Origin of the sequence: Schlegelella aquatica, from assembly GCF_026013905.1 — a bacterium.
In the GTDB taxonomy this organism is placed as follows: Bacteria; Pseudomonadota; Gammaproteobacteria; order Burkholderiales; family Burkholderiaceae_C; genus Caldimonas; species Caldimonas aquatica.
The window spans coordinates 621,307-676,585 of record NZ_CP110257.1 but is presented as its reverse complement, the minus strand read 5'-3'; the positions used below and the strand labels follow the sequence as shown (position 1 = coordinate 676,585).

At 69.8% G+C, this 55,279-nt stretch carries 53 protein-coding genes (2 of these 53 running past the window's edge); 10 read left to right on the top strand and 43 right to left on the bottom strand.

Going from position 1 to position 55,279, the window contains the following annotated elements; translation table 11 throughout:
* The 4 genes from cyoE to OMP39_RS03055 form a co-directional block, all read right to left on the bottom strand.
* A protein-coding gene (gene cyoE, locus OMP39_RS03070; RefSeq protein WP_264893340.1) for a heme o synthase crosses the window boundary here: on the bottom strand, window positions 1-27 show its 5' end (the start). 879 nt of this gene lie to the left of the window's left edge; only the first 27 of its 906 coding nucleotides appear in the window; its start codon is at window positions 25-27; the stop codon falls past the left edge of the window.
* Between the two features lie 21 nt (window positions 28-48).
* Complete coding sequence (locus OMP39_RS03065; RefSeq protein WP_264893339.1) at window positions 49-1,185, bottom strand: COX15/CtaA family protein; 1,137 nt, start codon at window positions 1,183-1,185, stop codon at window positions 49-51.
* A gap of 5 nt (window positions 1,186-1,190) precedes the next feature.
* Window positions 1,191-1,811 (bottom strand): SCO family protein, encoded by a 621-nt coding sequence (locus OMP39_RS03060; protein ID WP_264894635.1) that lies wholly within the window; start codon window positions 1,809-1,811, stop codon window positions 1,191-1,193.
* Window positions 1,812-1,929: 118 nt separating this feature from the next.
* Complete coding sequence (locus OMP39_RS03055; RefSeq protein ID WP_264893338.1) at window positions 1,930-2,670, bottom strand: SURF1 family protein; 741 nt, start codon at window positions 2,668-2,670, stop codon at window positions 1,930-1,932.
* Window positions 2,671-2,757: 87 nt separating this feature from the next.
* On the opposite strand from OMP39_RS03055, the gene OMP39_RS03050 reads away from it, so the two are divergent.
* Complete coding sequence (locus OMP39_RS03050; RefSeq protein WP_264893337.1) at window positions 2,758-2,979, top strand: twin transmembrane helix small protein; 222 nt, start codon at window positions 2,758-2,760, stop codon at window positions 2,977-2,979.
* Between the two features lie 159 nt (window positions 2,980-3,138).
* Here OMP39_RS03050 and OMP39_RS03045 read toward each other — a convergent pair whose 3' ends face one another.
* The 8 genes from OMP39_RS03045 to OMP39_RS03010 form a co-directional block, all read right to left on the bottom strand.
* Entirely contained in the window at window positions 3,139-4,023 is an 885-nt protein-coding gene (locus OMP39_RS03045; RefSeq protein ID WP_264893336.1) for a cytochrome c oxidase subunit 3, read from the bottom strand.
* 76 nt (window positions 4,024-4,099) lie between these two features.
* Window positions 4,100-4,357 carry a DUF2970 domain-containing protein gene (locus OMP39_RS03040; RefSeq protein ID WP_264893335.1) on the bottom strand — a complete coding sequence of 86 codons (258 nt, stop codon included), beginning with the start codon at window positions 4,355-4,357 and terminating at the stop codon, window positions 4,100-4,102.
* Complete coding sequence (locus OMP39_RS03035) at window positions 4,354-4,974, bottom strand: cytochrome c oxidase assembly protein (RefSeq protein WP_264893334.1); 621 nt, start codon at window positions 4,972-4,974, stop codon at window positions 4,354-4,356. The genes OMP39_RS03040 and OMP39_RS03035 overlap by 4 nt, the downstream gene beginning before the upstream one ends.
* Before the next feature lie 16 nt (window positions 4,975-4,990).
* Window positions 4,991-5,104, bottom strand: a complete 114-nt coding sequence (locus OMP39_RS03030; protein ID WP_264893333.1) for a cytochrome oxidase small assembly protein — start codon at window positions 5,102-5,104, stop codon at window positions 4,991-4,993.
* A gap of 26 nt (window positions 5,105-5,130) precedes the next feature.
* Window positions 5,131-6,762 (bottom strand): cytochrome c oxidase subunit I, encoded by a 1,632-nt coding sequence (gene ctaD, locus OMP39_RS03025; protein WP_264893332.1) that lies wholly within the window; start codon window positions 6,760-6,762, stop codon window positions 5,131-5,133.
* A 25-nt stretch (window positions 6,763-6,787) separates the two neighbouring features.
* Complete coding sequence (gene coxB, locus OMP39_RS03020; RefSeq protein ID WP_264893331.1) at window positions 6,788-7,951, bottom strand: cytochrome c oxidase subunit II; 1,164 nt, start codon at window positions 7,949-7,951, stop codon at window positions 6,788-6,790.
* 60 nt (window positions 7,952-8,011) lie between these two features.
* On the bottom strand, window positions 8,012-8,533 hold the full coding sequence (locus OMP39_RS03015; RefSeq protein WP_264893330.1) for a DUF2244 domain-containing protein: 522 nt from the start codon (window positions 8,531-8,533) through the stop codon (window positions 8,012-8,014).
* 301 nt (window positions 8,534-8,834) lie between these two features.
* Complete coding sequence (locus OMP39_RS03010) at window positions 8,835-9,737, bottom strand: methyltransferase domain-containing protein (protein ID WP_264893329.1); 903 nt, start codon at window positions 9,735-9,737, stop codon at window positions 8,835-8,837.
* Window positions 9,738-9,966: 229 nt separating this feature from the next.
* On the opposite strand from OMP39_RS03010, the gene OMP39_RS03005 reads away from it, so the two are divergent.
* Window positions 9,967-10,494, top strand: a complete 528-nt coding sequence (locus OMP39_RS03005; RefSeq protein WP_264893328.1) for a ComF family protein — start codon at window positions 9,967-9,969, stop codon at window positions 10,492-10,494.
* A gap of 25 nt (window positions 10,495-10,519) precedes the next feature.
* The gene (gene trmL / locus OMP39_RS03000) at window positions 10,520-10,990 is read left to right on the top strand and encodes a tRNA (uridine(34)/cytosine(34)/5-carboxymethylaminomethyluridine(34)-2'-O)-methyltransferase TrmL (protein ID WP_264893327.1); all 471 of its coding nucleotides are present in this window, start codon (window positions 10,520-10,522) and stop codon (window positions 10,988-10,990) included.
* Between the two features lie 21 nt (window positions 10,991-11,011).
* Here trmL and OMP39_RS02995 read toward each other — a convergent pair whose 3' ends face one another.
* From OMP39_RS02995 to OMP39_RS02975, 5 genes are all read right to left on the bottom strand, one after another.
* The gene (locus OMP39_RS02995; RefSeq protein WP_264893326.1) at window positions 11,012-11,983 is read right to left on the bottom strand and encodes a Bug family tripartite tricarboxylate transporter substrate binding protein; all 972 of its coding nucleotides are present in this window, start codon (window positions 11,981-11,983) and stop codon (window positions 11,012-11,014) included.
* A 70-nt stretch (window positions 11,984-12,053) separates the two neighbouring features.
* Window positions 12,054-13,034 carry an NAD(P)H-dependent glycerol-3-phosphate dehydrogenase gene (locus OMP39_RS02990; protein ID WP_264893325.1) on the bottom strand — a complete coding sequence of 327 codons (981 nt, stop codon included), beginning with the start codon at window positions 13,032-13,034 and terminating at the stop codon, window positions 12,054-12,056.
* A gap of 22 nt (window positions 13,035-13,056) precedes the next feature.
* A complete protein-coding gene (gene secB, locus OMP39_RS02985) occupies window positions 13,057-13,527 on the bottom strand; it encodes a protein-export chaperone SecB (RefSeq protein ID WP_264893324.1) in 471 nt (156 codons plus the stop codon).
* 153 nt (window positions 13,528-13,680) lie between these two features.
* A complete protein-coding gene (gene grxC / locus OMP39_RS02980; protein ID WP_264893323.1) occupies window positions 13,681-13,941 on the bottom strand; it encodes a glutaredoxin 3 in 261 nt (86 codons plus the stop codon).
* A 36-nt stretch (window positions 13,942-13,977) separates the two neighbouring features.
* On the bottom strand, window positions 13,978-14,391 hold the full coding sequence (locus tag OMP39_RS02975; protein ID WP_264893322.1) for a rhodanese-like domain-containing protein: 414 nt from the start codon (window positions 14,389-14,391) through the stop codon (window positions 13,978-13,980).
* A gap of 97 nt (window positions 14,392-14,488) precedes the next feature.
* Between OMP39_RS02975 and gpmA the strand changes: the two genes are divergently transcribed.
* Entirely contained in the window at window positions 14,489-15,232 is a 744-nt protein-coding gene (gene gpmA / locus OMP39_RS02970; RefSeq protein WP_264893321.1) for a 2,3-diphosphoglycerate-dependent phosphoglycerate mutase, read from the top strand.
* An 18-nt stretch (window positions 15,233-15,250) separates the two neighbouring features.
* Here the strand turns inward: gpmA and OMP39_RS02965 are convergent, their stop codons facing one another.
* The 8 genes from OMP39_RS02965 to pcaH all read right to left on the bottom strand — a co-directional run bounded on the left by OMP39_RS02965 (window position 15,251) and on the right by pcaH (window position 21,277).
* Window positions 15,251-16,030 (bottom strand): lysophospholipid acyltransferase family protein, encoded by a 780-nt coding sequence (locus tag OMP39_RS02965; RefSeq protein WP_264893320.1) that lies wholly within the window; start codon window positions 16,028-16,030, stop codon window positions 15,251-15,253.
* Window positions 16,031-16,040: 10 nt separating this feature from the next.
* Window positions 16,041-17,345, bottom strand: a complete 1,305-nt coding sequence (locus OMP39_RS02960) for a dihydroorotase (protein ID WP_264893319.1) — start codon at window positions 17,343-17,345, stop codon at window positions 16,041-16,043.
* A 25-nt stretch (window positions 17,346-17,370) separates the two neighbouring features.
* Window positions 17,371-18,333 carry an aspartate carbamoyltransferase catalytic subunit gene (locus tag OMP39_RS02955; protein ID WP_264894634.1) on the bottom strand — a complete coding sequence of 321 codons (963 nt, stop codon included), beginning with the start codon at window positions 18,331-18,333 and terminating at the stop codon, window positions 17,371-17,373.
* A 62-nt stretch (window positions 18,334-18,395) separates the two neighbouring features.
* Entirely contained in the window at window positions 18,396-18,902 is a 507-nt protein-coding gene (gene pyrR / locus OMP39_RS02950; protein ID WP_264893318.1) for a bifunctional pyr operon transcriptional regulator/uracil phosphoribosyltransferase PyrR, read from the bottom strand.
* Window positions 18,899-19,288: a Holliday junction resolvase RuvX gene (gene ruvX / locus OMP39_RS02945; RefSeq protein WP_264893317.1), complete on the bottom strand. Its 390-nt coding sequence runs from the start codon at window positions 19,286-19,288 to the stop codon at window positions 18,899-18,901. The genes pyrR and ruvX overlap by 4 nt, the downstream gene beginning before the upstream one ends.
* 52 nt (window positions 19,289-19,340) lie before the next feature.
* Entirely contained in the window at window positions 19,341-19,916 is a 576-nt protein-coding gene (locus tag OMP39_RS02940) for a YqgE/AlgH family protein (protein WP_264893316.1), read from the bottom strand.
* 57 nt (window positions 19,917-19,973) lie between these two features.
* Window positions 19,974-20,567 carry a protocatechuate 3,4-dioxygenase subunit alpha gene (gene pcaG / locus OMP39_RS02935; protein ID WP_264893315.1) on the bottom strand — a complete coding sequence of 198 codons (594 nt, stop codon included), beginning with the start codon at window positions 20,565-20,567 and terminating at the stop codon, window positions 19,974-19,976.
* Entirely contained in the window at window positions 20,564-21,277 is a 714-nt protein-coding gene (gene pcaH / locus OMP39_RS02930) for a protocatechuate 3,4-dioxygenase subunit beta (RefSeq protein WP_264893314.1), read from the bottom strand. Before pcaH ends, pcaG begins: the two co-directional genes overlap by 4 nt.
* Window positions 21,278-21,394: 117 nt before the next feature.
* Here pcaH and OMP39_RS02925 point away from each other — a divergent pair, with 117 nt between their 5' ends.
* Together OMP39_RS02925 and OMP39_RS02920 are read left to right on the top strand one after the other, a co-directional pair.
* Window positions 21,395-22,378 (top strand): LysR substrate-binding domain-containing protein, encoded by a 984-nt coding sequence (locus OMP39_RS02925; protein WP_264893313.1) that lies wholly within the window; start codon window positions 21,395-21,397, stop codon window positions 22,376-22,378.
* Window positions 22,379-22,550: 172 nt separating this feature from the next.
* Window positions 22,551-24,626: an ATP-binding protein gene (locus tag OMP39_RS02920; protein WP_264893312.1), complete on the top strand. Its 2,076-nt coding sequence runs from the start codon at window positions 22,551-22,553 to the stop codon at window positions 24,624-24,626.
* Window positions 24,627-24,803: 177 nt separating this feature from the next.
* On the opposite strand, the gene OMP39_RS02915 is transcribed toward OMP39_RS02920, so the two are convergent.
* Window positions 24,804-30,695 (bottom strand): excinuclease ABC subunit UvrA, encoded by a 5,892-nt coding sequence (locus OMP39_RS02915; RefSeq protein WP_264893311.1) that lies wholly within the window; start codon window positions 30,693-30,695, stop codon window positions 24,804-24,806.
* Between the two features lie 208 nt (window positions 30,696-30,903).
* Between OMP39_RS02915 and OMP39_RS02910 the strand changes: the two genes are divergently transcribed.
* Window positions 30,904-32,040: an ABC transporter substrate-binding protein gene (locus OMP39_RS02910; RefSeq protein ID WP_264893310.1), complete on the top strand. Its 1,137-nt coding sequence runs from the start codon at window positions 30,904-30,906 to the stop codon at window positions 32,038-32,040.
* A 60-nt stretch (window positions 32,041-32,100) separates the two neighbouring features.
* Here OMP39_RS02910 and OMP39_RS02905 read toward each other — a convergent pair whose 3' ends face one another.
* From OMP39_RS02905 to OMP39_RS02880, 6 genes are read right to left on the bottom strand one after another with little or no spacing between them, the layout of a single operon-like run.
* The gene (locus OMP39_RS02905) at window positions 32,101-32,940 is read right to left on the bottom strand and encodes an alpha/beta fold hydrolase (protein ID WP_264893309.1); all 840 of its coding nucleotides are present in this window, start codon (window positions 32,938-32,940) and stop codon (window positions 32,101-32,103) included.
* 13 nt (window positions 32,941-32,953) lie between these two features.
* On the bottom strand, window positions 32,954-34,024 hold the full coding sequence (locus OMP39_RS02900) for a branched-chain amino acid ABC transporter permease (protein WP_264893308.1): 1,071 nt from the start codon (window positions 34,022-34,024) through the stop codon (window positions 32,954-32,956).
* A gap of 11 nt (window positions 34,025-34,035) precedes the next feature.
* On the bottom strand, window positions 34,036-35,067 hold the full coding sequence (locus OMP39_RS02895; RefSeq protein WP_264893307.1) for a branched-chain amino acid ABC transporter permease: 1,032 nt from the start codon (window positions 35,065-35,067) through the stop codon (window positions 34,036-34,038).
* Between the two features lie 10 nt (window positions 35,068-35,077).
* Complete coding sequence (locus OMP39_RS02890; protein ID WP_264893306.1) at window positions 35,078-35,839, bottom strand: ABC transporter ATP-binding protein; 762 nt, start codon at window positions 35,837-35,839, stop codon at window positions 35,078-35,080.
* The gene (locus OMP39_RS02885) at window positions 35,836-36,612 is read right to left on the bottom strand and encodes an ABC transporter ATP-binding protein (RefSeq protein ID WP_264894633.1); all 777 of its coding nucleotides are present in this window, start codon (window positions 36,610-36,612) and stop codon (window positions 35,836-35,838) included. Before OMP39_RS02885 ends, OMP39_RS02890 begins: the two co-directional genes overlap by 4 nt.
* 17 nt (window positions 36,613-36,629) lie before the next feature.
* A complete protein-coding gene (locus OMP39_RS02880; RefSeq protein WP_264893305.1) occupies window positions 36,630-37,832 on the bottom strand; it encodes a substrate-binding domain-containing protein in 1,203 nt (400 codons plus the stop codon).
* A gap of 419 nt (window positions 37,833-38,251) precedes the next feature.
* Between OMP39_RS02880 and OMP39_RS02875 the strand changes: the two genes are divergently transcribed.
* A complete protein-coding gene (locus OMP39_RS02875; protein ID WP_264893304.1) occupies window positions 38,252-38,770 on the top strand; it encodes a DUF2231 domain-containing protein in 519 nt (172 codons plus the stop codon).
* A gap of 38 nt (window positions 38,771-38,808) precedes the next feature.
* Here the strand turns inward: OMP39_RS02875 and OMP39_RS02870 are convergent, their stop codons facing one another.
* The gene (locus OMP39_RS02870) at window positions 38,809-40,377 is read right to left on the bottom strand and encodes a sigma-54 interaction domain-containing protein (protein WP_264893303.1); all 1,569 of its coding nucleotides are present in this window, start codon (window positions 40,375-40,377) and stop codon (window positions 38,809-38,811) included.
* 131 nt (window positions 40,378-40,508) lie between these two features.
* Here OMP39_RS02870 and OMP39_RS02865 point away from each other — a divergent pair, with 131 nt between their 5' ends.
* Window positions 40,509-40,850 (top strand): hypothetical protein, encoded by a 342-nt coding sequence (locus tag OMP39_RS02865; protein ID WP_264893302.1) that lies wholly within the window; start codon window positions 40,509-40,511, stop codon window positions 40,848-40,850.
* A 302-nt stretch (window positions 40,851-41,152) separates the two neighbouring features.
* Here OMP39_RS02865 and OMP39_RS02860 read toward each other — a convergent pair whose 3' ends face one another.
* The 10 genes from OMP39_RS02860 to OMP39_RS02815 all read right to left on the bottom strand — a co-directional run bounded on the left by OMP39_RS02860 (window position 41,153) and on the right by OMP39_RS02815 (window position 52,585).
* Window positions 41,153-44,062, bottom strand: a complete 2,910-nt coding sequence (locus OMP39_RS02860) for an adenosylcobalamin-dependent ribonucleoside-diphosphate reductase (protein WP_264893301.1) — start codon at window positions 44,060-44,062, stop codon at window positions 41,153-41,155.
* Between the two features lie 166 nt (window positions 44,063-44,228).
* Window positions 44,229-44,672 (bottom strand): ubiquinone anaerobic biosynthesis accessory factor UbiT, encoded by a 444-nt coding sequence (gene ubiT / locus OMP39_RS02855; protein WP_264893300.1) that lies wholly within the window; start codon window positions 44,670-44,672, stop codon window positions 44,229-44,231.
* Window positions 44,669-45,589 (bottom strand): U32 family peptidase, encoded by a 921-nt coding sequence (locus OMP39_RS02850; RefSeq protein ID WP_264893299.1) that lies wholly within the window; start codon window positions 45,587-45,589, stop codon window positions 44,669-44,671. The genes ubiT and OMP39_RS02850 overlap by 4 nt, the downstream gene beginning before the upstream one ends.
* A gap of 34 nt (window positions 45,590-45,623) precedes the next feature.
* Window positions 45,624-46,667: a ubiquinone anaerobic biosynthesis protein UbiU gene (ubiU, locus tag OMP39_RS02845; protein ID WP_264893298.1), complete on the bottom strand. Its 1,044-nt coding sequence runs from the start codon at window positions 46,665-46,667 to the stop codon at window positions 45,624-45,626.
* Window positions 46,668-46,734: 67 nt separating this feature from the next.
* Window positions 46,735-48,051, bottom strand: coding sequence for an NnrS family protein (locus tag OMP39_RS02840; RefSeq protein ID WP_264893297.1), 1,317 nt, complete (start codon window positions 48,049-48,051; stop codon window positions 46,735-46,737).
* A 10-nt stretch (window positions 48,052-48,061) separates the two neighbouring features.
* Window positions 48,062-49,294, bottom strand: coding sequence for an NAD(P)H-dependent flavin oxidoreductase (locus OMP39_RS02835; protein ID WP_264893296.1), 1,233 nt, complete (start codon window positions 49,292-49,294; stop codon window positions 48,062-48,064).
* 127 nt (window positions 49,295-49,421) lie between these two features.
* A complete protein-coding gene (locus tag OMP39_RS02830) occupies window positions 49,422-50,429 on the bottom strand; it encodes a S49 family peptidase (protein WP_264893295.1) in 1,008 nt (335 codons plus the stop codon).
* A gap of 61 nt (window positions 50,430-50,490) precedes the next feature.
* Complete coding sequence (locus OMP39_RS02825) at window positions 50,491-50,910, bottom strand: Rieske (2Fe-2S) protein (RefSeq protein ID WP_264893294.1); 420 nt, start codon at window positions 50,908-50,910, stop codon at window positions 50,491-50,493.
* Window positions 50,907-51,566, bottom strand: coding sequence for an HAD family hydrolase (locus OMP39_RS02820; protein ID WP_264893293.1), 660 nt, complete (start codon window positions 51,564-51,566; stop codon window positions 50,907-50,909). Before OMP39_RS02820 ends, OMP39_RS02825 begins: the two co-directional genes overlap by 4 nt.
* Window positions 51,563-52,585: an RluA family pseudouridine synthase gene (locus OMP39_RS02815; RefSeq protein ID WP_425340684.1), complete on the bottom strand. Its 1,023-nt coding sequence runs from the start codon at window positions 52,583-52,585 to the stop codon at window positions 51,563-51,565. The genes OMP39_RS02820 and OMP39_RS02815 overlap by 4 nt, the downstream gene beginning before the upstream one ends.
* An 809-nt stretch (window positions 52,586-53,394) precedes the next feature.
* Between OMP39_RS02815 and OMP39_RS02810 the strand changes: the two genes are divergently transcribed.
* A protein-coding gene (locus OMP39_RS02810) for an Rne/Rng family ribonuclease (protein WP_264893291.1) crosses the window boundary here: on the top strand, window positions 53,395-55,279 show its 5' portion. 1,127 nt of this gene lie beyond the right edge of the window; 1,885 of the gene's 3,012 nt are visible here — the first part of the coding sequence; it begins with the start codon at window positions 53,395-53,397; its stop codon lies beyond the right edge, outside the window.

Genomic DNA, 55,279 nt, shown 5'->3' with positions numbered 1-55,279 from the left:
GGAGGATTGAGCGAGAGATCCGGGCATGTCGGAAGGGATGTCGGGATTCTAGGAGGCCGGTACGAGCTGGACCGCCGCCGTGCGGCCCAGCCGCGCCGGATGGGAGTCGGTCAACAAGGCGGTCAGCACCGCGATGAGGGCAGCGGCTCCCCCGGTATGGGCCACCGCGGCGAGCAACGGCCAGCCAAGCACCACGTTGCCCAGCCCGGTGACGAACTGCCACGCCAGGCCGATGACGAGCGCCAGGCCGTAGCGGCGCGCGGCCGGCTCCGGCTGGCGGATCAGCGCCAGCGCCAAGCCGCCGACGACGACGATGACGACCAGGGCGCCTACGCGGTGCGTCACGTGGATCGCCGTGAGGGCCGCGAACGGCAGGTAGCCGCCGCCTTTGCCGGCGCCCAGTTCGCGCAGGAGGGCGAAGCCGTGCTCGAAATCCATCGGCGGCCACCACTGCCCTTGGCAGGTGGGGAAGTCGGTACAGGCCAACACCGCGTAGTTCGTGCTGACCCAGCCACCCAGGGCCACCTGCGCCACGAGCAGCGCAAGCGCCACGCCGGCGTAGCGCCTGAGCCCCCCCGTGAGCGCGAGGCTCCCCGCGCGGTAGATGCGCCACTGAGCCGTCAGCAGCGCGAGCAGCGCAAGGCCGCCGAGCAGGTGGGCGGTGACGATGGCCGGGTACAGCTTCATCGTCACCGTCAACGCACCGAAGGCGCCTTGCACGCACACCCACACGAAGGTCGCGGTGGCCCACCACGGCGACAGCGCCAGCCGCTTGCGCTCGATCCAGCTCGCAATCGCCATCACCGTGATCAGCACGCCCACGCCCGTGGCGAGGTAGCGGTGGATCATCTCGATCCAGGCCTTGCTGAACGTCACCGGCCCGGTGGGCATCGCGCTTTGCGCCGCGTGGATCTCATCGCGCGCGCCGATCGGGCTCGCGTTGCCGTAGCAACCGGGCCAGTCGGGGCACCCGAGGCCGGAGTCCGTCAATCGCGTGAACGCGCCGAACAGCACGAGGTCGAAGGTGAGAAACAACGTGAGCGCCGTGAGCGCCGCCAGGCGGCGTGCGGGCGGCGCGTGGCGATTGCGCAGCCACACCCAGGCCAGCGGCCCCATCGCCACCACGATGCCCAGCAGCGCCAGCCGCGCCACCGGCGTGAGGTCGTACAGGTTCTGCGCGTCCATGAGGCTCACCGTCCCGGGCGATCCCAGTGCTGCGACGCGCGCATCAGGCGCTCCAGGTCGCGCTTGATCCTGGCGGGATCGGCCTCGGCGGGGAAGCGCATCATCCAATAGCCCATCGGGTCGACCACGTAGAGATGGTCGCCCAGCACGTGGCCGGGTTCCGGCTCCAGCCAGCTCGCCAGTTGGGCCGCATCCGCACGCAGCACCTGGGTGAACGGGATGGCCTGCTGCACCTCGGGGCGGACAGGCGCCGCATCGGTGACGAGCCACACCTTGTCCAGCCGGTCGCGGTCACGCCCGAGGGCCTCGCGCAACTGGCGCTGCAGGTAGAGCTGCCGCTCGCACGTGGCGTCGCAGGCGCCGCCCGCCACAACCACCAGCAGCCATTGGTCCTTGAGGCTGGCCGCCGCCACGGTGTGGCCCTGCAAGTCGGTGAGCGTGAGCGCCGGCAGCGGGCGCTGCGGCAGGATCAGCGTGCCATAGTTGCTGCGGCCTTCCGGGCGGATCACGTAGTACGTGAAGTACGAAGCGATCACGGGTGCCGCGCAGACCAGCAGCACGAAGAGCATCTTCAGGCGGCCCATGCGCGTGCGCCTCGCATCGTCCTCGATCGCCGGCACCGGCATCGAGTGGACCGAGAACTGCAACGGCCCATCGGCGAGGCCGTCCCCGGCTGCGCGAGGGACCGAAGGCTTTCCCGTGGGGCCGTGCGGGCCCCGGGGATCGAGGCTGCCCGACGCAGCCTCAGCGCGAGCGTCGGAGCCGCGGGCGGAGGAGTTGGAACCAGACATAAAGACCTGCGATCAGGGCGGCCAGCGCAAACCACTGCGCGGCGTAGCCGTAGTGCTTGTGGACATCGACCGCCGGTTGCGGCCATTGACGGGCGAGGCCGTCGTGCGGCCCCGGCGCACCGGGATCATCGAGCTGGACGAGCGACACCGGCCACAACACAAGGCCCGTTTCGCGCGCATACGACTGAAGGTCCAGATTCTGCCGGATCGGCCCGGACTGCTCGCCCGCGAACTCGTACAGCTTGGTCGGTGGTGGGGCGATGCGTGCCAGGATACGCACCTCCCCATCGGGGCTCTTCACCTCGGGCAGCCGTGTGCGGTCCTGAAGGTCGCGCGGCACCCAACCGCGTTGCACGAGGATGGCATCGTCGCGGCCCGACAGTCGCAAAGGCGTGACCACATAGAAGCCCGGCCGCCCGTTCATCTGCCGGTTGTCGAGGAAAACGGTGCGCGCAGCCTGCCAGTGCCCGCGCGCGATCACGCGGCGCGAGCGCCAGCGCGGATCGGCCGCCTCCGCGGGACTGACGGCGCCGAGGTCCACCGGCGCCGCCAGGGACTGCGTGCGCAGTTCTTCCGCCAGAGCCTCTTTTTGCGCAGCGCGCGAGAGCTGCCACCGCCCGAGCATCGTGGTGGCGGCCACCGCGCCCAGGGCGGCGAGCAGCACCGCCCAGCGTCGCCAGCGATCGCTTCTCATCGTGCCCCTCATCGGACGTCGTCCTCGCGCGGGCAATGCCCGCCCTGCATCGCACGGGCCGGTGTCCGCGAGCGGATAATGCCCTGTATGAAGATCGTCGTCGCCCTGGCCTTCGTGCTCATCATTGGAAGCCTCGCCTCCGCACTCGTGTTCATGATGCGCGACGGCCGCGACGGCAAGCCCAAGACGAACAACATGGTGCGCGCCCTGGCCTTGCGCGTGGGCATCTCCATCCTGCTGTTCGTCTTCATCCTGATCAGCTACAAGCTCGGCTGGATCCAGCCCACCGGCGTGCCGCTCGTACGCTGAGACCGTCCCCCGCCGCCCGACGCCCTGCCGTCCCCCTCGACGGGCAGGCCGTCACTTCGACCGCCAGAGGTGAGGCCTTGCGCGCGTCGCCCGGCTCAAATGACAAACGCCGCTTGCGCGGCGTTGGTCGAGGAACGTCGTGTCGTTGCCTGGGGCGCCTTACATCCAGTAGACGAGGATGTACAGGCCCAGCCACACGACGTCGACGAAGTGCCAGTACCAGGCCGCTCCCTCGAAGCCGAAGTGACGCTCGGGCGTGAAGTGGCCCTTCATGAGCCGCAGGGTGATGAACAGCAGCATCAGCATGCCGACGAACACGTGGAAGCCGTGGAAGCCCGTCAGCATGAAGAACGTCGAGCCGAAGATGCCCGAGCTCAGCTTGAGGTTCAGGTCGCGGTAGGCGTGGGCGTATTCGTAGCCCTGGACCAACAGGAACGTGAGGCCCAGCAGCACCGTCAGCCACATGAAGGCGATCGTCTTGCTGCGGTTACCGGCGCGCAGGGCGTGGTGAGCGATGGTCAGCGTCACGCCCGAGGTGAGCAGCAAGGCGGTGTTGATCGTGGGCAGCGGCCACGGACCGATCACCTGGAAGGGCTCCACCGTGCCGGCCGGCGAGGCGGTCACGCCCGGCTGGGTGCTCGGCCAGATGGCGCGAAAATCGGGCCACAGGATCTGGTGATCGAGGTCGCCCAGCATCGGCAGCGTGAACGCGCGGGCCCAGAACAGCGCGCCGAAGAACGCGCCGAAGAACATCACCTCCGAGAAGATGAACCAACTCATGCTCCAGCGGTAGGAGACGTCGACGCGGTCGCTGTAGAGGCCGCCCTCGCTTTCGCGGATGGCGTCACGGAACCACTGGAACAGGATCACGCCCGACCAGATCAGGCCGAACAGCAGCGAGTACGCGCCCCAGGCGTGGCCGTTGACCCACTGGCCGGCGCCGAGGATCACGAAGAACAGGCCGATCGCGGCCATGACCGGGTGCCGGGACGGTCCGGGCACGAAGTAGTAAGGCGTCGAGCCGTGATGCGTCGTTGCCGACATGTTTTCTCCTAATGAACCTGACTTCTTGTGTGTCTTGATGCGCGAGACGTCTGTGCGGAGCCTGGCGATCCCCCACTCATGCAGCCACGCCGCTGGAAATGACCCAGCGCACGAGCAAGACCAGCAGGACCACGAACACCACGGCGCCGATGATGCCGGCCACGATCACGTGCACAGGGTTGAGCTGGCTCACGTCCTTGTCGTACTCGGAGGACTTGCGAACCCCGAAGAACGACCAGGCGACGGCTTTCATGGTCTGCCAGAACGAGCCCTTGCGGCGCACCGCCGCTTTCAGGTCGGCGCCCGGCGGGTGGTGCAGGTCGTCGCGGGTCATGTGCGAGGCTCCCACGCCATCGCAGCCGACGTGGCCTTCACCGCACCGCCTGCGGGTGCCTGCGGCACCTTGCCGCCGACCTCGAAGAAGGTGTACGAGAGCGTGATGGTGGTGACGTCCTTCGGCAGCTTGGGATCGATGACGAACACCACCGGCCACGCTTTGCTCTCGCCCGGTGCCAGCGTGTGTTCGGTGAAACAGAAGCACTCGAGCTTGTTGAAGTGGGCCGTCGCCTGCTTGGGCGCGTAGCTGGGAATGGCCTGTGCGGCCATCGCGCGGCTTTGCACGTTGCGGAACTCGTACATCACCGTGGCCATCTCGCCCGGATGCACCTGCAACGAGCGCACCGCCGGCTTGAACTCCCAGGGGCCGCGCGCATTGGCGTCGAACTCCACCGTGATGAGGCGGCTGGTGTCCACCTGCGTGTTGACCGGCTTGCCCGCTGCCATGCCCGGCTGCTGGCGCTCGGCCACCGACAGCACGTTGATGCCCAGCGCGTCGCAGATCGCTCGGTACATCGGCACCAGCGCATAGCCGAAGCCGAACATCGCCAGCGCGATGACAAGCAGCTTGCCGACCATGCGGCGGTTGTCGCTGCGGATGCGGGCGTGGCTCATGGTCTGCGTGACGTCCTCAGTGGCCGAAGAACGCGATGCGCACGATGAACCCGACGAAGAACGCCAGCGCGATCGTCGCCAGGATCAGGCCCAGCCGCAGATTCTGCTTGTGCTTGTCGTCGGGTTGCATGGTCGTCTCGCTCGTGCCTGGAAGGATCAGCCGATCACCTTGGTCGCGCTGGCGTTGAGCTTGGGCGGCGTTTCGAAGGTGTGGAAAGGAGCCGGAGACGGCACTTCCCACTCGAGGCCTTCAGCGCCTTCCCACGGACGCTGCGGGGCCTTGGCGCCCTGGCCGCGCATCATCGGCAGCACGATGAACAGGAAGAAGTACACCTGCATCAGACCGAAGCCGAACGCGCCGATCGAAGCGACGAGGTTGAAGTCGGCGAACTGCATGGGGTAGTCGGCGTAGCGACGCGGCATGCCGGCCAGACCCAGGAAGTGCATCGGGAAGAACGTGACGTTGAAGGTGATGAGCGAGCCCCAGAAATGGAACTTGCCGCGAGCCTCGTTGTACATGACGCCCGTCCACTTCGGACCCCAGTAGTAGAAGCCGGCGAACAGGGCATACAGCGAGCCGGCCACCAGCACGTAGTGGAAGTGGGCCACGACGTAGTAGGTGTCCTGCAGCTGGATGTCGATCGGGGCCATCGACAGGATCAAGCCCGTGAAGCCGCCCATCGTGAACACGAAGATGAAGCCCACGGCGAACAGCATCGGGGTCTCGAAGGTCATCGAGCCCTTCCACATAGTGGCGACCCAGTTGAAGATCTTCACGCCGGTCGGCACGGCGATGAGCATCGTCGCGTACATGAAGAAGAGCTGGCCCGTCACCGGCATGCCGGTCGTGAACATGTGGTGTGCCCACACGATGAACGACAGGATCGCGATGGAGGCGGTGGCGTACACCATCGAGGTGTAGCCGAACAGGCGCTTGCGGGCGAAGGCCGGCACGATCTGGCTGATGATGCCGAAGGCCGGCAGGATCATGATGTAGACCTCGGGGTGCCCGAAGAACCAGAAGATGTGCTGGTACATGATCGGGTCACCGCCGCCGGCCGGATTGAAGAAGCTGGTGCCGAAGTGGCGGTCCGTCAGCGTCATCGTGATCGCGCCGGCCAGCACGGGGATCACCGCGATCAGCAGGTACGCCGTGATGAGCCACGTCCACGCGAACATCGGCATCTTCATCAGCGTCATGCCCGGCGCGCGCATGTTGAGGATGGTCACGATGATGTTGATCGAGCCCATGATGGACGAGGCGCCCAGGATGTGCATCGCGAAGATCGCAGCGTCCATCGAGGGGCCCATCTGCAGCGTCAGCGGCGCATAGAGCGTCCAGCCGGCGGCAGGAGCGCCGCCCGGCATGAAGAACGACGCCACGAGGATGATCGCCGCGGGGATCATCAGCCAGAAGCTGAAGTTGTTCATCCGCGCGAAGGCCATGTCCGAGGCGCCGATCTGCAGCGGAATCATCCAGTTCGCGAAGCCGACGAAGGCCGGCATGATCGCGCCGAACACCATGATGAGGCCGTGCATCGTGGTGAACTGGTTGAACAGCTGCGGGTTCACGATCTGCAAACCGGGCTGGAACAGCTCGGCGCGGATCAGCAGGGCCAGCACGCCACCGACCATCAGCATCGCAAAGCTGAACAGCAGGTACAGCGTGCCGATGTCCTTGTGGTTGGTCGCAAACAGCCAGCGGCGCCAGCCGTGCGGGTGGTCGTGGGCATGGTCGTGGGCATGCCCGCCCGCGACGTGACCGTGAGGCTCGAGGACTGCGCTCATGTCGATCCTTTCCAAACTGCTTGCGTTACTTGCGGGCGGCGACGATCTCGGCCGGCTGGACGATCTGGCCGGTCTTGTTCGACCACGCGTTCTTCGTGTAGGTGATGACGGCGGCGATCTCGGTGTCCGAGAGCTGCTTCCACGCGGGCATGGCGCCGCCGGCCGCGCCGTGCAGGACGATGTCGATCTGCTTGGCCTTGTCTTGCGACAGCACGATCGGCGAGCCGGCCAGCGCCTTGATGGGGCCCGCGCCCGTGCCGTCGGCCTTGTGGCAGGCGGCGCAGTTGGCGGCATAGACCTTCTCGCCGCGGGCCACCAGCTCCTCGAGCGGCCAGACCTTGTTCGGGTCGTCGGCCTTGGCGGCCATCTCCTTCTTCTTGGACTCGACCCACTTGGCGTAGTCCTCCTGAGAGACCACCTTCACGTGGATCGGCATGTAGGCGTGCTCCTTGCCGCACAGCTCGGCGCACTGGCCGTAGTAGTCGCCCACCTTCTCGGCGCGGAACCAGGTGTCGCGCACGAAGCCGGGGATGGCGTCCTGCTTGACGCCGAAGGCCGGGACCATCCAGGCGTGGATCACATCGTTCGCGGTGGTGACGATGCGGATCTTCTTGTCCACCGGCACGACCAGCGGGTTGTCCACCTTCAGCAGGTAGTCGTCGCCGACGGGCTTGCCGGCGTCGGAGGCCTCGCGGTGGGTCGCATCGAGCGTGGAGACGAAGGAGATGCCTTCACCCTCGCCCTTCAGGTAGTCGTAGCCCCACTTCCACTGGTAGCCCGTGGCCTTGATGGTGAGGTCGGCGTTGGTGGTGTCCTTCATCGCGACGACGGCCTTGGTCGCGGGCAGCGCCATGCCGATCACGATCAGGAAGGGCACGACCGTCCAGGCGATCTCGACCTTCACGCTCTCGTGGAAGTTGGCGGGCTTGGCCCCCTTGGACTTCCGGTGCTTGATGATCGAGTAGAACATCACGCTGAAGACGACGACGAAGATGACGCCGCAGATCCACAGCATCATGTTGTGCAGGAACTGCTGCTCGTCGGCGATGCGGGTGACCGGGGGGTGCATGTTGACCTGACGAACCGCCGGGCCGCCGGGCAGGTCGTTGACGGCCAGCGCACCGGTGGTGGCCAAAGCCGCACACAAGCCGAGGCCCGCCTGCCCCACTTTGTGCCAAAGAGCTTTCATCGTCTTCATCGTGGTCACTTCAGTTTCAAACTCGATCACCGACGCTCCCGCCGTGCCGCGTCAGATGCGGACACGGGCCAGCGCGGCGCGCAATTCGTGGGCCAGGGCCGCGCGCTGATGGGCCAGCACGTGCCGCCCGATCTCCACCGACTTGCCCTCGCCCCGCAGTTCCAGCAGCCCGTCCGCATGAGGGGCGTCGACGCGCACCCACTGAGCGGCGAACTCGACCCGGTCGACCCGACCGGCCTCCCAGCGCTCCACCGACAGCCGCCCCTCCGAAAGGACGACGCACTCACGATCGGTCGCATGGCGCGCGTAGACCAGCAAGGCCCACCCGACGCCCAACAGCTCGACCCCGGCGAAAGGCATCACCAACACGGCGCCCTGCGCCCAGAAGTAGGTGGCGATGCCGAGCGACACCACGCACAGCGAGGCATAGAAACCAGCCAGCTGGCGAGGCGTGACGGAGCAGTTCCGCTTGAGCACCCACTGCGCGCACCCGGCACCGCCCGATCGTGCCGCGCCTTCTTCGGAAGGCCCGGTCGCCATCGACGACACACAGGATGGGGCGGCGGCCGACATTCGTACTGCTCCAGTCACCCGGGTCGGGCCACACCGGAGCCGAATGCGACTGCGGAAGCTACCCAACCAAACCGAGAAATTTTAGCCTAGCGCAAATTCCGGTCACAACCGAGTTTGACGAACATCAGAACACGCAGGTGCGAATCTGTTCCACCATACGGGCACATCGCACGCAACGGCGGTGCTCTGCGCGCTATGCGCACCTTCGCGCCGCACTACGTGCCGCACCTTCGCGCCGCACCTTCGCGCGCAGGCATCGAGGGCCGCGCGCGTGGACCTCGCTTGCCAAGCTGCGGGCTGCTCAGGAGCGGCGCGCGTTTCGCGCCCGCATCATCGAGCGCATGTCCTGCAGCGAGACGGACGTCGTTTCGCCACCGGCTCGCGCCCGGGGCAGCCCTTTGAAGGCGTGGCCGTAGACGATCTCGAAGGTCAGCACGGTCGGCCCTTCGGCCGGTGTCAGCGCAGCTTCGAGCGCACGCAGCCACCGCGCCGTGCGAAGCCCCGCGGCACGCCGAGGATGGGTGTTGCGCCCGAGCGTGCGCAGCTCGGCCAGGCAGCGGCAGGCGTCGTCCCAACTCAGGCGCAAGCGCTCCATGTCCATCACCGGGTCGTCGAAGCCGGCGTGCACCAGCATGTCGCCGATGTCGTGCATGTCCACGAACTCCGCGCCTGCCGGGCCCCAACCCGCACGGCTGTAGAGCGTGCGCAACTCGCGCACGGTGTCGGGCCCCAGACACGAAAACATCACGAAGCCGTCCACGGCGAGGGCACGATGCCACTGCTGCAGCATCGCGGGCGGGTCGGCCGCCCAATGCAGCACCATGTTGGCCCACAGCAATTCGGCACCGAGCGTGACTGCCGCGCCCTCTTCCACCGGCTGCGCCGCCGCGGGCCGACGCCATCGCGCAGGCGACCACCAGGGCCCCGCCGGGGCAGGTGCCTGCGCCAGGCGCGCCAGCCGCGCTGGCGCTTCGACCGGGACGAGACGTGCCTGCGGATACGTCGAGCGCAACAACTCCGCCGAGCCGCTCAAGCTCGCCCACCAGTCGATCACGGTGGTCGGCGTGCGACGCACGAGCGCAAGGCGCTCGGCCATGCGGCGTGCCACCTCCTGGTGCAGCCAGGGCGCCGCCTCCACCGGCGCACGTCGCAGCCAGGCCTCGGTGGCGCGTGGATCGAACAGGCGGGGCGCGGGATCGGACATGGCGGGCAGTATATTGACCGCCGATCGACCGATGGGGCCACGACTGCTTCGCAAGCTCGCGACTTCTCTCCATGCCGGGTGCCCGGGGCAGTGCCTCGTCTGCCGCACCTGGCAAGACGCGCCCGTATGCCGCGCGTGCCTGGCGCGCTATGCCCGGCCGAGGCCGCGGTGCGTGCGCTGCGGGCTGGTGATCCTGAGCGAAGGAGCGCGCTGCCCCTCGTGCGCGGCGATGCCGCTGCCGCTCGCTCGCACCGTCGTGGCGTTCGATCATGTCTTTCCGTGGGACACGCTCGTCGCCCGGCTCAAGTTCCACCAGGACGTGGCCCTCGCCCCCACCCTCGCGAAACACTTGAGCGAGGCCGTGCACGCATGCCATGGCGCGCAGCCACCGGTGGACGTGGTGCTCGCCGCACCGCTCTCAGCCGAACGGCTGGCCCAGCGCGGCTACAACCAGGCTTGGGAGATCGCGCGGTGTGTGGCCCGGCGCCTGGGGGTGCCCGCGCAGGCCCGCACGCTGGTGCGGCTGCGCGAGACGCCACCCCAAGTGGGCCTGGACCTCGCCGCCCGCGCGGCCAACGTGAGAGGGGCCTTCGCGGTGCGGGCCGATCGGCGCGCCTGGCTGCAGGGGCGTCGCGTGGCGATCGTCGACGACGTCATGACGACCGGCGCCACCGTGGGAGAACTGGCCTTCACCGTGCTCGACGCCGGGGCGCGCAGCGTCGAGGCCTGGGTGGTGACACGCACGCCCCGGGAGTGACGCGCAGGCGGGAATAATCGCGCCCATGTTCCGCATCGTCCTTGTCGAACCCGAGATCCCGCCGAACACGGGCAACGTGATCCGGCTGGCCGCCAACACCGGCTGCGAGCTGCACCTGGTCGAACCGCTGGGATTCTCGATGGAGGACCGGCTGATGCGCCGCGCCGGGCTGGACTACCACGAGTATGCGGACGTCAAACGACACGCGTCCTGGCAGGCGTTGCTCGAGGCCGAGGCGCCGGATCCGCAGCGCCTGTTCGCCTTCACGACGCACGGAAGCCGCCCCTTCGCGGAAGTGCGATGGCAGCCCGGCGACTGGCTGGTGTTCGGCTGCGAGACGCGCGGCTTGGCGCCCGAGTTGCGGGAGCGCTTTCCGGCGGCGCAGCGGGTGCGGCTGCCCATGCGGCCGGGTCAGCGCAGCCTCAACCTGTCGAATGCCGTCGCGGTGGCCGTCTTCGAAGCCTGGAGACAGAACGGGTACGCGGGCGGCAGCTGAAAGCGGCCGCCCGCTGCGGACTCATTCCGGCTGCACGCCCGCCGCCCGGATGACCCGCGCCCAGCGGTCGCGTTCGGACTTCATCAGCAGCGCGAGCGCCTGCGGTGCGGTGCCGGCGGCGGTGAAGTACTGGGCAAGCATCCGGGAGCGCACCTCGTCACTGCGGATGATGCGCACCAGCTCGCGGCTCATGCGCTCGACCACACCCGGCGGCGTGCCCGCGGGCGCCAGCACCGCCTGCCAGGAAATCGCTTCGAAGCCCGCATAGCCCTGCTCGGCCAGCGTGGGCAACTCCGGCAAGGCGCTGGTGCGGCCCAAGGTCGTGACACCCAGCGCCTCGAGCTTCCCGGCGCGCACCTGCCCCATCGCGATGGCGGGCACCATGAACGAGGCCTGGACCTGCCCGGCCAGCATGGCGTTGACGACTTGTGGGAAGCCTTGGTACGGCACGTGGACCAGGTCCACTCCGGCGCGCGTCTTGAACAGCTCCATCGCCAGATGCGAGGCGCTGCCGTTGCCCACCGAGCCGTAGTTGAGCTGCCCCGGGCGCGCCTTGGCGTAGCGCACGAACTCCGCGAGCGTGTTCGCGCCCAATGCGGGCGAGACGACGAGCACGTTGGGGCTGGTGGCGACCAGGGTGACCGGCACCAGGTCGCGCTGCGGGTCGTAGCCGAGCGAGCGGCTGAGCATCGGCGCGGTGACGAGCGGCCCCTGAATCGTGAAGACGAAGGTGTGCCCGTCGGGCTGCGCCCGGGCGACCTGGGCGGTGCCGATGTTGCCGCCCGCGCCGGGTCGGTTCTCGACCACGACCGCCTGCCCGAGGGCCGCGGCCAGCGGCTCGGCCACCGTGCGGGCGATGAGGTCAGGCGAACTGCCGGGCGGGAACGGCACCACCAGCCGGATCGGCCGCTCGGGCCAGCCCTGCGCCGAGGCCGAGGCCCACGGCGCGATGCCGGCGGCCGCCAAGGCTTGCAGACAGCAGCGACGCTTCATCTCACCCCTCCTCACCCCTCGAGAAAACGGGCCGTTCCGGGCCATCGGCACGGCCGCTCACACTCCCCGCTCACCCTTCGGCTCGCGCATCGCGCGACATCAGCCGCTCGAGGGCCTGCCGGGGAGCGAGCCGGCCTTCGATCACGTCCACCACCGCCGAGGTGATCGGCATCTCGACGCCCGCGGCACGGGCGCGCTCGAGCACCGTCGCCGCGCTGTAGACGCCTTCGGCGACGTGACCCAGTTCGCGCAGGATGTCGGCCAGCGTCTGCCCGCGCGCCAGGCGCAGACCCACCTGCCGATTGCGGGAGAGGTCGCCGGTGGCGGTGAGCACGAGATCGCCGAGCCCGGACAGGCCCATGAAGGTTTCGGTGCGGGCCCCGAGGGCCACTCCCAGCCGCGACATCTCGGCCAGGCCGCGCGTGATGAGCGCCGCCCGGGCGTTCAGCCCCAAGGACATGCCGTCTGCGATGCCGGTGGCGATGGCGAGGACGTTCTTGACCGCGCCGCCCACCTCCACGCCGATCGGGTCGGTGGAGGTGTAGACCCGCAGCGCCTGCCCGTGGAAGGCCTCCACAGCCGAGTCGCGCAGCGAGGCGTCGGTGCTGGCGGCCACCACGGCCGTGGGCTGGCCGCGCGCCACCTCGAGCGCGAAGCTGGGGCCCGAGAGCACACCCACCCGTGCCAGAGGACGCACTTCGCGGGCCACCTCATGCCCGAGCCGACCCGTCCCCTTCTCGAAGCCCTTGCACAGCCACCACACGCGCGCGTCCTCGGGCAGCCGGCCCAGCATCTCGCGCAGCGCCGCCATCGGCGTGGCGATGACGAAGAGGCCTTCGCTCGCATGGGCCAGCGCCCGCGCGAAGTCCGACGTCACGTCCAGCGCGGCCGGCAGCTCGATCTCGGGCAGGTACTTCTCGTTGCGGCGCCGCTCGCGCATCGCCGCGGCCTGTGCCGCGTCGCGCGCCCACAGCAAGGTGGGGCGGCGCATGGCGCTATGAAGCGCGAGCGCCGTGCCCCAGGCGCCGGCGCCCAGAACGGTGATGTTCATGGGTCGACGCTCAGCCGCCTTCTCAGGCGCTGGTGATGATGCCCGAGCCGCCGTTGCCGCCCTGCTGCTGTTGCTGCTGGGCCTCGTACATGGCCTGGAAGTTCACCTCGGCCAAGTGCACCGGCGGGAAGCCGGCGCGGGTGATCACGTCGGCCACCACGGCGCGCAGATACGGGTAGATGATCTGCGGGCACGCGATGCCGATGATCGGGTTCATCTGGTCCTGCGGGATGTTGCGGATCTCGAAGATGCCCGCCTGCTTCGCCTCGACCAGGAAGAGCGTCTTGTCCTTCAGCTTGGTGTGCACCGTCGCCGTCACGGCGACCTCGAAGATGCCTTCGACCACCGGCTGCACTTCCACGCCGAGGTTGATGTCGACGTGCGGCTGCTCCTGCTCCAGCAGGATCTGCGGGGAATTGGGCTGCTCCAGCGACAGGTCCTTGGTGTAGATGCGCTGGATCTGGAAAACGGGGTTTTGGTCTTGGTCGGCCATGATGGAATGCATTCCTTGAAACGACGAGGCCCGTCACCGGAAGGCGGTGCGGGCCGCAGTTGCATTATGGCCGAGCCGCGCGAAGCAACCCGGAAACGATTTGTGGGCGCGAGGTGAGGGACCGCGGCCGCATGCCGCCGCCCGGGCCGCCCTTCAGGCGCCTTGCAGGAGCGGGGTCAGGCCGCCACGCTGATCGAGGGCGATGAGGTCGTCGCAACCGCCCACGTGCGTCTCACCGATGAAGATCTGCGGCACCGTGCGCCGCCCCGTGATCTCGATCATGCGCTCCCGCTGGGCCGGGTCGAGGTCGACGCGGATCTCCTCGATCTCGATGACCCCGCGCTGCTTGAGCAGCATCTTGGCTCGTTGGCAGTAGGGGCACACCTGGGTGGTGTACATCTTGACCGGTTGCATGCGTTCCTTCTCCTTGGGGGCGGCCGGCGGCCGCGCTCAGGCCGAGGATTTCTCCACCGGGAGATGGGCTTCGCGCCAGGCGTGGAGCCCGCCTGCCAGCGACACCGCGTTCTCGTAGCCGAGCTTGCGCAGGGTAGCGGCGGCGCGGGCGGCGCGCACGCCTCGCGGGCAAACCAGGATGATCGGCAGGGCTTTGTTGGAGGGCAGATCCTTGCTCGATTCGAGCTGACCGAACGGGATGTTGCGCGCCCCTTTGACGTGACCCTGCGCATACTCGTGCGGCTCGCTCACGTCGACCACCACCGCCTTGTCGCGGTTGATGAGCAGCACCGCCTGGGTGGGCGAGACGCCCCGCCCTTGGGCGGAACGCGACACCAGAGGCCACAGCAACATGCCGCCCGAGACGAATGCGACGAGGAACAGGAACCAGTTGTCGAGAAAGAACTTCACGGTTGTTGCGCCGGCGGCCGGGGCCGACGACCGGAGGTGATGACGGGCGCGGATTATAGAATTGCAGGCTTTGCGCCTTGCTCGGAGTCACACGCACATGTACAAGCTCGTGCTGTTGCGCCACGGCGAATCGACGTGGAACCTCGAAAACCGCTTCACCGGCTGGACGGACGTCGATCTCACGCCGACCGGCGTGGAGCAGGCCAAGGAGGCCGGCCGCCTGCTCAAGGCCGAAGGGTTCGAGTTCGACGTGTGCTACACCTCGGTGCTCAAGCGCGCCATCTGGACGTTGTGGCACTGCCTCGACCAGATGGACCGCACGTGGCTGCCCGTGGTGCATTCGTGGCGGCTCAACGAGCGCCACTACGGCGCGCTGCAGGGCCTCAACAAGGCCGACATGGCGCGCCAGTACGGCGACGAGCAGGTGCTGATCTGGCGCCGCAGCTACGACGTGCCGCCGCCTGCGCTCGACCCCGACGACCCCCGGGGCCAGCGCAACGACGTGCGCTACGCCAAGCTCGCGCCGGAGCAGATTCCGCTCACCGAGTGCCTGAAGGACACCGTCGCGCGGGTCCTGCCGTTCTGGAACGAGTCGATGGCGCCGGCCATCAAGGCGGGCAAGCGCATCCTCGTCTCGGCGCACGGCAACAGCATCCGTGCGCTCGTGAAGTACCTGGACGACATCTCCGACAGCGACATCGTCGGCCTGAACATCCCGAACGGCATTCCGCTCGTCTACGAGCTGGATGAGAACCTGAAGCCGATCCGCCATTACTACCTCGGCGACGAGGAAGCGGCGAAGAAGGCCGCTGCCGCCGTCGCGAGCCAGGGCAAGGCCTGACCCCGGGCGACGCCTGACTCAAGGGCCGGCCAGCGCCTCCTCGGCGGGCCCGTGCTCCAGCGCCGGCATCTGCAGTGCGCCGGCGATGTCCGCGCGCACCAGGCGGGCGAGGGCCCGCCGGTCCATGTGGCGCGCGCCGCGCGCCGGCAGCACCGCGACGCTTACCTCGAGCCCATTCGCGCACGCCACCCGCCACACCGACGCGAGGAGCGTGGTGTCGCCCACGTAGGCGGCCGCCGGACTCACCGGGTGGTGGCGATCGGCATAGCGCAGCGCCACCGGTTGCACCGGCGTCTGTGTGGCGATGGCCGCCTGGAGCAAGTTGGCATGAAAGGGCAACAGCGTGGTGCCGTCGCTGGTGGTGCCCTCGGGAAAGACGGCGACGGTGTCTCCGGCTTTCAGCGCCTCGGCGACCTGGTGCACCACGCGCAGCGCATCGCGGCGCCGCTCGCGCTCCAGGTAGAGGGTGTCGGCGGCGTCGACCAGGCGGTTCAAGAGCGGCCAGTGGCGCACCTGCGCCTTCGAGACGAAGCGCGAAGGATGCACGGCATTGATCGCGACGATGTCGAGCCACGAGATGTGGTTCGCCACCAGGAGCTTGGCACCGGTGCGCAGCCGGCCCTCGACGCGAAGCGCGATGCCGAGACTTTGCAGCACCCGCGCCGACCAGCGCTGGACCTCGGCGCGTCGGCCGGCCGCATCGAGCCCCGGAAACCGGCACAGCACGATGGCGAGGCCCCGCAGCACCCACCCGAGCACGCGGGCGAGACGCCAGAGACCGCGCAGTCCCGAGCGCATCCCCATCGCTTCAGCGCGCTTCGGCGGCCTCGTACGCGACCTGCCCCGCCACCAGCGTGTAGCGCACCTGCCCGGGCAGTTCGTAGCCGGTGAAGGGGGTGTGACGCCCCTGGCTGCGCAGCACCTGCGGCTGCACCGTCCAGCGCGCCGTCGGATCGAAGATGCACAGATCGGCCCAGCCGCCTTCGACGAGACGGCCGGTGCTGGTGGCCAGCGAGCCGAGCGATTCGCCCAGCACGCGCATGGGCTCGTGGGTGAGGACGGCGAGCGCGCGCAGCAGACCCGCCCCGCTCTCCTCGCCCCACTTGAGCGCCAGGCTGAGCAGCAGCTCGAGGCCGGTGGCGCCCGGCTCGGCCTCCCCGAAGGGCAGCGTCTTGGCGTCGTCGTCGACGGGGGTGTGGTCGCTCACCAGGGCGTCGATGGTGCCGTCGGCCAATGCGGCGCGGATCGCCTCGCGGTCGCGCTGCTGGCGCAGCGGCGGATTGAGCCGCATGTCCGCATTGAAGTAGCCGATGTCGACGTCGGTGAGGTGGAGCTGGTTGATGCTGACGTCGCAGGTCAGCGGCAGGCCCTCGCGCTTGGCGGCGCGCACCAGCTCGACGCCGGCAGCGCTGGAGAGCCGGCACACGTGCACGCGCGCGCCCGTGGCGCGCATCAGCTCGAAGATGGTGTGCAGCGCGACCGTCTCGGCGATGACCGGCACGCCGGACAGGCCCAGGCGGGTGGCGACGGCACCGCTGGCGGCCACGCCCTTGCCCAGGTGCGCGTCCTGCGGCCGCAGCCACACGGTGTAGCCGAAGGTCGCGGCGTACTGCATCGCCCGCATCAGCACCTGCGTGTTCTCGACCGCGACTTCGGCCTGCGAAAAGCCCACGCAGCCCGCCTCCGTGAGCTCGGCCATCTCGGTCAGCACCTCGCCCTTCAGCCCGCGCGTGAGCGCGCCCAGCGGGTACAGACGCGACAGGTTGAGGCTGCGCGCGCGGAACTTGAGCATCTCCACGAGGCCCGGCTCGTCCAGGGGCGGATCGGTGTCCGGCGGGCACACGAGGCTGGTCACGCCGCCCGCGACGGCGGCGGCCATCTCGCTTTCGAGCATGCCCTCGTGCTCGTGCCCCGGCTCGCGCAGGCGCGCCGCGAGGTCCACCAGGCCGGGCGCCACCACGAGGCCTTCGGCATCGATGGTGCGGTTGGGATGGAAGTCGCCGCTCACGCTGCCGAGCGCGACGATGCGGCCGGCGGCGATGGCGAGGTCTGCGCGGCGGTCGGTGCCGCTGGCCGGGTCTACCAGCCGGGCGTTACGGATCAGGATCTTCATGGGGTCGTCTCGGGAGCGCGCTCGTTCAGGCTTCGTTGCCGGCGATGATGGACATCACGGCCATGCGCACGGCGATGCCGAAGGTCACCTGCGGCAGGATGACGCTTTGCCGGCCGTCGGCGACGGCCGAGTCGATCTCGACGCCGCGGTTGATGGGGCCCGGGTGCATCACGATGGCATCGGGCTTGGCGAGCGCGAGCTTGTCGGGCGTGAGGCCGAAGGTCTTGAAGAACTCGCCGGCGCTGGGCAGCATGGCCCCGCTCATGCGCTCGTTTTGCAGTCGCAGCATGATGACCACGTCGGCCCCGCGCAGGCCCTCCTTGAGGTCGTGGCACACGCGCACACCCATCTCCTTCAGGTCGCCGGGCACGAGCGTCTTGGGGCCGACGACGCGCACCTCGGGCACGCCCAGGGTGGTGAGGGCATGGATGTCCGAGCGCGCCACGCGCGAGTGGACGATGTCGCCGACGATGGCCACCGTGAGGTTGGTGAAGTCGCCCTTGTAGTGGCGGATGGTGTACATGTCGAGCAGGCCTTGCGTCGGGTGCGCGTGGCGGCCGTCGCCGGCGTTGACCACATGCACGTGCGGCGCGCAGTGCTGGGCGATCAGGTACGGTGCGCCGGACTCGCTGTGGCGCACGACGAACATGTCGGCGTGCATGGCCGACAGGTTGGCGATGGTGTCGAGCAGGCTCTCGCCCTTGGCGGTGGACGAGCGGGCGATGTCGAGGTTGATGACGTCGGCCGACAGGCGCTTGGCGGCGATCTCGAAGGTGGTGCGCGTACGCGTGGAATTCTCGAAGAAGAGGTTGAACACGCTCTTGCCGCGCAGCAGCGGCACCTTCTTCACCTCGCGGTCGTTGACGCTGAGGAACGTGCCCGCGGTGTCGAGGATGTGGTGGATGATGTCGCGCGGCAGACCCTCGATGGACAACAGATGGATCAGCTCGCCGTTCTTGTTCAGCTGGGGGTTGCGCTTGTAGAGCATGGGGGCGGGGGCGATGGGCGTGGCATGGAAAGCCCCGGTCCCTGCGGCCGAGGCCGGGATGTTCACAAGGCGAGCGTTTCGATGCGGAAGCTGAACCGGCCTTCGTCGTCCCGCGCCAGCGACAGGCGCTGCGTCGCGGGCAGCGAGACGCGGGCTGCGGAATACGCGGGCTCGATGGGCAGTTCGCGCCCGCCGCGGTCGACCAGCACGGCCAGTCGCACGCTCGCGGGCCGACCGAAGTCGAACAGCTCGTTGAGCACGGCGCGCGTGGTGCGGCCGGTGTAGAGCACGTCGTCGATGAGCAGGATGTGCCGCCCCTCGACCTCGAAGGGCAGCTGGGTGTGGTCGGCCCCGCCGGCCAGGCCGCGCGAGCCGAAGTCGTCGCGGTGCAAGGCGCTGGTGATGACGCCGTGCCGCCCGGGCAGCCCCAGATCGCGGTGCAGCCGCTCCGCCAGCCAGGCGCCGCCGGACCAGATGCCCACCAGCGCCGTGTCGTGGCGCAACAGGTGGCGCACGCCCTGTTGCAGGTCCTGATAGAGCGCTTCGGCGTCCAGATGCAGGGTCGTCATGGCATCGTCCGTTCGCGAAAGTACTGTTCGAGGATGAGGCAGGCCGCGCCGGCGTCCGCATCGCGCGCGCCGAGCGAAAGAGCCTCGGTGGTGGTGTAGCGCTCGTCGACCTCGTCCACCGGCAGGCCGTAGCGGCCGTGCAGCTGGCGGGCGAAGCGGCGCGCGCGCAAGGTGTTCTCGTGCGGGGCGCCGTCGGGATGGAACGGCACGCCGACGACGAGCCGGTCGGGCCGCCACTCGGCGATCAGCCGCCCGATGGCGGCAAAACGGGCATCGCCCTGTACCGCGATCGACGGCAGCGGCTGGGCCAGCCGCAAGACGGTGTTGCCCACCGCCACGCCGACGCGCCGGGTGCCGAAATCGAATGCGAGGCAGGTCGAGGGCATCGCGTGTCCCGTCTGACCGATCCAGGTCCTTCGTGGTCGCGGGCCCGCGCCTTCAGGCGTGACCCGCCTCCTGCGACAGCATGCGCGGGTCGATGCCCAGCAGCGCCAAGGCCCGGTCGTAACGCTCGTGGGCCGGGGTGTCGAAGATGATGCTCGGCTCGGCCTGCACGGTGAGCCAGCCGTTGCGCGAGAGCTCGTCCTCGAGCTGGCCCGGCGCCCAGCCGCTGTAGCCGAGCGTCACCAGCACCTTCTTGGGGCCCGCGCCGTTGGCCAGCGCCTCGAGCACGTCCTTGCTGGTCGTCATCTCGAGCCCGCCGGGGATCGCCAGCGAGGAGTTGTAATGGCCGCCCACCGGCTCGTGCAGCACGAAACCGCGCTCGGTCTGCACCGGCCCGCCGAAGTACACCGGCTGCTCGGCCAGGTCCTCGCGGTCGAGCGTGAGGTCCACCTTCTCGAAGAGGTTGCGCAGCTTGATGTCGATGGGCTTGTTGATCACCAGGCCCAGCGCACCCTTTTCGGTGTGCTCGCACAGGTAGACGACGGCACCGGCGAACGTGTCGTCGGCCATGCCGGGCATGGCGATGAGGAACTGGTTGGTCAGGTTGATGCTGGCGGAAGCGTCGGCCATGTGCCGATTCTAGGCGCTACCGCCCGCGGCCCCGGCCGCTCGGCCGGGGCGGGCGCCTCACAGGTCGAAGAACACCGTCTCCTGCGGGCCCTGCATGCGGATGTCGAACCGGTACACGGGGCCGGCGGGCGTGTGCTCCCGGCGGGCGATGAGGGTCGAGCGCCGGTCCGCGGGCACGCTGGCGAGCACGCGGTCCTCGGCGTTGGCCTCGGCCTCGTCCTCGAAGTAGATGCGCGTGAAGGCGTGCGAGAGCATGCCGCGCATGAAGACGATCACCTCCACGTGCGGCGCGTCCCCCGCCCCGCCCGCGCCGGGCTTGACGGTGTGGAAGCAGAACCTCCATTGCGGATCGGTGCCGGTGCCGCAGCGGCCGAAGCCGGTGAAGCCCTGCTTGCGAGCCTCCTCGGCGCTGGTCACCTCGCGGCCGCGCGCGTCGAGCTGCGCGATCTCGATCATCGCGTCGCTGATCGGCTGGCCCTCGCCATCGAGCACCTGGCCGACGATACGGATGTGCTCGCCCTCGGCATGCGGCTCGGCGAGCACCGGCGTGTAGGCGCTGCCGTGGTCGTAGCCGTACTGGCGCGGCGTGAGCCCGTAGGCGAAGTACGGGCCGACGGTCTGCGAAGGGGTCTGGGGCAGTCGCTGGCTCATCGCGGGGCCTCCATCGGCGTTTCGTTCGGGCCGCGCAGGACGATGTCGAACTCGTAGCCCAGCGCGAAACCCGGCTCGGTCACGTCCAGCGTGAAGCGCGAGATCAGCCGATCGCGCGCACCGGCCGGCGTGCCCTGGAAGATCGGGTCGTGGGCCAGCAGCGGGTCGCCCGGGAAGTACATCTGCGTGACCAGGCGGCTGGCGAAGTACTCGCCGAACAGCGAGAAGTGGATGTGGTTGGGCCGCCAGGCGTTGGGGTGGTTGCCCCAGGGATAGGCGCCGGGCTTGATGGTCAGGAACCGATAGCGGCCCTCGTCATCGGTGAGGCACCGTCCCGCGCCGAGGAAGTTGGGGTCGAGCGGCGCGTCGTGCTGGTCCACCTTGTGGATGTAGCGGCCGGCGGCGTTGGCCTGCCACACCTCCACCAGCGCCCCGCGCACCGGGCGGCCGCGCTCGTCGAGCACACGCCCGGTGACGATGATGCGCTCGCCGAGCGGCTCGCCGTTCTTCGCAGCGTTGCGGGTGAGGTCGTGGTCGAGCGGGCCGATCGCATCATGGCCGTACACCGGCGCGCGCAGCTGGCGCAGGTTCTCCCTCAGCGGGATGAGCGGCCGGGTGGGCCCGCGCAACGCGGTGGACTTGTAGTCCGGATAGACGTAGGGCGGATGGCTGCTCCAGTCGCGCGGACTGAGCGGCGGCAGGTCGCACATGGCAGGTCTCCTCGGGTGTCGGCCCCGGGTCGGGCCTCCTTGCACACGACTCTATGCATCAACAATCGTTATGTAAATTGAACTTTCATCAGACTTTCCTTGCCCTATAGTTATCGAATGAACACCGCCCTGCAGCGCGTGCAGCTGCGCCACCTGCACTGCTTCCTGGCCGTCGCCCGCAGCGGCAACCTGCGAGGAGCCGCACAGGCGCTGGCCGTCTCGCAGCCGGCCGTGACCAAGACGCTCGCCGAGCTGGAGGACATCCTGGGGGTGCGGCTGTTCGAGCGCGGGCGCCGGGGCGCCGAGCCGACGGCCGCGGCGCGCGCGCTGTGGCCGCATGCGAGCGCGGTCGTGGCCGGGCTGGCGGAGGCCTTGCAAAGCGTGGGCGGCGCGGCGGAGCACGAGCACCTGGTGCTGGGCGCCCTGCCCACCTTGGCCCCCTCGTTCGTGCCCGCGGTGGTGCAGGCACTCGCAGAGGCGGCGGCGCCCGGGAGGCCGCACCCCGCGTCGGGCGGGCCGCGCCTGCAGGTGCTGACGGACCGCAACCCCACGTTGCTCGAACGGCTTCGGGCCGGCGGGCTCGATGCGGCGATCGGCCGCCTGGCCGAGCCCGACCAGATGGTGGGGCTGAGCTTCGAGCACCTCTATGCCGAGCCGCTGGTGGCCGTGGTCCGACCGGGGCACCCGCTGCTGCGACGGGGCACCGCACCGCCCGGTGACCTGGGTGTGCACCTGTTGGCGCTGCCGCTGCCTGGCACGCTCATCCGGCACTCGGCCGACAGCCTGCTGGCGCGGCTGGGCGTCGGCCCAGCGGCCCGGCAGGTGGAAACCCTGTCGGCGTCGCTCGGCACCGAGCTGGCGGTGCGCGCGGGGGCGGTGTGGCTCACCCCGCTCGGCGCCGCGGAGCCGGCCCTGCAGGATGGCCGGCTGACCCGCTTGCCCTGGCCGCCCGGCGCCACCGACGAGCCGGTCGGGCTGCTGCTGCGCACGGACGCGGCGCCCCGGCCGGCACTGCAGCGGCTGGTGGGCGCCATCCGCGAGCAGGCGGCGCAGCGGCGCGCGGCGCTGGCCGCTGCCCTCGCGGCGTCGGGGAGCGGTTGAAACGGCCGGTGACCTGGCGTGCGGCGCCCCGCGCGGGGCGCTACGATCACGACCGAGGAACAGGAGGGTCGTCGCCGTCGCATGCCACGGCAGCCCCGTCGCGGCGCACAGCCGCCGCACGGGGCGCCGTGGTGGGCGAGGAGCTTCCTGCGAGCGCGCCGTACTTGCTGCCATGGCCACCACGCCCGACCCTTCCGCCTTCGTCCCCGCCGACTCGGATGCGGGGCTGCCGCGGCCTGCAGCGCCGTGGCACCCTACTGCCGCGCCTGCGCTCGTGCCCGAGCAGGCGCCGGCGGTGCTCGTCTGGGCGGAGGCGGGCGACGAACTCCCCGAGCGCTGTGCCGCTTGGACGGCAGGCGCGCCGGTGGCGTGGGTGCGCGGTGCGGACGAACTGCTCGAGCGCCTGCGGGCGCGGCCCGTGGCGGTGGCGCTCGTGCCGCTGCCGATGGCGGACGAGTCGTTCTGCCGGCAGTGGGCGCAGGACCACCCTGCGACCGCGCTCGTCTTGCTGGCCGACGAGGCCTGCCAGGTGCCCGAAGGGCTCAGCCGTGTGGCGTGCGGGGCCGACGACTGCATCGCGCGCCACGACGAGGCCCGCTTGCAGGCGGCCGTCGTGCGGGGCCTGCGGCAACACGGCGTACGCGGCGCGGCGGCCGACACGGCCCGCATGGCAGCGAGCGAACAGCGCTTTCGCCTGCTGGCCGACGCGATGCCCCACATCGTGTGGACGAGCCGTGCCGAAGGGGGATGCACCTACCTCAACGAGCGCTGGTTCGAGTACACGGGCATGCCGCGGCCGGCGCCGGGCACTGTGCTGCTCTCGTGGGCCGAGTACCTGCATCCGGACGACCACGAGGCGACGTTCCGCCGCTGGCGGGAGTGCCTGGCCGCGGGCACGCTGTTCGACCTCGAGTACCGCTTGCGCGGTGCGGACGGACAGTACCGCTGGTTCATGGGCCGGGCGGTGCCGCACCGTGACGCGACCGGCCGCATCGTGCAGTGGTACGGCACCTGCACCGAAATCGAGGACCAGAAGCGCCTCGCCCAGGAGCGCGAGGCGCTGCTCGCGGCCGAACGCGCCGCGCGCTCCGAGGCGGAGCGGGCCGCCCGCATGAAGGACGAGTTCGTCGCGACCTTGAGCCACGAACTGCGCACGCCCCTGTCGGCCATCGTCGGATGGGCCGCGGTCTTGCGGCGGGGCGTGAAGTCGCCCGAGCAGATGCGCCAGGCGATCGACACGATCGACCGCAATGCACGGCTGCAGGCGCAGATGATCGACGAGCTGCTCGACATGAGCCGCATCCTCTCGGGCAAGTTGCGGCTCGACGTGCAGCCGCTCGACATGGTGCGCGTGATCGAGGACGCGATCGACACGGTGCGCCCGGCGCTGGAGGCCAAGGCGCTGCGGTTGTCCACCGTGTTCGGCTCGGCCGGCGTGATCCAGGGCGACCCGGCCCGGCTGCAGCAGGTGGTGTGGAACCTCCTCACCAACGCGATCAAGTTCACCCCCAAGGGTGGACGCATCACGGTGACCTACCGCAAGGTGGGCAGCCACGTGGAGTTGGCGGTGAGCGACACGGGCCAGGGCATCCCGCCCGAGTTCCTGCCGCATGTGTTCGACCGCTTCCGGCAGTTCGATGCTTCGACGACGCGCTCGAAGGGCGGCTTGGGGCTGGGGCTCGCGATCGTGCGGCACCTGACCGAGATGCATGGCGGCCACGTGCACGCCTACAGCGAAGGCGAGGGCCGGGGCGCCACCTTCACCATCACCCTGCCGCTGACGGCGATCCACCCCGCGGAGGCGCACGTCTCGGGCTTCGGCGCGCTCATGCCTGCATGCGGCGAAGGCGACCTGCTCAAGGGCCTGACGGTGCTGGTGGTGGACGACGAGCCGGACGCGCGGGAGCTGTTGCGCCGCGTGCTGGAGGACGAAGGCGCCGCGGTGCGGGAGGCGGCGGGCTGTGCCGAGGCGCTCGCGGTGCTGGACGAGGAGCCCGCCGTGCACCTGATCGTCAGCGACATCGGGATGCCTGGCGAGGACGGCTACAGCTTCATGCGCAAGGTGCGCTCCTCCGGCCGGCCCTATGCGACCGTGCCGGCGGCGGCGCTCACCGCCCTCGCGCGCAGCGAAGACCGCCGGCGCGCGCTCATGGCGGGCTTCCAGACGCACGTCGCCAAACCGGTGGACCCCTCGGAGCTGGTGGCGGTGGTGGCGAGCCTCACCGGGCGTACCGGGCTGGGCGACTGAGGCCCGGCGCTCGGCCGCCCGGAGCCGGGCCGACACCCCCGCGGGGGGTGGGGCGTACGCCCCGGGGGCAAAGACATGAGGCCCGGCGCCCGGCCGCCCGGAGCCGGGCCGACACCCCCGTGGGGGGTCGGGCGTACGCCCCGGGGGCAACGATATGAGGACCGGCCGCGCCGGCGCTCAGCCCACCGTCTCGGCCGGCGCCGGGGTGGGGCTCCTGCCGCCGCGGGCGAGCACCGGTTGCAGCGCGCGGCCGGTGTGTGTGCCGGCTGCCACCACCTGCTCGGGCGTGCCCTGGGCCACCACACGGCCGCCTCCCACGCCGCCTTCAGGCCCCAGGTCGATGACCCAATCCGCTTCGGCGATCAGGTCCAGGTCGTGCTCGATCACGACGACGCTGTGGCCCCCGTCGACGAGGCGGTGCAGCACGCGGATCAGTTTCTCGACGTCGGCCATGTGCAGGCCCACGGTGGGCTCGTCCAGCACGTACAGCGTATGGGGCAGCAGCCCGCGCCGGGCCGTCCCCGCGGGGCGGTCCCCCCCGGGGGGCGGGTCGCCCACGGCGAGGCGGCCGCCACCGAGGTCGCGCACCTTGCTGAGCTCGGTCACCAGCTTGATGCGCTGCGCCTCGCCGCCGGAAAGCGTCGGCGAAGGTTGGCCCAGCGTCAGGTAGCCCAAGCCCACGTCCTGCAGCAGCTTGAGCGGATGCGACACCTGGGGCATGGAGGCGAAGAACTCGACCGCCTCGTCCACCTCCATGTTCAGCACCTCGCCGATGCTCTTGCCGCGCCAGGTGACGGCCAGCGTCTCGGGGTTGAAGCGCTGGCCGTGGCAGACGTCGCACGGCAGCTTCACATCGGGCAGGAAGCTCATCTCGATGGTGCGCATGCCCTGCCCCTCGCAGGCGGGGCAACGGCCGTCGCCGGTGTTGAACGAAAAGCGCGCCGGGCCGTAGCCGCGCGCCTTGGCCTCCAGCGTCTCGGCGAAGAGCTTGCGGATCGTGTCCCAGAAGCCGACGTAAGTCGCCGGGCAGGAGCGCGGCGTCTTGCCGATCGGCGTCTGGTCCACCTCCAGCACGCGGTCCACCTGCTCCCAGCCCTCGATACCCGCGCAGCCCGTCCAGGCGGGCAGGCCTTTGCCGCGGTGGGCGACGATGGCCTGCACGTTGGCGAGCAACACGTCGCGCGCCAGGGTGGACTTGCCCGAGCCGCTCACGCCCGTCACCGCCACGAGGCGGCGCAGCGGCACCTCCACGTCCACCTGCTGCAGGTTGTGCAGATGGGCGCCGCGCACCGCGAGCCGGGGGGTGGACGCCTCCACCGGACGGCGCGCATGCACCGGGTGCTGCAACGGCCGTGCGAGGAAGCGCCCGGTCAGCGACTGCGGATGGCGCGCGACCTCCTCCAAGCCGCCCTGGGCGATCAGGCGCCCGCCGCGGCGGCCGGCACCGGGGCCGATGTCGATGATGTGGTCGGCGCGGCGGATGGTGTCCTCGTCGTGCTCCACGACCACCAGCGTGTTGCCCTGCGCGCCGAGCTTGTGCAGTGCGTCCAGCAGGATGCGGTTGTCGCGGGGGTGCAGGCCGATGGTGGGTTCGTCGAGCACGTAGCACACGCCCTGCAGGTTGGAGCCGAGCTGCGCGGCCAGGCGGATGCGTTGCGCCTCGCCGCCGGACAGGGTGGGCGCGGCGCGGTCGAGCGTGAGGTAGCCCAGGCCCACTTCCTCGAGGAAGGCGAGCCGGCTGCGGATCTCGCTGACCACATCGCGCGCGATCGCCGCCTCGCGCCCCTCGAACCTCAGGCCGTCCACCCAGACGCGCGCTTCGCTGACGCAGCGGGCGGCCACCTGCGCGATCGACTCGCCGCGCAAGCGGATCGCCAGCGACACCGGATTGAGCCGCGCGCCGTGGCAGGTCTCGCAGGGTTGGTCGCTCACGTCCTCCACCTCCGGCTCGGCGAAGGTCTGCTCGCGGCCGCGCTCGTCGCCGCGCTGCATGTCGTCGTACGCCTTGCGTTGCTCGCGCGTGAGCCGCGCGCCGGTGCCGACGCAGTCGGGGCACCAGCCGTGCTTGGAGTTGTACGAGAACATGCGCGGGTCCAACTCCGGGTAGCTCGTGCCGCACACCGGGCAGGCGCGCTTGGTCGAGAACACCTTGAGCGTGCCGATGCCGTCCGTGGACGTGCCCGCGATCATGGCAGCGCGCAGGCCGTCCAGCGGGGCCAGCAGGTGCATCACGCCCTTGCCCAGCTCGAGCGTACGAGCGAGCAGCGCGCGCAGCTCGGCCTCCGCCTCAGCGGTGACGACGAGGTCGCCCACCGGCAGCTCGAGGGTGTGCTCCTTGAAGCGGTCCAGCTTGGGCCAGGGGTCGACCGGCACGAAATGGCCGTCCACGCGCAGGTGCGTGTGGCCGCGGCCCTTGGCCCACTTGGCCAGGTCGGTGTAGAGGCCCTTGCGGTTCACGACCAACGGCGCGAGAAAGCCCACATGCTGGCCCTTGTGGTCGCGCAGGATCTGCGCGGCGATCGACTCGGGCGTCTGCGGGCGCACCTCGGCGCCGTCGTGCACGCAGTGCTGCACGCCCAGTTTCACGTAGAGCAGGCGCAGGAAGTGATAGACCTCGGTCGTGGTCGCCACCGTGCTCTTGCGCCCGCCGCGCGAGAGGCGCTGCTCGATGGCCACCGTGGGCGGAATGCCGTAGACGGCATCCACCTCGGGGCGGCCCGCCGGCTGCACGATGCTGCGCGCGTAGGCGTTGAGCGACTCCAGGTAGCGCCGCTGCCCCTCGTTGAACAGGATGTCGAACGCGAGCGTGGACTTGCCCGAGCCCGACACACCGGTGACGACGCTGAACTTGCCGCGCGGGATGTCGACGTTCATCGACTTGAGGTTGTGCTCGCGCGCATTGACGATGCGGATGACCTCCTCGGCCGCCTGCGCCGCGCGGCGGGCCGCCGTGTGCGCGGTGCCGAGGTAGGTGCCTTCCTGCGCGGCGTCGAGCCCGGTGGGGCGGGGCTCCTGCGCGCGAGGTGCCGCGCCCATCATCGTCTCGTACTCGCGCAGCGCCTGTGCAGTGTGCGAGGTGGGATGGGCACGCACGTCCTCGGGTGTGCCGACACACACCACCTCGCCGCCCGCCTCGCCGCCCTCGGGGCCGAGGTCGACGATCCAGTCGGCCGCGCGGATCACGTCGAGGTTGTGCTCGATGACGATGAGCGAATGCCCGGCCTCCAGCAGCTTGCGCAACGCGCGCATCAGCTTGGCGATGTCGTCGAAGTGCAGGCCGGTCGTCGGCTCGTCGAACAGGAACAGCGTGCCCTTGCGGGCCAGGCCCTGACGGCTCGCCGCGGCGTTCTTCGCCGCCTCGGCAAGAAAGCCGGCGAGCTTGAGCCGCTGCGCCTCGCCGCCGGAGAGGGTCGGCACCGGCTGGCCGAGCGTCAGGTACTCCAGGCCCACGTCGACCAGCGGCTGCAGCGCACGCAGCACCTCGCGATCGTCGCGGAAGAGCTGGGCCGCCTCGGCCACGGTGAGGTCCAGCACGTCGGCGACGCTCAGCGCTCGCCAGCTGCCGTCCGGCAGCGCGCGCTCGAGGTGCACCTCCAGCACCTCGGGGCGGTAGCGCTTGCCGTCGCAGTCGGGGCAGCGCAGGTAGACGTCGGAGAGGAACTGCATCTCGACGTGCTCGAAGCCCGAGCCGCCACAGGTCGGGCAGCGGCCGTCGCCCGCGTTGAAGCTGAACATGCCGGCGCCATAGCCCCTCTGCTGGGCCAACGGCGCATCGGCGAAGAGTTTGCGGATCTCGTCGAAGGCGCCGACATAACTCGCCGGGTTGGAACGCGCGGTCTTGCCGATGGGGGACTGGTCGACGAAGACCGCGTCTTCCAGCCACTCGGCATTGAGCAGCGCATCGTGCTCGCCGGGGGCCTCGGTCGCTTTGCCGAAGTGACGCGCGAGCGCCGGGTAGAGCACGTCCTGCATCAACGTGGACTTGCCCGAGCCGCTGACGCCCGTGACGCACACCAGCCGCTGCAGCGGGAACTCGACCGTGACGTTCTTCAGGTTGTGCTCGCGCGCGCCTTGCAGGATGAGCCTGGGAGTGCTCTCGCTCACCGCACGGCGGATGCCGATGCCGATGCGCTTGCGCCCGCCGAGGTAGGCACCGGTCAGCGTGTCGGCACGGCGCAACTCCTCGGGCGTGCCATCGAAGACGATGCGGCCGCCCTCGCGGCCGGGGCCCGGGCCCATGTCGAGCACGCGGTCGGCCGCGACCATCACCGCCGGGTCGTGCTCCACCACCACCAGCGTGTTGCCCGCGTCGCGCAGGCGGTGCATGGCCTGCACGATGCGGTTCATGTCGCGCGGATGCAGACCGATGCTGGGCTCGTCGAGCACGAACAGCGTGTTGACGAGCGAGGTGCCGAGCGCCGTGGTGAGGTTGATACGCTGCACCTCGCCGCCCGAGAGCGTGCGGCTCTGGCGGTCCAGCGTGAGGTAGCCCAGGCCCACGTCGCAAAGGTATTTGAGCCGTGTGCGGATCTCGTCGAGCAACAGCGCGAGCGGGTCCGCGGAGCGCGCGCCGTCGCGCGCTGCGCCGGTCAGCGCCTCGCCCACGTGCAGACGATCGAAGAAGCGTCTCAGCCGCTCGATGGGCAGCAGCATGAGATCGTGCAGCGACAGGCCCGGCAGCGCCTCCAGTTGCTCGCGCGTCCAGCCCACGCCCACGGGCATGAAGCGCTGGGCCGGCGCCAGCACCTCGTCCGCGTCTTCCTTGGTGCCCAGGCGCCACAGCAGCGACTCCAGCTTGAGGCGTGCCCCGCCGCACGCCTCGCAGGGCGTGTAGCTGCGGTACTTGGACAAGAGCACCCGGATGTGCATCTTGTAGGCCTTGCTCTCCAGGTACTCGAAGAACCGCTTGATGCCGTACCACTGGCGGTTCCAGTCGCCCTTCCAGTGCGGCGAGCCGTGGATGACCCAGTCGCGCTGCGCCTGGGTGAGCTGGCTCCACGCGGTGTCGCGCGGGATGCCGGCCTCGCCGGCGTACTCGAGCAGGTCGTCCTGGCACTCCTTCCAGGCCGGGGTCTGCAAGGGCTTGATCGCGCCGGCGCGCAGCGTCTTGCGATGATCGGGAATCACCAGGCCCCAATCGACGCCGATCACACGGCCGAAGCCGCGACAGGTGTCGCAGGCCCCGATGGCCGAGTTGAACGAGAACATCGCCGGCACCGGCTGGGCGTAGCGCAAGTCGCTGTCGGGGCTGTGCAGGCCGGAGGAGAAGCGCCAGAGCTGCTCCTCGCCGCCCTCGGGCTGCACGTACACGTTGACGCGCCCGCCTCGCTTGAGCGCCACCTCCAGCGCCTCGATGACGCGCACCTTCTCCGTGCCTTCCAGCCTGAAGCGGTCGGCGACGACGTCCAGCACCTTGCGCGGACCGCTGGGCGAGGCCACTTCCCGCTCCGCATGCACGCGGGTGAAGCCGCTGGCCGACAGCCATTGCTCGATCTCCTCGCGCGTGGTGTCGGCGGGCAGTTCGACGGGGAAGGTCACCACCAGCCTCGGCCCGCGCGGGCCCGCGTCGCTCGGGCGCGCACTCGCATCGGGTGCGGACCCCGCGGCCGGCGCCCCGCCCGCGACCATCGCGCGGGTGCGCTCGGCCAGCTCCGCATAGATGGACTCGGGCGTGTCTTCCCTCACCGGGCGCGCCGTCTGGCGATCGAACAAGCGGGCCGCGCGGGCGAACAGGAGCTTCAAGTGGTCGTTGAGCTCGGTCATCGTGCCCACCGTCGAGCGCGAGGTCCGCACCGGGTTCGTCTGGTCGATCGCGATCGCGGGCGGCACGCCTTCCACATGGTCCACCGCGGGGCGGTCCATGCGGTCGAGGAACTGGCGTGCATAGGCGCTGAACGTCTCCACGTAACGCCGCTGGCCTTCGGCATAGAGGGTGTCGAAGACGAGGCTGGACTTGCCCGAGCCCGAGGGGCCGGTGACCACCGTCAGCTCGCCCGTGCCGATGTCGAGGTCCAGGTTCTTCAGGTTGTGCTGGCGGGCGCCGCGGATGCGGATGACACCACTGGTCATGGAGAAGCGTCCTTCGTGAGGTGGGCAAGGATTCTAGGGAGCCCTCCTGTCGGCGCGCTGTCCGGGGCGCGCAAGCCCCTCGTGGCGGTGAGCCGCCGGGCGGGCGCGCAGCGTGACGCGTTGCACGGCGGATTGTGGTTTTCCACAACAGACACGCGGCATGGCGTCACACACTTGCCGCTCCATCACACGAGGAGGAACCATCGCCATGACACCCCTTGCGTCCGCGCCCCGTCGCGTGGCTGCCGGCCTTGCGCTGGCATGCGCACTGCTCCTGTCCGTCGCCCCCGCGGCGGCGCAGATCCGCGTCGGACAACCCTCCGGCTTCACCGGGCCGGTGGCCGCCGGCGTCAAGGAGAACACCGAGGGCGCGCGGCTGTACCTCGACGCGGTCAATGCACGCGGCGGCGTGCACGGGCAGAAGGTCGAGCTCGTGTCGGTGGACGACAAGTTCGACCCCAAGCTCACCGCCGAACTGGGCCGCAAACTGATCGTCGAGCAAGGCGTCATCGCCCTCTTCCTGAACCGCGGCACGCCGCACTCGCAAGCGCTCATGCCGCTGCTCAAGGAGTACCAGATCCCGCTGGTCGCCCCGAGCACGGGCGCCATGCTGCTGCATCAGCCCGTCCACCCCTACATCTTCAACGTGCGCGCCCCCTACCAGCGCGAAGCCGAGAAGGCCGTGCAGCACCTGGCGAGCATCGGCCTCACCCGCATCGGGATCTTGCAGGTGGACGACTCCTTCGGGACCGACGCGGCCACCGGCGCCCTGCGAGGTTTCGAGCGCACGCAGCTCAAGCCGCTCTTCCACGAGAAGTTCGACCGCGCCAACCCCGACATCGCCAAGCTCGCGGCGGCCACCAAGCAGCACGAGGCCCAGGCCGTGATCTTCATCGGCTCGGCCGCCGCGGTCTCCGACGGCACCCGCGCAATCCGGGCCGCGGGCTCCCGCGCCCAGATCGTCACGCTGTCGAACAACGCTTCGGGCGGCTTCATCAAGCAGATGGGCGAACACGCCCGAGGCACCATCGTGACGCAGGTGTTTCCCTCCGAGCGGTCGCTCGCGGCGCCCATCGTGAAGGAGGCGGCCGACCTCGCCCGGGCGCAGGGCATCGCCGAGGTCACGCCAGCGATGCTCGAAGGCTACGCCGCCGCCAAGGTGCTGGTGGAAGGGCTGCGCCGAGCCGGACCCAACCCCACCCCCGCCAAGCTGATCCAGGCGCTGGAGAGCTTGCGCAAGGTGGACATCGGCGGCTTGGAGGTGAGCTTCAGCCCCACCGACCACAGCGGTCTGGGCTACGCCGATCTGTCCATCATCGACGAGAACGGGAAGTTCAGGCGCTGAGGGCCCCACCCGGCGGCGCCACCGCGGCCGGCATCCGGGGGCCGTGGCCCGCGCCTGCCCTCAACCCGCCGCCAGGAACCGCTCCACCAGCTCGAACTGTTCGGGCACGTTGAGCGCGGGGGCGTGGCCGCAGCCGGGGATCGTCACCACCACCGCGCGGGGGCCGCGCACGCGCATCTCCTCGGTCGTCTCGGGCAAGAGCAGGTCCGAATCCTCGCCGCGCAGGCACAACACCGGGATGTCGAGGCTGTCATAGGCCTGCCAGAGGTCGTAGTCGGTCGGGTGATGCACGAACTGCCCCACCATCGCGGGGTCGTAGTGCGTGGTGATGCGCCCGTCGGGCAGGCGGCGCACCGAGGTCTCGGCCATGCGGCGCCACTGCGCGTCCGACAGCCAGCCGTACGGCTTGTACACCGTGCGCAGGAACTGTTCCAGCTCGCTCACGCGCTGGAACGCGGGCGGCTGGCCGGCATAGGCGCGGATGCGCTCCAACGCGGCGTCGGCCAGCTTGGGGCCGTTGTCGTTGAGCACCAGGCGCTGGATGCGCCCCCGCAGCGACGTGGCCGCCGCCAGCGTGCCGATCGCTCCGCCCATGGACGTGCCGACCCACGAGCACCGCTGGATGCCCAGTTGGTCGAGCAGCGAAGTGGCCAGCCGCACGTAGAAGGACAGCCGGTACTCGTTGACCGGGTCGGGACTCCACTGCGAGAGCCCGCGGCCGAGGGTGTCGGGACAGATGACGCGATAACGCGGTGAGAGGTGCTCCGCCAGGTCGTCCATGTCCCTGCAGGTGCGCGCCAGCCCGTGCCACGCCACCACCACGGGCGCCTCGCGCGGGCCCCAGTCGGTGTAGTGGATCTCGCGGCCTTCGCAATCGACGTAGTGTGAGGTGAAGCTCATGACCGAAGCCCCTTCAAGTGCGGCGGGCGCGGGCTTCGCGCAGCTTGCCGACGATGCCGGTGGGAAAGTGATAGACGCACAACACGAACAGCACGCCCAGCCACAGCAGCCAGCGGTCGGGCGAGACGAGTTGCGAGAGCACTGGCACGCCTTCCACGGCCGCGGCGCCCAAGCGCATCAAGTCCTGCAGGTAGTTCTGCGCGACGACGAAAAGGACGCTGCCGATGACCGCGCCGTAGATGGTGCCCATGCCGCCGATGACGACGATGAGCAGGATGTCGAGCATGATCTCGAAGCTGAGCGAGGTGTCCGGCCCGTTGTAGCGCAGCCAGACGGCGAGCATCGCGCCGGCCAGCGTGGCGAAGAGCGCGGCGAGCACGTTGCCCACCGTGCGGTAGACGACCGTGCGGTAGCCGATCGCCTCGGCGCGGAAGTCGTTCTCCCGGATGGCCTGCAGCACGCGGCCGAACGGCGAGTTGACGATGCGCAGCATCAACAGCACCAGAGCCACCGCGATCACGAAGAGCCCGTAGTAGCTGATGATGCGTCCGTCGATCAGTACGCCGAACACTTCCTCTTCGAAGGGCTCGAAGCTCGGACTCAGGACCTCGGGCACACGGAAGGTGAGGCCGTCCTCGCCGCCGGTGAACTCCGACAGCTGCGAGGCGAGCGTCTGGAACGCCGAGGCGACGGCCAAGGTGATCATCGCAAAGAACAGCGCCCGCACCCTCAGGCTAAACAGGCCGATCGCCAGCGACAGCGCCAGCGACAAAAGGAGCGCCAGCCCCACGCCGACCGCCAGCGGCGTCCAACCCTCGCCCAGCCGAGTCGAAGCGATCGCCACGCCGTAAGCCCCGATGCCGAAGAACATCGTGTGCGCGAAGCTGACGATGCCGGTGTAGCCGAGCAAGAGGTCGTAGCTGGCCACCAGCACGATGAAGATCAGGATCTTCGCGGCGACATTGAGCGACTTGCTGCCTGGCAGGGCGAACGGCACCAGCCACAGCGCGAGCACCACGAGCACCAGGGCCGCCGCGAGCCACCGGCTTCGCGGCAGGTCGTGAGAGAGCAGTCGTTGCAGCATGAGGCCTCCCGTCAGCGTGCGGCCACCGGGTAGAGCCCGTTCGGGCGCCACAGCAGCACGGCCACCATGAGCCCGATGTTGGAAAAGAGCGCCACCTTGGGCGCGAGGAAGCCGGTGTAGTTGGCCATGAGCCCGACGAGCAGCGCCCCGACGAAGCAACCGAAGGTCGAGCCCAGGCCGCCGATGATGATCACGATGAAGAGCAGCACGTTGATCTGTGCGCCCATCTGCGGCGTGACCATCTGCTGGTACAGGCCCCACATGACGCCGCCCAGGCCGGCGAGCGCGGAGCCCGCGACGAACACACCGACGAACAGCCGCCGGATGCGGTAGCCGAGGCTTTCGACCATCTCGAGGTCTTGCACACCGGCGCGGATCAGGAGGCCGATCTTGGTGCGGTTGAGCAGGTACAGCATGCCCAGCAGGACGACCGCGCCGATCACCACGGCGACGAGGCGGTACTTCTCGACCGCCGCTTCGCCGAGCAGCACCGAGCCGCGCAGCGCCTCGGGCAGCGGCAACGGGATCTGCTGCGGGCCCCAGATCACCTTGATGAGTTCCTCACCGATGATCATCCCGCCCATGGTGATGAGGATCTGCTTCAAGTGCTGGCCGTAGACGGGCCGCACGACGACGCGCTCGAAGGCGTAGCCGACGGCGCCGGTCACCGACATGGCCACCAGCATGGCGAGAAAGACGGCCGCCAGGTTGGCGGCCAGCGAGGCCGAGCCCGTCCAGTCCGACATGCCGGCCAGCACGCTGGTGGCAACGAAGGCCCCGAGCGCGATGAACACGCCGTGGCCGAAGTTGAGCACGTCCATCAGGCCGAAGACCAGCGTCAGCCCCGAGGCGATGATGAAGACGATCATGCCCATCGCGAGCCCCGCGATGGTGAGCGTGAGCCACGTGGGAGCGGAGCCGACCAGCGGCAAGGCCGCCAGCATGAGCCCCGCCACGAGCGCGAGGGGGACGTAGTCGAACCGGCTCTTGGGCACCGGGGCGGACGCGGCCGGGGCCGCGGGGGTGGCGGTGGCGGCACTCATCGGGCCTCCTTCATTGGTGGGCGGCGAGCGACAGACCGAGCAGGCGGTGCTGCAGCGCTTCGTCCTCGGCCAGCTCGGCCATCGGGCCGCGGTGCACGACGCGGCCGTCGTCCATCACGGCCACGGTGTCGCCCAGCGCCTTGGCCATCGTGAAGTTCTGTTCCACGAGCAGGATCGTCGTCTGCGTGCGCTTGAGCTCGCGGAAGGCACCGATCATGTTCTGGATGATCGCGGGTGCGAGCCCTTTGCTGGGTTCGTCGATCAGCAGCAACTGCCGCGGCTCGACGATGGCGCGCGCCACCGACAGCATCTGCTTCTGCCCGCCCGAGAGCTTGCCCGCCGGGTGGAGCCAGAACTTCTTGAGCGCCGGAAAGAGCGTGAAGATCCACTCCAGGCGGGTGGTGTCGATGTCGTCCACCGTGCGCGCCTGGCGTGCCGCGAGCAGCAGGTTCTCCTTGACCGAGAGGTCGCCGAAGATGCCCATGCTCTCGGGCACGTAGGCGATGCCGCGCCGTGCGATCTCCGGTGTGGGCAGCGTCGCGCCCTTGCCGCCGATCGGCTGGCCGTCGAAGCGGATGCGGCCCTCGCGCGCAGGCCACAAGCCCATGATCGTGCGCAGCGTGGTCGTCTTGCCCGCACCGTTGCGCCCCAGCAGCATGGTCACCTGCCCGCGCGGCACCTCGAAGTCCACGCCGTGCAGGATGTGGTACTGGCCGATGTGCGTGTGCACGCCCTCCAGGCACAGGAGCGGTTCGTCGCGCAGCGTGCTCATGCGGCCTCCTCGATCGGTGCGTCGGCTGCCGACACTTCGAGGCCCAGGTAGGCGCTTTGCACCACGGGCAGGCTCATCACCTCGGCGGGCGGCCCGTCGGCGAGCAACTGGCCCTGGTGCAGCACGAGGATGCGGTCGGCCAGCTCGCGCACCACGTCCATCTTGTGCTCGACCAGCAAGATGGTCTTGTCGCGCCGCTCTTTCAGCGCCCGGATCAAGTCCAGGATCACCGGCACTTCGTCCACGCTCATGCCCGCCGTCGGTTCGTCGAACATGTAGACCTTCGGGTCCAGCGCCATCATCAGGGCCACCTCCAGCTTGCGCTGGTCGCCGTGCGGCAGGCCGGCCGCGGGCAGTTCGGCTTTGTCGGCCAGGCGCACGGCCTGCAGCACCTGCATCGCCTCGTCGATCAGCTCGCGCTGGTCCAGCCACACCGACAGCAGCTTCATCGCGCCGCCGTGGCGCGACTGCACCGCCAGGCGCACGTTCTCGAGCACCGACAGACGTGGGAACAACTGCGTGAGCTGGAAGGCGCGGCCCAGGCCGCGCCGGGTGCGCAACGGCGCGGGCAAGGCGGTGACGTCTTCCCCCTCCAGGTGCACGGAGCCGCTTGTCGCCTTGAGCTGCCCGGAGATGAGGTTGAAGTACGTCGTCTTGCCCGCGCCGTTGGGCCCGACGATGGCCGTGAGCGTGCCCGCATGAAAGGCCGCGCTCACGCGATCGACCGCCACGTGCCCGCCGAAGCGCACGGTGAGGTCGTGGGTCTGGAGCACCGGTTCCACGGCGGGTGTCAGCGCTTGTTGCGGATGGGCACCTGCATCTCCTCGGGCTTGATCTCGCGCACGAGCTCGGGCACGCCCCAGGGGAAGGCGGGGTCCACCTTGATCTTGAAGTGGTACATCGACTGCATGGCCTGGTGGTCCTCGGGGCGGAAGGTCATCTCGCCCTTGGGGGTCTGGAAGCGCATGCCTTCCATCGTCTTGATCAGCTTGTTGGTGTTGGTGTCGCCGTTGGTCTTCTTGAGCGCCTCGACGATGGCGATGCCCGCGCTCATGCCGCCTGCGGTGAAGAAGTCCGGCGGGGTTTGGAACTTCTTGTAGTGGTTGGCGACCAGCCACTCGTTGACCGGGTTCTTCGGGATGCCGAAGTAGTAGTAGGTGGCGCCTTCCATGCCGGGGAAGTTCTTGTAGGCCGCCATGGCGGGCAGGATGTTGCCGCCGGTGGCGATCTCGATGCCGTGGCGCTTCAAATCGAGGTCGGCGATCTTGAACGGATTGCCGGCGCCCGCCCAGATGATGAAGATGACCTTGCGGCCCGGCTTGTCCTTCAGCGCGTCGATCAGGCGCTGCGCCCCGGCGGTGAAGTCGGTCGTGTTGGTGGGCAGGTACTCCTCGTGCACCAGTTTGGCCTTCTTGAGCGCCTGCTTGAAGGCCGCCACGCCGTCGCGGCCGAAGGCGTAGTCCTGCGCCAGCGTGGCGATCACCGTGCCTTCCTTGTCGAGGGCCACCGCGTTGGAGATCGCATCCTGCGAACTGTTGCGGCCGGTGCGGAAGATGTACTTGTTCCACTTCTCGCCGGTGATGGAGTCGGCGACCGCGGGCTCGACCAGCAGGATCTTCTTGTACTCCTCGGCCACCGGCAGCATCGCCAGCGCCACGCCCGAGGAGGTCGGGCCCACGGCGATGTCGGCCTTGTCGTCGCCGTACGCGGCGGCGAGCAGGCTCTTGCCCACGTCGGGCTTGCCCTGGTCGTCCTTCTCGATCACGACGATCTTCTTGCCCGCCACGGTCATCGTGCCGCCGGTGGCGTACTCCAAGCCCATCATCAGGCCGGTCTGCGTCTGCTTGCCGTAGGCCTCCAGCGGCCCGGTCTTGCTATAGACGTGCGCAATGCGGATTTCCTTGGCGGACTGGGCGAAGGCCCCGGCGGCCAGAACAGAGGCGGTGGCGGCCACGAGGCCGAGGAAGGCGCGGCGAGCGTAAGGCGCGTGCATGCAGGTCTCCTAGGTGTGCGGCGGGCTCCTCGAGCCGCCTGTCCCGCGCCGCGCTGGCGAACTGCCAGAGCGACGGCGCACAGACTGCAAGGCCCATGCCACGACCCGGGACTCGGCCCAAGTACTTGAAAGCCTTGGAGATTCCGGCAAGAGCCCCGGCGCCCGCGGCCTCGACCCTTCTTTCCGCTGTCCGGGACACCCACAGCGTTTACCCGGAAGATCTGTCCGGAAGCCGGACAACTGTTCATTCATCGGACACGCGGACGCGCGGCCCGGCACGGCCTTGCGGGCCGGGGTCGGAGCGGGAGGGCCGGGCTGCGCAGAAGATCGGGCCGCGGTGCGCCGGCTCGGCGTTTGCTCGGCTGTCACAGGCCCCGCCGCAGCGGCGGGGCTGGTTTGGGCCATGCAAGGAGGCTGGAATGGAAAGTCGCGTCAAATTCATGGGTCACCCGGTGCACCAGCAGTTGGTGATCTTCCCGCTCGGGCTGCTGGCGACCGCCGTGATCTTCGACGTCGTCTACCTCGCGTCCCGGATGCCCGAGATGGCCATCGTCGCCTATTGGCTCATTGCCGCCGGCTTGATCGGTGCCGTGGTGGCGGCTCCGTTCGGCGCGCTCGATTGGACGAAGATTCCCCGCGGCACGCGGGCCAAGCGCATCGGCGCACTGCACGGCGTGGGCAATCTGATCGTCTCACTGCTCTTCCTCGCGAGTTGGCTGCTGCGCCCCGCGCCGCCGGCCGGGCCGGAGATCGTGGCGATGCTGTTCTCGTTCGCAGGGGCCGCCCTGGCGGTGGTGACGGGCTGGCTCGGCGGCGAGCTGGTCGACCGCCTCGGCGTGGGCGTGCACGAAGGGGCGCACCTCGACGCGCCCAGCTCGCTCGAGCAGCCGGAGCTCACGCCGGCGCAGGAGCGCCGGGCTGCGTCGTTGCACCGGTGAAGGGAGTGGCCGAGGGGCGGCCGTCTCGTGCGGTGCCCTCAGCCGCGCAGACCGTGGGCCGCGAGCTTCTCGTACAGCGTCGCGCGTGAAATCCCGAGCAAGCGCGCGGCGGCCAGCTTGTTGCCTCCCGTCTTGCGCAGCGCGGCGGTGATCGAGCGCCGCTCCAGCTCCGCGATCGCTTGCGGCAGCGGCTGGAGTTCGCTGCCGGCCGGCCCCGCCGCCGTCGATACCGCGGGCTCGATCTCTCGGTCCTCCGGCTGGGCAGCACCCCTTGCGCCGCTCCCGTGCAGCTCGGGCTGCACAGTGCCCGGTGCCTCGATCGGGGCACCCGCTTGCACACCGCCCGCGCGCAGGGCACGGCGGAAGTGCCGCGCCTCCAGGCGCAGGTCGTCGGTCATCATGATGACCTGCTCCAGCACGTTGCGCAGCTCGCGAATGTTGCCGCGCCAGGGATGCGACCGCAGCAGCGCGTAGGCCTCGGCCGTGATCTCGCGATGCGGCATCCCCGTGCGACGGGCGATATCGTCCTCCAGGGCCTCCACCAGCGCCTCCAGGTCGGCCAGTCGGTCTCGCAGCGCCGGCAGGCGAAGGGGCACGACGTTGAGTCGGTAGTAGAGGTCCTCGCGGAACTTGCCCTCGGCCACCAGCCGCGGGAGGTCGCGGCTCGTGGCCGCGATCACGCGCACGTCCACCCGGATGACGTGATTGGAGCCCAGCGGCTCGATCTCCTGCTCCTGCAAGGCGCGCAGCAGCTTGGCCTGCAACGGCAAGGGCATGTCGCCGATCTCGTCCAGAAACAGGGTACCGCCATCGGCCAGCTTGAACTTGCCGTCGCGGCCCTTGCGATCGGCCCCGGTGTAGGCGCCCGGAGCCACACCGAAGAACTCGGCTTCCAGCAGCGTGTCGGGCACGGCCGCGATGTTCACGCCGATGAACGGTCGCCCCGCGCGGGAGGAGGCCGCATGAATGGCATGGGCGAGCAACTCCTTGCCCGTGCCCGTCTCGCCGAGCAGCAGGACGGTGCTGTCCGTCTGCGCCACGCGCCGGGCCTGGCGCTTGACCTCCAGCGCCTGCGGGCTCGAGCCGATGTAGCTCGCGAAGGTGTACTTCGGGCGCCGGTGCTCGGCCAGCTGCTTGCGCGCGTCGTCGAGCTCCTGCTGCAGCCGCGAGAACTTCTTCATCAGCGGCTGCATGGTGCTTTCGGGGTGGGCCATCAGCACCAGGCCGAGCGCCCCGATGACCACACCGGCTTCGTCACGCAGCGGGATGCGGCTGACGAGGAAGGTGCCGGCCTTGTTGGTGAGCAGGTCCACCAGAATGGGACGCCCGGTGCGCAGCACCTCGCGCATCAGGGTGTTGGGCACCACCTCGTCGACCGCATGGCCGACGAAGTCCGACTCGTGCTGAAACCCCAGCGCGGGCAGGAACTGCTTGTAGCCCTCGCTGATCCACACCACGCGGCCGTGGCGGTCCACCAGCATCATCCCCTCGGCCGTCTCGGCGAACAGCTGAAACATCGAACGGGCGGCCAGTTCGAAGACGCTGCGCGCATCGCGCGGCAACTCGCTGGAGACCGCCTCGGGGTCGAACACGGAAGTGACGCTCATTCGGCTCATGCTAGCCCCTCGGTCCGCCCCGTCCATCCGGGACAACCGAGGGCCCGGTGCCCGGGGGACGGCCCCGGGGAACGGTGCGGAGGCGGTTGCGGGGCTCGGCCGGCGACGTGACAATGGTCGGCATGCGGACCCCTGTTCTTGCACTGGCCCCCCTCCTCGCCCTGGCCGCCTGCGCGGCGCCTTCGGCTGCCCCCGTCAGCGTCTACAAAGGCCTGGGCTCGAAGCAATGCGAGGGCGGCGGCCAGACGCCGGCCCAGCTCGCCGAGCCCTTGCGGCAGGCGGGCGTGCCCGTGCTCGCCATCGCCTGCGGGCGCGACGGCCGCGTGCGTGCGGCGATGTGCGGCCTGAGCGACGGGCGCATCGGCATCTTCGACGTGCCCGCAGACCGCGTGGCCGAGGCCGAGCGGCTCGGGTACGCCCGCCTGGCCAGCCTGCCGGACGCCACACGCGAGCCCTGCCCGTAGGAGTCGGGCGTTGCGGCAGTTCAGCCTGCGCGGGCTGCACCGCCTGCGAGCCGAGTGGCAGCCCGTGTGCTTGGCGCTGCATCCGCGGCGCATGGCTGTGATGGCCGTGATGGCCGGAACTTGAGCGGCCCCGTCGACACGACAGTGCCAGCCCAGGGCGGTGCGGCGCGCAGGCGCCGGACATCAAGGAGGAGGCGACGGCCACCGGCCGGCGCCGGGGGACAGTCCGGCGACTGCGTGCCCCGCCGCCCTGGGCTCGCGCCCCGCGGCGAGCTGCACGGTGGCGGGCACGCCGCCAGACGTCAGCCGCAAGCCCCCGTGTAGCCGCACGCGGTACAGAAGTCGCACCCGTCCTTGTGGATGACGGTCATGTTGCCGCACTCCGGGCACCGGCTGCCGGCCATCGGCACATCGGCCACCGCCTGGCCGGACGCGGCCTGCGCGGGCGGCTGCAGGATGCCCATCTCCTGCACCGGGTAGCCCTCCTCGTCGAGCACGCCCAGCATCGCATAGCGGTGGATGATCAGGCGTGCGAGGTAGGCCACCGTCGAGGGCCAGGTCTGCTGCCGCTGCTGGCCCTGCGGCAGCCCCGGTACGAAGGCCATGAAGTGGCCGAGCGGCTCGGCGTAGTTGAGCAGCTTGCGCAGCTTCATGCCGATCCAGGCCGGGTCGATCACCCGCATGTCGAGCGACAACAGCCGGGCCAGCCCGTCCAGGGCCCGCGGGTAGTTGCCCGACAGGCCCATCGCACACGGCCGCGTGGTGCTGCCGCCCTCGGGCGAGGGCAGCGTGATCTCCTTGAGCGTGAGCGTGAAGGCCTCGCCCGTCGCAGGGTTCTCCACGTCCACCGCCCACGCGAGCGTGCCCGACGTACCGGTGCGCGGCTCCTCGCGGCTGAACATCGCGTCGAGCACCGGCGTGGGGCCGTCCGGCCCGCTCCAGACGCCCAACTGTTCGCAGCGCCAGCGGATCACCGCGGCCGTGGCTGCCACCACGCCGGGAAACCGCCGCAACTCGCCGTGCGGCGGGAACGGCATCTCGAAGGCGCGTTCCTCGGCCACCGTGGCCAGCGCATCGAGCTTGAGCTTGAGCCAGGCCCGGTCGTTGGCGCGCAGATCCATCGACAGCGTCTTGGCCAGCGCCCCGAGGCCGCGCGGTTGCTCGGCCCCGTTGACCCACACCTCGAACGGCAGGTGTCGCACCGCGGCGCCCGGCCGCGCTTCGTCGTCGACCGGCAGTTCGCCCACGAAGAGCGCGAACTCGCCGAAGGGATGGCGGATCATGTAGCTCCAGGCCGGGTTGCCCGCGGGCAGATCCGGCCGTCCGGGCCAGCGCAGCGAGGCCAGCACCGGCGCCGGCAGGCGCTCCAACGCAAGGCGCCGATTCGGGTCGTGCGCCTCCAGGGGCTTGGGCTGCGCGGGGCTCTCCACGCTCAGCACCGAGCCCAGCACCTTGTTCGGCCGGTAAGTGGCCAAGCCCTTCAGCCCCGACTTCCAGGCCTGCAGGTACAAGTCCTTGAAATCGTCGTAGGGGTAGTCCTCCGGCACGTTGACCGTCTTGGAGATCGCAGTGTCGATGAGCGGCGCGACGGCCGCCACCATCTCCTGGTGCGCCTGGGCGCTCATCTCGAGGGCGGTGACGAATGCCGAGGTCAGGGGCGCGTCCTCGCCATGCAGATGGCGGTACAACCGCCAGGCGTGGTCCTCGACCGCGTACTCCTTGAAGGTGCCGTCGGGCATGCGCTTCTTGCGCGTGTAGGTCCAGCTGAACGGCGGCTCGATGCCGTTGCTCGCGTTGTCCGCGAACGCGAGGCTGATGGTGCCGGTGGGGGCGATCGACAGCAGGTGCGAGTTGCGGATGCCGTGCGTGCGGATGCGCTCCTTCAACGCCGCCGGCAGCCGCGAGGCGAAGGTGCCGCGGCTCAGGTAGAGGTCCGCGTTGAAGAGCGGGAAGCTGCCGCGCTCCTGGGCCAGCTCGACGGAGGCCGCATAGGCGGCGTCGCGCATGACGGTGGCGATGTGCGCGGCCTGCTGCCGCGCTTCGGGCGTGTCGTAGCGCAGGCCCAGCATCACCAGCGCATCGCCGAGGCCTGTGAACCCGAGTCCGACGCGGCGCTTGTTCATCGCCTCGCGCTGCTGCTGCGGCAACGGCCAGAAGGTCACGTCCAGCACGTTGTCGAGCATGCGCACCGCCACCGACACCACTTGCACGAAGCGAGCCTCGTCGAAGCGCGGCGCGCGGCCGAAGGGGTCGACGACGAATCGCGTGAGGTCGATCGACCCGAGGCAACAGCAGCCGTAAGGCGGCAAAGGCTGCTCGCCGCACGGGTTCGTGGCCGCGATCGTCTCGCAGTAGCTGAGGTTGTTGTCCTGGTTGATGCGATCGATGAACAGCACCCCCGGCTCGGCATGGTCGTAGGTGGAGTGCATGATCTGGTCCCACAGCTCGCGGGCGCGCACCTTGCGATACACCCACAGCCCGTCGGCCCGCCGGTAAGCGCCCTGGGCCTTCCAGCCCGGCCCCGGCTCGGCCCGGTGCACGAGCTCGACCTCGCCGTCGTCCACCACCGCCTTCATGAACGCATCGGTGACCCCCACCGAGATGTTGAAGTTGCGCAGGTCGCCCTGGTCCTTGGCGTGGATGAACTCCTCGATGTCCGGGTGGTCGCAACGCAGCACCCCCATCTGCGCACCGCGCCGGCTGCCGGCCGATTCCACCGTCTCGCAGGAGCGATCGAACACGCGCATGTAGCTCACCGGCCCGGACGCGTTGGACTGCGTGCTGCCGACCCAGGCGCCCCGGGGCCGGATGCGCGAAAAGTCGTAGCCCACGCCGCCGCCGCGTCGCATCGTCTCCGCGGCCTCGGTGAGGGCGGTGTAGATGCCCGGGTGGCCCTCGTCCTCATGCGAGATCGAATCGCCGACCGGCTGCACGAAACAGTTGATCAGCGTGGCCGTCAACTCGGTGCCCGCCGCCGAGTTGATGCGCCCGGCGGGCACGAAGCCCGCGCGCTGCGCCTCGAGGAAGCGCTCTTCCCACAGCGCGCGCCGCTCGGGCGCCTCCACCGACGCCAGCGCACGCGCCACCCGCTGGCGCACGTCGTCGACGCTGCGTTCTTCGCCCTTGGCGTACTTTTCGAGCAGGACCTCCTCGCTGATCGGCTGTGCCGGCAGGGAGGCCACGGTGCGCGCGGAAGCGGTGTCGAGAGTCATGGTCGGTCGTGCCCGGTGGTGACAGTGGCGCAGAGCGTAGCGCCGGGGCCCGGATGACGTTTGCGGTGGGTCAGAGCCCCGGCCCTCAGGTATAGAACGGGGCGCGAACATGCGCAAGCGGCCACGGCCTGGGCCGGCCCCGCTTCGCGGGGCCGGGCGCCGCGCCTCAGCGAGAAGGCCAGGTCAGCAGCGGGCCGAGCGCGTCGAGCGTGTTCTTCAGCCACAGCCCGTACTCGGTGTCCCCCTCCATCACGAGCCGGCGCTCGAAGAACAGACGGTCGGCGTCTTCCTCGCCGCGCAAGAGGCGCAGGTAGGTGGGCGCATCGGCGGCCACGCGCAGCGTCACGGGCAGCGCGCGCGGGGCGGGCGCGAAACGGCCGCCATGCAGCCACAGCCTGAAGACGACACCGAGGTCCGTCACCCGCACTTCGACCGCCCGCTCGCCCAGCGCCTCGCGCGCGTCCTCCGGCAGGCGCGGGGCGAGCAGGCGATTGAGGGCCTGCGCCAGCAGCCAGCTCGGAGGCTCCACCGGCAGGCGCGAAACCACCGCCCGCACGCGCGGAAGCATCGACTTCTCCACCCACGCCCGGGTTGCAAACGGCGCGCTCATGCCGCCACCTCCTCCAGCCCGGGCCTGCGGTGCGCGTAGCCGTTCACGAGAGCGCCAGGCAATCGCAGTGATTCGAGCAAGCCCCGCGCCTCGTGCGGACATGCCCCTTGGTTGTACACCGCGTCGAAGCACTCGACGACGCGCTCGAAGTCGTGCGCACAGGGCGCCAGCCGCACCCGTCTCACACCGGCACGCCGCAGCGCCTCGCGCTCGCCGATCAGACACTGAACGGCCGCCGACTGCGTCTGCGTGCCGTTCAGCGTCAGGAAGGGCTGCCCCTCCGAGCTGGACATCGGCAGACCGTCCGGGTACTCGGCGCACCGGAAGCCGCACTCGTCCTTTTGCAGGTGGAAGTGGCGCGCTGTGAAGCAGCGTGCCGAGAAGGACAGCGGCATTCGTCCGAAGGCCCACACTTCGGTCTCGACCTCGGCGCCCGCGGCACAGGGAACGCGCGCCCCGGGCGGGTTGACGAGGCCGACCGCGTCGATCGAGAGCTCCACCGGTGCCACCCATCGCACGGCGCCAAGGCTTGCGTGTTCCATCAGCGCCGGCCGGCTGTAGATGTTGATGTGCGGGCCGGCCACGAACGGGCGCCCTTGCAACAGGCGCAGGGCCGAAGCATCGCCCGCTTCCACGAGGAAGTCGCGCTGCTCGACCAGGCGCCGCACCGCGCGCAAGTCGGCTTCCGACTCCAACAGCACTTGCGAGGCCAGCACCACCTCCTTGCCGGCCGCGGCCAGGTCGCGCGCCAGTGCGAGCCAGTCGTCCAACTTCATCTCGTGTCGGCGCGAGCACACCACTTCGCCGAGCACGACCGTGTCGGCCGGCGTGTCCGCCACGCTCGCATAGAACTGCGTGAGCGTGCGCCGATCCCAGTAGTACTGCACCGGACCGACGGTCAGGGCAAAGCGTTCCATCTCAGCGTTCCTGATGAGTTTGTGTCGGCGCGCGTCATCGCCACGGCCGGTTGTAGGCGCCCAGCGTGTGCTGCTGTCCTTCGGCGTGGCGCGCGAGCGTGCCGGTCCACGCCGGGTCGATGCGAAAGCGCCCGGGCTGCTCGGCGCAGCGATCGATCGCCTGACGCCACACACGCGTGACCTGCTCCACATAGGCCGGGCTGCGCTGGCGGCCCTCGATCTTGATCGCCGCCACGCCCATCTCCATCAGTTGCGGCAGCGCTTCCATGCTGTTGAGGCTCGTGGGCTCTTCGAGCGCGTAGTCGCGCACGCCCTCGACGTCGAACCGCCCCTTGCACAGCGTCGGGTAGCCGCGCGGCTCGTCGGGCGCGTAGCGATCGATCAGCACCTCGTTGAGGCGCGCGTTGACGCCTTGCGGTGTGTCTTCCCAGCGCACGGCCGAGGGCGGCGAACACACGCCCGCGGTGTTGGGAGACTGCCCCGTGGCGTAGGAAGACAGCGCGCATCGCCCTTCGACCATCACGCACAGGCTGCCGAACCCGAACACCTCGATCTCTGCCTGCGTGTGCCGACACACGTGGCCCACTTGCGAGAGCGTGAGCACGCGCGGCAGCACCGCGCGCTGGATGCCGTAGCGCTCGCGGTAGAACTCGATGGCCTCGTACGTGGTGGCCGAGGCTTGCACCGACAGATGCAGGCGCAGCGTGGGGTGCGTGCGGTGCGCGTAGGCCAGCACGCTCACGTCGGCACAGATGAGAGCGTCAGCGCCCAAGTCGGCCGCGATGTCCACGGCTCGAAACCACCGCTCGGGCTCGCGAGCGTCGGCGAACGTGTTGAGCGCGAGGAACACCTGGCGCCCTCGTGCATGCGCATAGGCGATGCCCTCGCGCGCCTGGCGCTCGTCGAAGTTCAGGCCCGCGAAGTTGCGCGCATTGGTCGCGTCCTTCAGTCCCATGTAGACGGCATCGGCCCCGGCGTCGACGGCCACTTGCAGGGCCCGCAGCGAGCCGGCCGGGCACACCAGATGGGGCTTGCGCAAGGTGGGCGCGGCCGCGCCCCCGGTGGAAGAGGTCTGCATGGCCGCGCACTCTATCCCCGGCCCGAGCGGGACCGGTTGCGGCCGGTCAACCCCCTGCGCGAGAAATTCAGCCGGGCTTGCCGTCCGCGCGCGGCCGACCGTACCAGCTGATGTAGCGGGCGCTCCACGCCACGACGACTGCCGTCCACACCAGTGCCGCCAGCGCCACGAGCTCCATCGAGGCGCCGAGCCACCAGGCGCTGGCCATGCGCAGCAGCACCGCGACCTGCAGCACCCAGTACAGCCGCCACACGTAGTCGTCGGCCGCGAGGGGGCGTCCGCCGTGCCCGCTGGACACGCGCGTGACCATCGCAATCAGCGTCGAGCCGAGGAAGCCCATCGTCACCGCGTGCAGCGGGGCCAGACCGAGGTCGACCGTCCCCCGAGACCACCACGCGACCGCGATGGAAGCCGCCTGCATGGCGAGCGCCACGCCGAGCCAGACGAACCCGAGGTGCAACATCGCCAGCAGCCGGATCTTCAGGCTTTGCACCAGGCCCCAGCGCACCGCGAGCCACAGGAGCAGGGCCGCGCCGCCCCCGTCGAGGGCCAGCACCAGGAAGGGCGTCGCACCGGCTGCCAAGCCCATCGCCAACGGCACCTGGGCCACGAGCAGCGCCAGCCACGTCCACAGCAGCCACATCGGTCGCCATGCGTCGAGCATCGGCAGCGCGCTGGCGGTGAAGAACGGGATCATCCGGTGCAGCACGGCCGCATAGACGGGCGCAAGAAACCACCACAACCCCACTGCCAGTGCAGCGTACACGGCGGTCCAGGCCTCCATGGCGATGCCGATCGCCACCGCCCATTGCGCCAGCGCCCCCACGACGCAGGCGGTCGCGATCACCTTCGCGTGCAGCCGGTCAATCGCCTCACTGCGTCGCACCAACCCCACGAAGCGAAGGCTGAGCGCCGACCAGGCCGCGGCCACGCAGGCCACTCCGGCCGCCGCCAGAGGCGCCCACGCATGGGCACCGACAAGAAACGCCGCCCACCCCGCCAGGGCCGCCCACACCGGCGCCTGGAGCGTGCGTGCCTCCACCGGGCCGAGCCCGAGCCACTTGGGCCCGGCCGTGTAGAGAAAGCCGATGAAGAACATCGGCATGAAACTGAAGCTCATCCCCACCGCATGGGCCAGGCTGGGCGAGATGGCCCACGCAGGTGCGAGGCCCGGCATCAGGCGCGAGACGAGCACGACCGTCCACCACAGCGAGACCACCGACATCAAGACCGCACCCGCGAAGAAGCCCAGCCGGTGCGGAGCGGCCAGCAGCCACGAGAAGCGCCACGGCTCGCGCGCGCGACCGCCCGGCCCGGCCCCCGGAGCCACCGCTGGCTCCTTCGGCGCGGCGGCCGGTGCCGGTCGCACGGGAATGGTCTTCACGAGGACCTCCTCAGGCCGCAGCCGCTGCGGGGCTGGCAGAGGCGGTGAGCAAGCGCTCGATCAATTCCCGGACGCTGCGGATCTGCGAGCCGAACGGCAGACCGCCCGCACCCCGGAAGAAGAGCCCCTTCTTGATGTCGCCTCGCAGTGCCGCGGCGAGCTGGTTGTCGATGCAGAACTGCCCCCAGCCGGCCAAACCGTCGCGCAGGCCGCACTGCGCCAGGCAATCGAAGGCCTTGGTGCAGCGCGCCTTCACATGGGCCACCGCCTGCAACTTCGACTCGATCTTCAGATAGGCCTTCAGCCATGGGGTAGCCACCGCCCGGGCCGGCAGGCCGGCCACGCTCGTGAACTCGACAATGTCCTCATCCTTCGCCTCGGCCAGCACCCGCTTGAATTCCGGGTGCGCATCGCCTTCCTCGGTCACTGCAAACGGGGTGCCCAGTTGCACGCCGGCCGCGCCCAGCGACTGCAAGCGCCGGATGTCCTCGAAGCTGCGAATGCCGCCGGCCGCAATCAGCGGAATCTCCTTCTCGATGCCGGCTGAGCGCAAGAACGCGAGCGATTCGGGCAGCACGCGCTCGAAGTCGAAGCGAGGGTCGTCGAGGTCGGCAATGCGCGCGGCGCCCAGGTGCCCACCCGCCAAGCGGGGATGCTCGATCACGATGGCGTCCGGCAGGCGCTTCTTGCGCTCCCACTTCTTGACGACCAGTTGCACGCCGCGTGCATCGGACAGGATAGGGATCAGCAGCGCCTCAGGATGGTCTTGCGCAAGATCGGGCAGATCCAGCGGCAACCCGGCGCCCACGACGACCGCGTCGATGCCGCACTCGAGCGAGCGGCGCACGTAGGCCGCGTATTCGCTCACCGCGCGCATCACGTTCATGGCGAGCAGCCCGCGGCCCTGCGACAACTCGCGCGCCGCGCGGACCTCGCGCTCCAGCGCTTCGAGGTTCGCGGCGTTGATCGCCTCCTTGGCCGCCTCGCCCGCATTGAGGCCGCGCGTGCGTTCCATCAAGTCCGGGTGGTGTCGGCGCAGATCGACCGAAGACAGCGTGCCCACCCCACCCAGCGCCGCGACGCTGCCCGCCAGTCGGTGCGCAGACACGCCCACGCCCATGCCGCCTTGGACGATGGGCAGCAGCGTGCGACCCTTGAGGCGCAACGGAGCCAGCCCGCTTTCGGCCAGGCGCGCGGCCAGCGCGGCATCGAGGTGGGTCAGGTCGAATGGAAGCGGCGACATAGAAAGGTACAGGAATGGACAGTGGCCGCGATGGTCGCCACTCGCGGCCACCGGGGTTTTGATGCAACGCAAGACCGGCCCAGAGCCGGCCCGGCGCCGGCCCCCCCAACCCCACTGCCGGGCCGCGCTAGCGCAAGCTCGGCAGCGCGCGCAGGGCCTTGACGGCGCCCTCGCCGACGGCCGCGCCGAAGCGCTTGGCCAGCCGCTCCGCGACGTTCTCCCGCGGTGTGTAGTCGATCACTTCCTCGGCCTTCACCACCTCGCGCGCCACGTAGTCGAGCGAGCCGAAGTCGTCGGCCAAACCCATCACCACCGCCTGCTCGCCGGTCCAGAACAGGCCGGAGAAGGTGTTGGGCGTCTCTTTCAGGCGCTTGCCGCGGCCCTCGCGCACGACGTTGATGAACTGCGCATGGATCTGCTCCAGCATCTCCTGCGCATAGGCCTTCTCCTCCTCGTCCATCGGAGAGAAGGGATCGAGGAAACCCTTGTGCTCGCCCGCGGCCAGGAGCCTGCGCTCCACGCCCAGTTTTTGCATCAGCCCGGCGAACCCGAAGCCGTCCATCAGCACACCGATGGAGCCCACGATGGACGCCTTGTCCACGTAGATCTCGTCGGCGGCTGCGGCGATGTAGTAGGCACCCGAGGCGCACACCTCCTCCACCACGGCATACACCCTCTTCTGGTGCTTGGCCTTCAAGCGGCGGATCTCGTCGTGCACGATGCCTGCCTGCACGGGGCTGCCCCCCGGCGAGTTGATGCGCAACACCACCGCCTGCGCCCCCTGGTCCTCGAAGGCCGAGCGCAAGGCCGACAGCAGATTCTCGGCACTGGCCTCCGCCTCCACCGCGATCTCGCCGCGCACGTCGACCAGCGCCGTGTGCGGGCCGCTGGGTGCGGTGGCAGCGAACCGCTGCGACAGCGTCATCGCCAGCAGGGCGGCCGCCAGCAGCAGCCAGGCCAGGCGGAAGAAGATGCGCCAGCGGCGCTCGCGCCGGCGCTCGTCGATGTAGGCCTTCGCGAGCTGCGCCAGCAGCGCCTGCTCGGCAGTCGGTGTGCCCGCCGCCGCAGTGGCCACGGCGGCGCGAGGTTCGGGCGGCCCTGCAGGCGCCGAGACAGGGGAATCGTGCTCGTTCATGATGGTCAAATCGCTGGAACTGGAGGGCCGTTCGCGGTGGCGGGACGCGGGTCCTCGCCTCTCAGGAGCAAGGGGCGAACAGCGGTCGGATCTCGCGGGAAGGATACCAATATACCTTGTCGCCCCGCTCCTCGACCCTGACAGGAATGAGGCGCGAGCCCCTGCACGGACCGCCCACGCACAGCCCGTCGGCCGGCTGGTAGAGGGCGCCGTGGATCGAGCAGATGATCCACTCGCGGCTGTCATCGAGGAACTGCCCCGGCTGCCAATCCATCTCGGCCGGCACGTGCGCGCAGCGGTTCACGTACGCCACGGGGCGACCGTCGTATCGCAGTGCGAAGGCGCGCACCGGCTCGTCCCAGAGCATCACATCGAAGAGCACTGCGGCTGCGCGCTCCTCGAGCGCAGAGCCGTCGCACAGCTCGATGCCCTCCTCGTGGGCCGGCATCGGCGCGTTGTGCGCGGCGGGCGGGCTCGTCATGCGTGCTGCTCCAGCCAGCGGTGCAATTCGTCCACCGAATGCGCGATGAACCGCGGCTCCAGGACATGGAAGGTCTCGGGCTCGTGCGCGCCGTAGCTCACCGCCACACTCGCCGTGCCGGCGTTGAGGGCGAGCTGCAGGTCATGGGTGGTGTCGCCGATCATCAGCGTGCGATCGGGCTCCACCCCGAGCTCGGCCATCAGCTCCTGCAGCATCAGCGGGTGAGGCTTGGACGCGGTCTCGTCGGCCGTGCGGGTGGCATCGAACACCCCGCGCAACTGGGCTGTCGCCAGCGCCTCGTTCAGCCCCCGGCGCGACTTGCCGGTGGCCACGCCCAACCAGTGCTGCCGCTGCTTGAGCGAGGCCAGCATCGGCAGCACCCCCTCGAAGAGCGACAGCTCGTGCTGCCTGGCGAAGTAGTGATGGCGATACCGGCGCGCCAGCTCGGGGTAGCGCTCCCGCGGCAAGCCCGGCACGGCATGGGCCAGGGCGTCCTCCAGGCCCATGCCTATCACGTACGCCGCCTGCCGGTCGGTGGGCACCGTCACCTCCAGGTCGGCACAGGCCGCCTGGATGCAGCGCACGATGAGCGCGGTCGAATCGAACAGCGTGCCGTCCCAATCAAAGACGATCAAATCGAACTGGCGGGATCTCATGAGGGCAGATGGTCCAACAACTCCCGGCACAACGCAGGCAGTGGGGCTTCGAGCTCGAGCGGCGCGCCGGTGGCCGGGTGCTCCAGGCGCAGTCTTCTGGCGTGCAGGAACATCCGGTCGAAGCGCACGCCCGGCACCGCCTCGCCCCGCGCCATCGCCTTGTTGAGGGCGAAGTCGCCGTACTTCTCGTCCCCCACGATGGGATGCCCCTCGTGGGTGAGATGCACCCGGATCTGATGCGTGCGCCCGGTCTTGATCGTGACGTCCAGCAACGTGTAGCCGCGGTAAGCCTGTGCGACCTTGACCAGGGTGATCGAGCGACGCCCCTCGGCGCTGCCCGGAGCAACCACCCGCACCCGACGCTCGCCCTCGCCCGTGAGGTACTTGTGCAGCGGCAGGTCGATCACCTTGCGCGAGGCGGGCCAGGCGCCGAGCACGAGGGCCGCGTAGGTCTTGCCCATCTCCCGCTCGCGGAACTGGTTCTGCAACGCGGTCAGCGCGCTGCGCTTCTTGGCGATCAAGAGAACGCCGGAGGTCTCCTTGTCCAGCCGGTGCACCAGTTCCAGGAAGCGGGCCTCGGGGCGCGCGCGGCGCAACTGCTCGATCACGCCGAAGCTCACGCCGCTGCCGCCGTGCACCGCCACGCCGGCCGGCTTGTCCACGGCGAGGAAGTGCTCGTCCTCGAACAGGATGGGAAACTCGCGGGCCGGCGCGGGCGCCGGCTCCTCCCGGGCCGCCAGCCGCACCGGCGGCACCCGCACCTCGTCGCCCATCGCGAGCCGCTGGTCGGCGCTCGCCCGGCCCCGGTTGACCCGCACTTCCCCGCTGCGCACGATGCGGTAGACGAGCGTCTTCGGGGCGCCCTTGAGCGTTTTGAGCAGGAAGTTGTCCAGCCGCTGGCCGGCCGAGGCTTCATCGACCACCAGGTGCCGCACCGACGGGGCCTCGGGGGCACGCGGGGCAGGGTTTTCCGCGGGCTTGCGCCGGGCGGAGGCTTTCCCTCCTATAATGCGTTGCACCACGTTTGTGTTGTAAGTGTTTGATTTTCAAGAGTTTACCCGCCACCCTCCACGCATGTCGGAGCGCGAGCGGCAACACTGCGACGCAAACGGGTATCGGTGACGCGCCGGCGCTCGCTTCGGGCGCCGCCACCCGGCCCTGTCGTCTCCCGACCCGCCTCCCATCGGCGCGCCTTGCGCGGCCGGCAGCGGGCGCAGGAGGCAGACGCGGCCCGAGGCGGCTCGATGAGCGACGTGGCGCGTCGCATGCTTGAGGTGATGCAACGCCGCGTCGGCGTGGCGGGCGGCTTCCCAAGGTGAAGTCGCGGTCGCGCCGGCTCGGCGGAAGAGCAAACGTCGAAAGAACCCAAGAACAAGGTTTCCCGGCAGCAGGCCACGACGACGAAGCGAGATCCGCTCTCGCGCCGCCCCTGGGGCGGTTTCGTCTGCCCTTGAACCTGCTGCCCGTGTCCTCGCGTCTTCCCCCACGGATGTCGTCCACCCTGCACCCCCCACTCCCTGCACCGCCTGCTCGGCGGCCGCGTCGGCTCGCGCCGTGCGGCCCCGCACGTTCGGGCCAGGGAGCCGGATTGCCCGCGAGGGCCTCGGGTGTCGGGGACTCGGGGGCCGCCCTCGTGGAACAGGGCGCGCACGCCAGGGCACACGCGCCAACGCTGCACGCCTGACCGCTCTTGGCGGTTCTCCTGCAGTCCAGGGCGATTCCTTCCGGTTTTTTCTCGTTTCTCGTGCATCGGTGAGTCGCCCCGGACCTGTCGTCGGGGCGGCATGTGATGGTGCCGCGGCGCTTTCGCCGGGCACGAGGAGCGCAAATGAAACGCATGCTGATCAACGCGACGCAGCAGGAAGAGCGTCGCCTGGCCATCGTCGATGGCCAGAAGCTGTTGGACTTCGAGACCGAGATCGAAGGCCGCGAGCAACGCAAGGGCAACATCTACAAGGCGGTCGTCACGCGCGTCGAGCCCTCGCTCGAGGCGTGTTTCGTCGACTACGGCGAGGAGCGCCACGGCTTCCTGCCCTTCAAGGAGATCGCCCGCAGCTACTTCAAGGAAGGCGTGGACGTGCGCAACGCGCGCATCTCCGACGTCATCCGCGAGGGCCAGGAACTGCTGGTGCAGGTCGAGAAGGAGGAGCGCGGCAACAAGGGCGCGGCGCTGACCACCTTCATCTCGCTGGCCGGCCGCTACCTGGTGCTGATGCCCAACAACCCGCGCGGCGGCGGCGTCTCGCGCCGCATCGAGGGCGAGGACCGCGAGGAGCTCAAGGAAGCGCTCGACCAGCTCGAGTACCCCAAGGGCATGAGCCTGATCGCTCGCACCGCGGGCATCGGCCGCAGCGTCGCTGAGCTGCAGTGGGACCTCAACTACCTGCTCAAGCTGTGGACCGCCATCGACGAGGCTGCCCGCGAGGGCAAGGGCGCCTTCCTGATCTACCAGGAGTCGTCGCTCGTCATCCGCGCGATCCGCGACTACTTCACGCCGGACATCGGCGAGATCCTCATCGACACCGACGACATCTACGAGCAGGCCAAGCAGTTCATGCTGCACGTCATGCCCGACATGTCGAATCGGGTCAAGCGCTACCGTGACGACGCGCCGCTGTTCTCGCGCTTCCAGATCGAGCACCAGATCGAGTCGGCCTACTCGCGCACCGTGCAGCTGCCCTCGGGCGGCGCCATCGTCATCGACCACACCGAAGCGCTCGTCGCCATCGACGTGAACTCGGCGCGCGCTACGCGCGGCGGCGACATCGAGGAAACCGCCCTGCGCACCAACCTCGAAGCGGCCGACGAAATCGCCCGCCAGATGCGCCTGCGCGACCTGGGTGGCCTGATCGTGGTGGACTTCATCGACATGGAGGACTCCAAAAACCGCCGCGAGGTCGAGCAGCGCCTGCGCGACGCGCTGCGCCAGGACCGCGCGCGCGTGCAACTGTCCTCCATCTCCAAGTTCGGCCTCTTGGAGCTGTCGCGCCAGCGCCTGCGCCCCGCCCTCTCCGAAGGCAGCCACATCACCTGCCCGCGCTGCAACGGCACCGGCCACATCCGCGACACCGAGTCCTCCGCGCTGCAAATCCTGCGCATGGTGCAGGAGGAGGCCATGAAGGAGAACACCGCCGCCGTGCATGTGCAGGTGCCGGTCGAGGTCACCTCGTTCCTCCTCAACGAAAAGCGCACCGAGATCACCAAGATCGAGCTCAAGCAGCGCGTGACCGTGCTGCTGGTGCCCAACAAGCACCTGGAGACGCCCAACTACAAGCTCGAGCGCCTGCGCCACGACGACCCGCGGCTGGAGAACCTGCAGGCCAGCTACACGATGATCGACGAGCCGGAGGACGAGGTCGGCATCACGCGGCGCGAGAAGGCCAAGTCCAAGCAGGAGCCCGTGATCAAGGGCCTGCTGCCCGAACAGCCCGCGCCGGTGCCGCAACCGAAGGAAGAGGCTGCGGCGGCGCCCACGCCTGCGCCGGTGCCCGCCCCCGCCCCGGTGGCCGCGCCGGCCGCCGGCGGCTTCCTCGGGTGGCTCAAGAAGCTCTTCGGCGGGGCCCCTGCGCCCGCCCCGGTGACCGAGCCCCCCTCCGCACCAGCTCCCGCGCCCGCAGCGAAGGAGCCGGGAGAGTCCCGCCGTCGTGGCGAGCGCGAACGCCGCGGCGGCCGCGAAGGCCGGGGTGAAGGAGGCCGGCCCGAAGGCCGCGAGG

Excerpts from the sequence above, each read along its gene's own strand:
- OMP39_RS02915 (WP_264893311.1), bottom strand. The coding sequence starts at position 30,695 with ATGACCAGTGGTGTCATCCGCATCCGCGGCGCCCGCCAGCACAACCTG.
- OMP39_RS03045 (WP_264893336.1), bottom strand. The coding sequence starts at position 4,023 with ATGTCGGCAACGACGCATCACGGCTCGACGCCTTACTACTTCGTGCCC.
- pcaG (WP_264893315.1), bottom strand. The coding sequence starts at position 20,567 with ATGAGCCAGCGACTGCCCCAGACCCCTTCGCAGACCGTCGGCCCGTAC.
- ruvX (WP_264893317.1), bottom strand. The coding sequence starts at position 19,288 with ATGCCCTCGACCTGCCTCGCATTCGATTTCGGCACCCGGCGCGTCGGC.
- OMP39_RS03060 (WP_264894635.1), bottom strand. The coding sequence starts at position 1,811 with ATGCCGGTGCCGGCGATCGAGGACGATGCGAGGCGCACGCGCATGGGC.
- coxB (WP_264893331.1), bottom strand. The coding sequence starts at position 7,951 with ATGAAAGCTCTTTGGCACAAAGTGGGGCAGGCGGGCCTCGGCTTGTGT.
- OMP39_RS02900 (WP_264893308.1), bottom strand. The coding sequence starts at position 34,024 with ATGCTGCAACGACTGCTCTCTCACGACCTGCCGCGAAGCCGGTGGCTC.
- gpmA (WP_264893321.1), top strand. The coding sequence starts at position 14,489 with ATGTACAAGCTCGTGCTGTTGCGCCACGGCGAATCGACGTGGAACCTC.
- OMP39_RS02870 (WP_264893303.1), bottom strand. The coding sequence starts at position 40,377 with ATGAGCGTCACTTCCGTGTTCGACCCCGAGGCGGTCTCCAGCGAGTTG.
- ubiT (WP_264893300.1), bottom strand. The coding sequence starts at position 44,672 with ATGAGCGCGCCGTTTGCAACCCGGGCGTGGGTGGAGAAGTCGATGCTT.
- OMP39_RS02820 (WP_264893293.1), bottom strand. The coding sequence starts at position 51,566 with ATGAGATCCCGCCAGTTCGATTTGATCGTCTTTGATTGGGACGGCACG.
- pcaH (WP_264893314.1), bottom strand. The coding sequence starts at position 21,277 with ATGTGCGACCTGCCGCCGCTCAGTCCGCGCGACTGGAGCAGCCATCCG.
- OMP39_RS03010 (WP_264893329.1), bottom strand. The coding sequence starts at position 9,737 with ATGTCCGATCCCGCGCCCCGCCTGTTCGATCCACGCGCCACCGAGGCC.
- OMP39_RS02955 (WP_264894634.1), bottom strand. The coding sequence starts at position 18,333 with ATGCTCTACAAGCGCAACCCCCAGCTGAACAAGAACGGCGAGCTGATC.
- ubiU (WP_264893298.1), bottom strand. The coding sequence starts at position 46,667 with ATGCAGACCTCTTCCACCGGGGGCGCGGCCGCGCCCACCTTGCGCAAG.
- OMP39_RS03040 (WP_264893335.1), bottom strand. The coding sequence starts at position 4,357 with ATGACCCGCGACGACCTGCACCACCCGCCGGGCGCCGACCTGAAAGCG.
- OMP39_RS03050 (WP_264893337.1), top strand. The coding sequence starts at position 2,758 with ATGAAGATCGTCGTCGCCCTGGCCTTCGTGCTCATCATTGGAAGCCTC.
- OMP39_RS02890 (WP_264893306.1), bottom strand. The coding sequence starts at position 35,839 with ATGAGCACGCTGCGCGACGAACCGCTCCTGTGCCTGGAGGGCGTGCAC.
- OMP39_RS02850 (WP_264893299.1), bottom strand. The coding sequence starts at position 45,589 with ATGGAACGCTTTGCCCTGACCGTCGGTCCGGTGCAGTACTACTGGGAT.
- OMP39_RS03030 (WP_264893333.1), bottom strand. The coding sequence starts at position 5,104 with ATGCAACCCGACGACAAGCACAAGCAGAATCTGCGGCTGGGCCTGATC.
- trmL (WP_264893327.1), top strand. The coding sequence starts at position 10,520 with ATGTTCCGCATCGTCCTTGTCGAACCCGAGATCCCGCCGAACACGGGC.
- OMP39_RS02905 (WP_264893309.1), bottom strand. The coding sequence starts at position 32,940 with ATGAGCTTCACCTCACACTACGTCGATTGCGAAGGCCGCGAGATCCAC.
- OMP39_RS02995 (WP_264893326.1), bottom strand. The coding sequence starts at position 11,983 with ATGAAGCGTCGCTGCTGTCTGCAAGCCTTGGCGGCCGCCGGCATCGCG.
- OMP39_RS02925 (WP_264893313.1), top strand. The coding sequence starts at position 21,395 with ATGAACACCGCCCTGCAGCGCGTGCAGCTGCGCCACCTGCACTGCTTC.
- OMP39_RS03065 (WP_264893339.1), bottom strand. The coding sequence starts at position 1,185 with ATGGACGCGCAGAACCTGTACGACCTCACGCCGGTGGCGCGGCTGGCG.
- OMP39_RS03015 (WP_264893330.1), bottom strand. The coding sequence starts at position 8,533 with ATGTCGGCCGCCGCCCCATCCTGTGTGTCGTCGATGGCGACCGGGCCT.
- pyrR (WP_264893318.1), bottom strand. The coding sequence starts at position 18,902 with ATGACGACCCTGCATCTGGACGCCGAAGCGCTCTATCAGGACCTGCAA.
- secB (WP_264893324.1), bottom strand. The coding sequence starts at position 13,527 with ATGGCCGACCAAGACCAAAACCCCGTTTTCCAGATCCAGCGCATCTAC.
- OMP39_RS02920 (WP_264893312.1), top strand. The coding sequence starts at position 22,551 with ATGGCCACCACGCCCGACCCTTCCGCCTTCGTCCCCGCCGACTCGGAT.
- OMP39_RS02940 (WP_264893316.1), bottom strand. The coding sequence starts at position 19,916 with ATGGCCGACGCTTCCGCCAGCATCAACCTGACCAACCAGTTCCTCATC.
- OMP39_RS02860 (WP_264893301.1), bottom strand. The coding sequence starts at position 44,062 with ATGACTCTCGACACCGCTTCCGCGCGCACCGTGGCCTCCCTGCCGGCA.
- OMP39_RS02825 (WP_264893294.1), bottom strand. The coding sequence starts at position 50,910 with ATGACGAGCCCGCCCGCCGCGCACAACGCGCCGATGCCGGCCCACGAG.
- OMP39_RS02830 (WP_264893295.1), bottom strand. The coding sequence starts at position 50,429 with ATGAACGAGCACGATTCCCCTGTCTCGGCGCCTGCAGGGCCGCCCGAA.
- ctaD (WP_264893332.1), bottom strand. The coding sequence starts at position 6,762 with ATGAGCGCAGTCCTCGAGCCTCACGGTCACGTCGCGGGCGGGCATGCC.
- OMP39_RS02960 (WP_264893319.1), bottom strand. The coding sequence starts at position 17,345 with ATGAAGATCCTGATCCGTAACGCCCGGCTGGTAGACCCGGCCAGCGGC.
- OMP39_RS02895 (WP_264893307.1), bottom strand. The coding sequence starts at position 35,067 with ATGAGTGCCGCCACCGCCACCCCCGCGGCCCCGGCCGCGTCCGCCCCG.
- OMP39_RS03005 (WP_264893328.1), top strand. The coding sequence starts at position 9,967 with ATGCCGCTGCCGCTCGCTCGCACCGTCGTGGCGTTCGATCATGTCTTT.
- OMP39_RS02910 (WP_264893310.1), top strand. The coding sequence starts at position 30,904 with ATGACACCCCTTGCGTCCGCGCCCCGTCGCGTGGCTGCCGGCCTTGCG.
- OMP39_RS03055 (WP_264893338.1), bottom strand. The coding sequence starts at position 2,670 with ATGAGAAGCGATCGCTGGCGACGCTGGGCGGTGCTGCTCGCCGCCCTG.
- OMP39_RS02880 (WP_264893305.1), bottom strand. The coding sequence starts at position 37,832 with ATGCACGCGCCTTACGCTCGCCGCGCCTTCCTCGGCCTCGTGGCCGCC.
- grxC (WP_264893323.1), bottom strand. The coding sequence starts at position 13,941 with ATGCAACCGGTCAAGATGTACACCACCCAGGTGTGCCCCTACTGCCAA.
- OMP39_RS02865 (WP_264893302.1), top strand. The coding sequence starts at position 40,509 with ATGCGGACCCCTGTTCTTGCACTGGCCCCCCTCCTCGCCCTGGCCGCC.
- OMP39_RS02875 (WP_264893304.1), top strand. The coding sequence starts at position 38,252 with ATGGAAAGTCGCGTCAAATTCATGGGTCACCCGGTGCACCAGCAGTTG.
- OMP39_RS02835 (WP_264893296.1), bottom strand. The coding sequence starts at position 49,294 with ATGTCGCCGCTTCCATTCGACCTGACCCACCTCGATGCCGCGCTGGCC.
- OMP39_RS03035 (WP_264893334.1), bottom strand. The coding sequence starts at position 4,974 with ATGAGCCACGCCCGCATCCGCAGCGACAACCGCCGCATGGTCGGCAAG.
- OMP39_RS02990 (WP_264893325.1), bottom strand. The coding sequence starts at position 13,034 with ATGAACATCACCGTTCTGGGCGCCGGCGCCTGGGGCACGGCGCTCGCG.
- OMP39_RS02965 (WP_264893320.1), bottom strand. The coding sequence starts at position 16,030 with ATGCGCTCGGGACTGCGCGGTCTCTGGCGTCTCGCCCGCGTGCTCGGG.